Here is a 57671-nt window from a genome sequence, read left to right on the forward strand (position 1 = left end):
GCAAGCTTTTAAAGTCCGCTCGACTTGCATGTATTAGGCACGCCGCCAGCGTTCGTCCTGAGCCAGGATCAAACTCTCCAATAAAGAGTTGATTAGCTCATTGCTAAACTCTAGCTTTTTATTACTTGTTGTCATTCTATAACATTCGTTATAAAACGATTATTGTTGACGTTTGTTTGTTCAGTTTTCAAAGAGCAATTTGTTTCACGTCGTCATCGGCGACTTTTTAATATTATCAGAAGTCATTCTCGAAGTCAACATTTTTTTAAATTTCTTTTTTCTTTCATCATTGCTTGTTTCAGCAACGAATATTAATATACCACCGTTTCATACTCTATGCAACTACTTTTTAAAAGAAAAAATATTCTTATTATTTGATTACACGTTAATTCTTATAAATCTTTTAAAATAACAGTAAATACTCTACAAATACCGCTCTTAACCCCCCCTTCGCTTTTACTATCTTCTATAGTGTATTGTCTACTTTAATTTGACTCCTTACCTCTTCCCTAACCCGCACTACCCCTACCACTTCTATTACATGACATTGTGCGAATCAATAGATATTAGAAGTCGAACATAACAACTATTTAAAGAAAATAAAAAACGTGGTACCTTTCTGCAGGTACCACGTCTCTGTATTAACGATGTCTCATTAACGGGAATAATAACACGTCTCTTATAGAAGGAGAATTAGTTAACAGCATAACAAGACGGTCAATGCCGATTCCTAACCCACCTGTAGGAGGCATTCCATATTCTAAAGCCTCTACAAAATCCTCATCCATTAAGTGTGCTTCATCATTTCCTTGCTCACGCTCTTTTAATTGTGCTTCAAATCTTTCTCTTTGATCAATTGGATCATTTAATTCAGTGAAGGCATTCGCATGCTCTCTTCCTACGATGAATAATTCAAATCGATCTGTAAAACGAGGGTCTTCCTCATTCTTCTTCGCTAATGGCGAAATTTCTAACGGATGTCCGTAAATGAATGTAGGCTGAATTAATTTTTCTTCTACTCTTTGCTCGAAGAACTCATTAACAATATGGCCATATGTCATATTATCATTAATCTCTATATTATTCTCTTTAGCTAATTTTCTTGCCTCTTCTACACTCATCTCCGGCCAGAAATCTACACCTGTGTATTGCTTAATTGCATCTACCATATGAAGTCTTGTCCATTCTGGCTTCAAATCGACTTGATAATCTCCATATGCTACTGTAGTAGAACCATGGATTTCTTGTGCAATATGAGCTACTAAATTTTCTGTAAGACTCATAATATCACGATAATCAGCATATGCTTCATAAAGCTCAATCATTGTAAATTCTGGATTATGTCTTGTTGATACACCTTCATTACGGAATACACGACCAATTTCATATACTTTTTCTAACCCACCAACTATTAATCTTTTAAGGTGAAGTTCAATAGCTATACGCATATATAAAGGCATATCTAACGCATTATGATGTGTTATAAAAGGACGTGCAGATGCTCCTCCTGCAATGGAATGCATCATCGGTGTTTCTACTTCTAAATAACCGTGGCTGTCTAAATAACGGCGCATAGATTGAATAATTTTACTGCGAAGAATAAATGTATGCTTACTTTCTTCACTTGAAATTAAATCTAAATAACGTTGACGATAACGTTGTTCAATATCTTTTAAACCATGGAATTTATCCGGTAACGGGCGCAACGCTTTTGTAAGTAGCGTGAAATCTTTTACTTTAACGGAAAGCTCCCCTACATTTGTTTTAAATAAAACACCCTCAACACCAACGATATCTCCTAAGTCTACAGCGTTGAAAATAGCATATTGCTCTTCTCCTACATTGTCTTTACGAACATATAGTTGAATTTGTCCTTCAAGATCTTGAATATGAGCAAACCCTGCTTTTCCTTTTCCTCTTTTCGTCATTACTCTACCAGCAATTGTTACAGTAATATTTTTTTCCTCTAGCTCTTCTTTCTCTAGAGATTCATATTGTTTTTTTAACCCTTCAGATAAATGAGTTCTATCAAAACGTTTACCAAACGGATCTATTCCTTGTTCGCGTAACTCATTCATTTTGTTACGTCTCACTAGTAATTGGTCATTTAAGTTTAATTCATCATGACTCATGCTTAATCATCTCCACTATCTTTTTATGTATGATCACCTAAAAAAGGAATCGTTCAATTTTATACATACTTTATTATTCTACACAATGTCACGTTTACAGACACTAAAAAAGAAAAAAAACTGTCAGATTTTTATCCAACAGCTTTATTTTTGCACATATTACAGGAAATTTAAACAGTTACCTTAAAAATTAACCTACTTGGATTTCGGTTTGTTCTTTCGCTTCCACTTCTAATACTAGTGCATTTAATAATGTTACTAACTGCTCTCTTGTTTCACATTGATTAACCGCAGTCCTTGCTTTTGCATTTCCTTTTATACCTTTTAAGTACCACGCAGCATGTTTTCGCATTTCTCTAACTGCTACATACTCACCTTTTAGGCTAATTAAACGATCCAGATGAAGAATACACACATCTATCTTCTCGCGAACAGATGGATCACCCACTAATTTTCCAGTTTCTAAATACTTAACTGTACTATAAATCATCCACGGATTCCCTAGTGCTGCTCTCCCAATCATTACCCCATCACAGCCCGTCTCATCTAACATTTTTTTCGCATCTAGGGGTGTTTTCACATCGCCATTTCCCAATAAAGGAATATTAATCGATTGTTTTACTTCACGGATAATATCCCAATTTGCTGTTCCTTCATATAATTGAACACGCGTGCGACCATGCAATGCAACGGCTGCTCCGCCTGCCTTTTCAACCGCCTGAGCATTTCTAACCGCATATATATGGTCTTCATCCCATCCCATACGCATTTTGACCGTTACTGGTTTATCTACATTTTCTACAACCGCAGAAACCATATCATAGATTTTATCTGGATCCAACAACCATCTAGCACCCGCATCACATTTTGTAATCTTCGGCACAGGACAGCCCATATTAATATCGATAATATCCGCATTGGTATTTTTATCAACAAATTGTGCCGCTTCCACTAGCGTTTCTTTTTCTCCACCAAAAATTTGTAAGCTTAATGGGTTTTCCCGCTCGTCTATATAAAGCATATCCATCGTTTTCTTATTCTTTAAAACAATCCCTTTATCACTTATCATCTCCGCACAAACAAGACCAGCTCCAAATTCTTTCACTGTTAAACGAAATGCAGAATTTGAAATTCCTGCCATTGGTGCAAGTACAACACGGTTGCTTATTTCAACATTTCCTATTTTAAACAAACTTTTACCTCCTTGATGGGCAGTGCTTATTTACTTTGATGTGGATCTAATTCTTCTCTTGTTATCTTTAGCACACCTACAATAGAATCAATCATCTCTTCCGAAGGCATACGATTACCTCGTTCAATCTCCCCTAAAATAGAAACAGAAACAAGTAGCTCTTTTGCTAGACTTTCCTGTGTATATCCTTTTAGCTTTCGAAAAGCTCGAATACGTCTTCCCCATTTTTCTGTTGTTTCCATACCCTTACTCCTTCTCTATCTGGCAAAAGCTTCAAACTTTCTTTTAAACGCATTGATTTATTCGGTAACTTTATGTCTGGCGCAATTTCTATTAGCGGAACTAAAACAAATGCTCGCTCTTCTATTCTCGGATGTGGAATTATTAGCTTATCTGATACTATATTTTCGTGATTATACAATAAAATGTCAAGGTCTATTGTTCTAGGACCCCATCGAATTATCCTTTTTCTCCCAAGTTCGTTTTCGATACTTTGGCATTTCTCTAATACCGAAGAAGGATTTAATGATGTTTCAATCTGTACAACAATATTCAAAAATAGTGCTTGTTCCTCATATCCTACTGGGTCGGTCTCATAAACAGAGGAAATGTTTACCACTTTAATTTGCTTATGATTATGAAGCATTTGTACAGCCTCGCGTAAGTATTCCAATCGATTGCCTATATTTGAGCCTAATGATAAGTAAACATTATTCATCCTTTTCTGCTCCTCGTAATTTCAACAGCAACCGATTTATAATGACCTGGAATTGGAGGATCTGGTTTAATAATACGAACGGTAATACTTTCAATAAGGGAATAAGATACCAAAAGCTTCTTTGCTATATTTTCTGCAACTGCTTCTATTAATTGATATGGCTTACCTTCAACAATTTCCTTCACGTCAAAGAAAAGCTGGCCATAATTAACCGAATATTGTAAGTCATCTGTTTCTCCAGCCTTCGCTAAATCCACTTCTACTTGTAAATCTACGATAAAACGCTGACCTAACTTATTCTCTTCTTTAAATACTCCATGATATCCATAGAACTCCATTTGGTTTAATATTATCTTATCCACCGTATTCTCCCTTTCCCATTAAAGCATCCATCATACGAGCCATGCGTGTCATTTCTTTCACATCATGGACACGAATAATATGGCATCCTTTTTGAATACCATAGCAAATAGTAGCCCCTGTTCCTTCTACTCTTTCCGTTACAGGTAAATTTAACACATTCCCAATCAATGATTTTCTTGAAGTTGCAAGCAGCACAGGATACCCCATATCAACAAGCTTATCTAACCCGCGCATCATTTCTATGTTTCTGTTTAAATCCTTCGCGAAGCCAATACCTGGATCAAGAATAATATTATCAAAAGGGACCCCCGCTGCCTTTGCAATCTCAATACTATCCTGCAAGTCAGCTACTACCTCTTCTAAAAAAGACGAGTAGTTAAGATTATCCCTATTATGCATTAAAATAATTGGAGCTTGAAATTCAGCTGCAACGGACGCCATTTTTGGGTCTCTTTTTGCTCCCCATATATCATTGATAATATGCGCTCCTGCTTGCAAAGCCTGTCTCGCTACTTCTCCTTTATATGTATCAATTGATAAAGGAACATCTACCTCTCCCGTTAATCGCTCAATAATAGGAATTACTCGCTCTAATTCTTCTTCGATTGAAATTTCTGTATAGCCAGGTCTTGTAGATTCTCCGCCGATATCGATAATATCCGCCCCATCCTCTACCATCTGACGAGCGTGGTTTAATGCTGTTTCAACTTTGTTAAATTTACCGCCATCAGAAAAGGAATCAGGATTTACATTTAAAATACCCATTACCATTGTTTTTTGTTCAAAATCCAATGTGTACGGACCACATGCTATTTTATTTATCATTCCTTTATTCCTCCTAGCTCTTCTTTCGACCATAATTGAGTGGAATGCTTTCTATATTCCTTATAAAGCTTAGCAACAACCTTGCCTTCTACTCCTTTATAGTCATATCCATCTATTTTTTTTATTGGGATGATTTCCTGAATAGAATTCGTTGCAAATACTTCTTCTGCACCTGCAAGCATAACCAACGGAAACATCCCCTCTTTTACTACTAAACCCATGCTCTTTGCAAGGCTTAAAACAAACTGTCTCGTAATTCCATTTAATATACCAGCTTGCAGGCTAGGAGTATAAAGCACTTCATTGATAACCCAAAAAAGATTGGAAGTTATTCCTTCAGCAACATAGCCTTCTTTTGTTAAAAAAAATCCTTCGATTGTCATATCTGCACCAATCTCTCGCTTCGCCAAGATATTATTAAAAAAATGATGAGATTTTAAGCGAAAAACCCCTTCTGGTGTATTTCTTGGAATCGTCACTACCTGTCCTATTTTTTCCGGCATCCCATTTGCTGGTGGAAGGGGTTTTATATACACGATTGTATTTGGTTCTAAATATGGATCTGTTTGAAGTCCTATCATTCCATTTCCAGCTGAAACATTCCAGCGAATATAAGCATTATTAATATTGTTTTTTTTCAATAGACTTTGAATAATAGCGACCACTTCTTCTCTTTCAAAAGATAATTGGATGTTCATCTCTTTTAAACCTTCATTTAACCTGCAAAGATGGTCATCTAATAGAAAAGGATGCCCCTCATATACACGAAATGTTTCAAATAAGCCTAGTCCATATATAAAGCCATGGTCAAAAACAGAGATAGCCGCTTCTTCCTCGCTAACAACCTGCCCGTTTATGTACATAAACATTTTATTTCTTACTTCCTTCTTTATAATATTGAATAAAATTTTCCAATAACTCCATACCAATCTCTGTCATAATTGATTCTGGATGAAACTGCACCCCTTCAACTGGAAGTTCTTTATGTCTAATCCCCATGATTTCTCCTTCCTTTGTCCAAGCAGAGATTTCTAAACAAGAAGGCAATGTTTCCTTTTTCACAATCAAGGAATGATAACGTGTAGCGGAAAAAGGGTTAGGTAAGCCTTGAAAAATCGTTTTATTATCATGATAAATGAGAGAGGTTTTTCCATGCATTAAATTTGCTGCTTGTACAACCTCCCCTCCAAAAACCTGTCCAATTGCTTGATGACCCAAACATACTCCAAAGATTGGCATATCACCAGCAAAGGATTGAATTGCCTCTAAACTTATCCCTGCTTCATTAGGACTACACGGTCCTGGAGAAATCATCAAATATGCCGGATTTTCTTTTTTTATTTCCTCTAAAGAGGTTTCATCATTTCTTTTCACTTTTAATTCTTGCCCTAATGATCCTAGGTATTGCACAAGGTTATAAGTGAAAGAATCATAGTTATCAATCATATATATCATTTGCTGCCACCCAATTTCTCTTCAGCTAATTCTTTCGCATTCCAGAGTGCCCTAGCCTTTTTCATCGATTCTTTGTATTCATTTGCAGGGATGGAATCGATCACAATTCCTGCACCGGCTTGAACATATGCTCGGTTTTCCTTCACCAGCATCGTCCGTATCATAATATTTAGCTCTACATCATGATTATAACCAATCCACCCTAAAGAACCAGTATACGGTCCACGTCGAACTGGCTCTAGTTCTTCAATAATTTCCATCGTTCGTATCTTCGGTGCACCTGTAATCGTTCCACCTGGAAACATGCTATCAATGAGATCGTACTCATCTTTTTCTTCTGAAAGCTTTCCTTTTACATTAGATACAATATGCATCACATGGGAATACTTTTCGATTACCATAAATTCGTCTACTTGAACACTCCCATATGCACATACTCTTCCTAAATCATTTCTTTCTAGGTCGACTAGCATCACATGCTCTGCTCTTTCTTTTTCACTCTCCATCAATTCATTAGCAAGAGCTATATCCTCAGCATCGTTTTCCCCCCGTGATCGCGTTCCAGCTATCGGTCGTGTACTCACTTCCTGTCCCTTCTTTTTAACTAGAAGCTCTGGTGAACCACTTACTAACTGAAACTCTGGTGTATGGAAATAGCCCATGTATGGAGAAGGATTCAAAACCCTCAGTTGTCTGTAGACCTCGAGCGCAGATACATGCAAAGGCTTGGCTTGCCGAACGGATAAGTTAACTTGGAATGCGTCTCCCGCGGAAATATATTGCTGAATCTTGCGAACGGATTGTTGGAATTCATTATCTTCAATCGATACCTTCAGACCCTCAGATTTCCCAATATTCCCATGCGGATATTCGGTTTTATTCTCTTCTGCCCATCCCTTTGCATAGGTTTTTATTTTATCCTGAATGAAAGCTAGCTGATCTTCTACATATAAACCAGAAATCCATAGCTTATTTTCTTCATGATCATAAGTAAACCACTCTTCAAATAATAAAAAGAATACATCAGGAATATTTAAGTCATCCTTTGTCTGGTTAGGAATTTTTTCGATATACCGAATATAATCGTAACTAATAAACCCAAGCGCACCCCCTTGAAAATCAGGTAGCTCCGATTTAGACTCAACAACATATTGATTCATTACTTCTTTTATTGCATGAAGTGGATTCCCTTTGATGAATCTAGTTCCCTGCTCATCTATCACTTCTAAACGATGATATCTACCGATCATTTTTACAACTGGTGAAAAAGCACCAATGCTATACCTTCCACCGCGACCGCTTTCTAATAAAACATAATGTGATTCACCTTCCGCAAGGGATAAAAATTGCTTAAAGAACTGCTCATATGTCAGAGAAATCGTCTTACTATATATCTTGTAATTCTTCAATCAGGTTTCTCTCCTTCAACATTTATCTGTTCTCATCATACAGGATACATAAAGTAAAATACAAAAAAATCACGTATCTATTTACGCAATTTTTTAATACTACTTTTTAACTTTTATGCTTATTCTTCATCAAACTGATAAAGAGGTGTGCTTAGGTAGCGTTCTCCGTTACTTGGGATAATTGCTAATACTTTTTTCCCTTTTCCTAACTCTTTCGCTACTTGTAAAGCGGCATAAATAGCCGCACCAGAAGAAATACCGCCTAACACACCTTCTTCCTTCCCTGCACGACGAGCATACTCAAATGCTTGTTCTGTCGAAACTTGAATAATCCCTTCATACACTTCACTATTTAGAATATCTGGAACAAACCCAGCACCGATACCTTGAATTTTATGAGGACCTGGCTTACCGCCTGATAAAACAGGAGAATCAGCAGGCTCTACTGCATAAATTTTGATATCTTTATATTTTTCCTTTAATACTTCCCCAGCACCAGTGATTGTTCCGCCTGTACCAATACCAGCAATAAACGCATCTAAACCTTCGTCACCGAAAGCATCAATTATTTCTGGTCCTGTTGTTAATCTATGTACTTCAGGATTAGAAATATTTTTAAATTGTTGCGGGATAAAATAGCCGTTTTCTTTTGCTAATTCCTCTGCTTTACGAATAGCTCCACCCATACCTTCTGGTCCCGGTGTTAATACTAATTCAGCTCCGTAAGCTTTCAATAATCTCCGGCGTTCCATACTCATTGTTTCTGGCATAACTAAAATCGCACGATAACCTTTTGCTGCAGCGACCATAGCAAGACCAATTCCTGTATTTCCGCTAGTAGGCTCAATAATTGTGCTGCCAGCCTTTAAGTCCCCACTTTTTTCAGCTGCTTCAATCATTGCAAGCGCAATACGGTCTTTTACACTGCTGCCTGGGTTCATGTATTCTAATTTTAAATAAACGTCTGCACTGGACTCATCTTCTACTAAACGGTTTAATTTAACAATAGGTGTTCCACCGATAAGATCGACTACAGAATTTGCGATTTTTGACATTTTCTATCTCCCCTTATTATTCCGAGTATTTTAATTGGTTTTATAATATTAATTTATCAAATAACACCATCATTTGTCAATCAATATGTTTGTATTTTCCGAAAATTGATCATTCAAACATACGCAACGTTATTGTAGAAATTTTCGCAATACCTCATCTATTAAAGGCATCTTTGTCGCTCTCTCCTCCAGCAATATATGTTTTTATCCTACTTTACTATTTATAAAACGACACCGTTCACCATACTACCTTTATAAACATAAAAAAACAGCCTCCAGATATGATTTTTAGCAAACCATTCTTTGAGACTGCCTAATCTTAGTTTCTTACTTTGCTTCTTCTAGCATTTTTTCTAATTCTTCTTTAGCGAATATATATTTCTCATTACAGAAATGACATTCTGCTTCTGCTTGACCATCTGTTTTAATTATATCTTCAATTTCCGCTTGGCCTAAACTGATTATTGCATGAGAAAATCTCTCTTTTGAGCATGTACATGTAAACGAAATGGGCATTTTTTCGATTACTTTTACATTGTCCTGCCCACAAATTTCTTCAAGAAGTTCCTCTGGAGTTAAGCCTTTTTCAATTAATTTAGATATTGGCGGAATTTCACTCAATCGTTTTTCAATCTTCGTAATCGTTTCATCTTGCGCACCAGGCATTAATTGAATAATAAAACCTCCAGCAGCCAAGATACTATTATCTGGATTCACTAATACTCCTACTCCAACAGAAGATGGTACCTGTTCAGAATTAAATAGATAATAAGTAAAATCTTCTCCAAGCTCTCCAGAAACGATTGGAACTTGCCCTGTAAAGTAATCACGCATCCCGATATCTTTTACAACTGACAATGTCCCTTCTGTTCCAACAGCTCTTCTTACATCTAATTTTCCATGCTCATTTAAGTCAAAATGCACTTGAGGGTTGCTAACATATCCACGCACCTCTCCTTTTGCATTACCATCTACCAGAATAAGACCAATTGGTCCACCACCATTGATTTTTACCGTTAATTTTTGATCTCCTTTAAGCATAGCTCCTAGCATCGCTGTTGCTGTTAAAGATCTACCTAAAGCAGCGGAAGCAGTTGGCCAAGTATGGTGTCTTCTTTGACCTTCTCCTACTGTTTCTGTACTTCTTACTGCATACGCACGAACTTCCCCATCAAACGCTAACGCTTTTACTAAATAATCACTCATAATTTACTCCTTTGTCTTCTAGCAATTAATCAACGGATTCATTATTCCGTTAAATAGCTCAAGTATGAACTTCTCTGTTTATTTTAGTGTATCCTTATTTTTTTTATAAATAAGCTGTAATCCCTTTAATGTAAGAAACGGATCAATTTCATCAATAATGTTTGATTCTTTTGCTATAAGATTTGCTAATCCTCCTGTAGCAATGACTTTAGGCTGAACTGCACTTTCTTCTTTCATTCTCTTAACAATCCCTTCAACCTGCCCTACATAGCCGAAAAGAATCCCTGATTGCATGGCAGAAACGGTATTTTTACCAATAACCCCCTCAGGACGTGCGATTTCAATCCTCGGCAGTTTAGCCGCTTTAGAATACAGAGCCTCTGTAGCAATATTAATTCCTGGTGCTATCGCTCCACCCATATATTGCTTTTGCTCATTTATATAGCAGAAAGTTGTAGCTGTACCGAAATCTACCACAATCAACGGACTTCCATATTCATGTATCGCCGCGACTGCGTTGACAATGCGGTCCGCTCCTACTTCCTTAGGATTATCATACTTTATGTTTAAACCTGTTTTCGTTCCTGGACCAACCACTAACGGTTTCAACTGAAAATACTTTTGGCACATTCTTTCCAAAGAAAACATGATAGGAGGAACAACAGATGAAATAACGATCCCAGTAATATCGGAAAAGGTTAAACCAACATGGTCGAATAAAGATTTAATAATCATACCATATTCATCTTCCGTTTTATAACGATTCGTTTCAATTCTCCAATGATGCTTTAATTCTTCCTTATCATATACACCTAATACTATATTTGTATTTCCAATATCAAAAACAAAAATCATTATGGTCACCACTTCTTTATTAATATAATTCTATTTACCATATAGCTTTCTCTTTACTTATTATTAGTATCTTTTCACACCTATCACTAACACCTTACCTAAGCTATATGTAAACGTTCATGTTCAATACTGGAAATATCATAACATACAACAGGAAAGAGACAAAGCCTAAAGCAACAGCTGCTATCTATACACCTATTATTGTAGTATTAACAAATAGATAAAAAAGGACACGCTTTTAAGCGTATCCTTTTTACTGATGATCGAGATTTACTCGTCTCTATCATCCTTTTTATTAATATTTACCTTTACATCCTCTGAACCTAAAGTAGTATCTGCCTGTTTCGTACGATCTGGCAGAACACCGTCTTTATACAAACTATTGATTTGTTCTGCATCCAACGTTTCGATTTCAAGAAGTGTTTCAGCGATTAGGTTTAACTTCTCACGATTTTCTGTAAGAATTTGTTTCGCTCTTTCATAACACTCTTTTATGATTCGTTGAATTTCTAAATCAATATCATATGCAATTGCATCAGAATAATTTTGTTCATTATTTAAATCTCTACCTAGGAACACTTGGCTTTGTGCTTGACCGAATTGTAATGGTCCAAGCTTATCACTCATTCCATACTCTGTTACCATCTTACGAGCAATACCTGTAGCTCTTTGGAAATCATTATGTGCTCCAGTACTTACTTCACCAAATACGATATCCTCTGCCACACGACCACCAAGTAATCCAGTAATCTTATCAAGAAGCTCTTGCTTGGTCATTAAGAAACGATCTTCCTTAGGAAGCATAACTGCATACCCACCAGCTTGACCTCTAGGTACGATTGTTACTTTATGAACCATATCAGCCTCATCTAACACAACACCGATAATTGTATGACCTGCTTCATGGTAAGAAACAATATTTCTTTCTTTTTTAGAAACAACTCGGCTTTTCTTGGAAGGTCCAGCAATAACACGGTCTGTTGCCTCATCCATGTCTTCCATATCAATTTTCTTCTTATCAGCTCTCGCTGCAACAAGCGCTGCTTCATTTAGAAGATTTTCTAAATCAGCTCCAGAAAATCCTGGTGTACGCTGAGCAATGCTTTTTAGATTGACAGACTCATCTAAAGGCTTATTACGAGCATGTACACGTAAAACTGCCTCACGACCATTAACATCTGGTCTGTCAACTGTAATTTGTCGGTCAAAACGACCTGGACGTAATAATGCAGGGTCTAAAATATCAGGACGGTTTGTAGCAGCGATAATAATGATACCTTCGTTTGCACCGAATCCATCCATTTCAACTAATAATTGGTTTAAGGTTTGTTCACGTTCATCGTGTCCTCCACCTAAACCAGCTCCACGCTGACGACCAACTGCATCTATTTCATCAATAAAGATAATACAAGGAGCATTTTTCTTCGCATTTTCGAATAAATCACGAACACGTGAAGCCCCTACCCCTACAAACATTTCTACGAAGTCAGAACCACTGATGGAGAAAAAAGGTACGCCAGCTTCTCCTGCAACCGCTCTAGCAAGTAGTGTTTTACCTGTTCCTGGAGGTCCATTAAGAAGGACTCCTTTTGGTATTCTAGCACCTAGCTCAGCAAATTTACGTGGATCTTTTAAGAATTCCACAACTTCTACTAGTTCTTGCTTTTCTTCGTCGGCTCCTGCTACATCATTAAAGCGAACTTTTTTCTTTTCTTCATTGTAAAGCTTTGCCTTACTTTTACCAAAGTTCATTACTCGGCCGCCGCCGCCACCTTGGGCTTGATTGAGCAAGAAGAAAAATAAGATGAAAATAATCACAAACGGGATAATTGAAGTAAAGAATGTGATCCATCCGCTTGTTTCTTGCGCTGGCTGCACATCAATATTGGAACCTTCTGTAGCAGCTTTCAAGATCACTTGAGCATTTGTTTCATTGTTTGTTACATAAGAAACAAATGTTTCATTTTCTTTGTAGCCCTTTAATTTCCCTCGTACTTCAAGTACACCTCTTTCAGGCTGCTGCGTTATTTCTGCAACATCACCAGCTTCAAGGTGATTTATTAATTCAGTATATGTTAATTGCTTGGTAGGCTGATTATTTCCATTGAAAAAACTAACCACACCGATAATTACTAAAAAGATTAATAAATAAAAAATGGTATTACGAAAAATACGGTTCATCCCTTACCTCCTCCCACGGTAAACAAACTATAGAGTATAGTAACATAGAAAATTAAGTAAATTCAAGGAATTACCCTTTCTGGATCTGAATTCCTTTCTTTTATCCTTATTTACTATCACTTGCATAAACTTCCGGTTTTAAAACACCAATATAAGGTAGATTACGATATTTTTCTGCGTAGTCTAATCCATACCCCACAACAAAAGCGTCTGGCACGTTAAATCCTACATAATCTGCTTCAAGATCCGTTTTTCTACCAGAAGGTTTATCAAGAAGAGTCACAATTTTGATTGATTTTGCTTTACGATAACGGAACAACTCTACAAGATAACTTAATGTTAATCCACTATCAATAATATCCTCAATAATTAGTATGTCTCTTCCTTCAACAGAAGTATCCAAATCTTTTAAAATTTTTACTTCTCCAGAAGAAACAGTAGAGTTACCATAACTTGACACATCCATAAAATCCATCTCTAGGTATGTATCCACTCGCTTTAAAAGATCGGCCATAAAGGGCATAGCACCTTTTAACACTCCAATTGCCAAAGGAAATTTATCTTGATATTCCTCTGTAAGTTGAAAAGCCAAATCCTTGATTTTACCTTGTATTTCTTCTTCAGATATCAATATTTTTTCAATATCGTGTTTCATTTCTTGTGTGCCCCCTAGAAGATCATTGCTTTTTATATGTTATTAATAGATTACTACCACTATTCGTATTACTATGAGAATATATCGATTTTTTTAGTCCAGGTATCCAAAGAATTTCACCATTACTATCCGTAATAATTGGCCAATTCTCTCTTTCATGGATTGGAATCTTCTCATCGATAAAAATGCGGTTCACTTTTTTCTTACCATCCATCCCTTTTAAATGGATTCTATCGCCAGCGCTTCTTGTACGGATAATAAGAGGGAAGGAAATAGAAGAATCCAAAAGAATACAATGATTATCAGTATGATGTTCACCGTCTATATATTCTACCTTAATATTATACCCATTTGGTAATAATAACTCTCCCATTTTTGATAATTCATAATAAAAGGATTTTGTTGGAGAAAAATTAAGCTGAAAATGAAGATAATGGTACGACTTTTTCACTTTCAGACCATTCGGGAGATCAATATTTCCAGAAGAATGAGGACTCTTAAGTAATATCATCATTTGCTCAGTATGTAATGCGGATAATGAAATAGGCATCTCGTCATAGAGATAATTTAATATTAGTTGAATACATCTTCTTTGTAAAGGAATAGCTATTGAAAGAAATCGATTAATATCAACTACTGCTTCCTGTTCTCGTTTTTCGACTAATATAAATGAAAGCCTTTCTTCTGCCTGCTCCATTAAATAAGCTTCATCGTCTGCTAATTCTTCACTAAACCGCTGGAAATGCTTTGCCGCGTGTATGTTTTCTTTTTTCAAAAAGGGCACAACATACTTTCTATATCGATTGCGGCTGTATGTGTCTTTTTCATTGCTTGGATCTCTTCTTGGATTTAAATTATGTACTTTACAATATTCCTCAATGTCGTCCCTTTCTAAACATAAAAAGGGACGAATAATATTTCCTGCTCCGAAAGGACGGATAAAAGGAATTCCAGCTCTCGCCTTACCTGAACTCCCTCTCGTTAATCGCATCAGAATTGTTTCTATTTGATCATCACCATGATGACCTAGTGCTAAATAATCTACGTTATTTTCCCTCATCACTTTTTCATAGAAAGAATACCTACATTCTCTTGCAGCTTTTTGTGAATTCATCCCTGTTTTATTTATAAACTCAGGCAAATTTATTCTTTCCCAAGAAAAAGGGATATTTCTCTCTTCACAGAATAATTTCACAAATTCAGCCTCTTTAAGCGACTCCTCCCCTCGAAACATATGATCGACATGCCCGGCATACACAGTGATTTTCCATACTTCTTCCTTTGTCCATAAAAAATGAAGAAGCGCTAAAGAATCAGGTCCACCCGATACTCCAACTAAGATTTTTTTTCCTTCTAGGGTCACATTTTTTCTTTGCAGATAATTCGAAACTTGATCCTCAAACATTCTAATTACTTCCTTATCACTATCACTATTCTAGCAACACTCAGGTTATTACTTTTTCATCCGAGGTTGTAGTTACTATAGTCAAGGATATCACTTTTTTAAAAGTGATACCAAAGACTATTCTCTAAAATTGTTAAAATTCCTCTTTTCAAGTTAATTGACCATATATATACAAAATGTAACAAATGGAAATAAGAATAATGATAAGCATAGATTCAATCCAACCGGCTTTTTTCTTCTTTTTAACCATTTTGCTTCTTGTATTGGAAGTTTGGAGGTTTTGTCCTTTTACTTGTCGAGAAATATTTGCTTGAGATCCAGCTACTACTTTCCTTCTACTTGTGTTACCACCATTCGTTAATTTCAATAAATCAAATCGCATTTCCTTTGCACTTTGGTATTTTCCCGTTAATGCTTTTATAAGAATTCCTTCATAGCGAAGAAGTCCTTTTTTTTGCCGAATCATCGTTTGTAGCTGTTTTATTCCGCCTTCTGTTTTATTAAAGCGCTTTGGATGATATATATTTAGCATAATCATAGCAACTGCAAATAAATCATAGCTCGGCTCTGCCTTTCTGGTTCCCAATCCCCAGTAGCCTCTATCAAAGAACTCTGTAAATTCTTTAATTGCCCTTCCAATAATCGTTGTTCCGCCTACATCAATACATCTAATTTTCGTAGGTGGTCCTGTAATAATCAGATTCTCTGGCTTCAAATCTCCAAAAACCCAGTTGTTTTCATGGAGAACTTGTAAATCTTTTAATAATTGGATCATTAGTACATCAATCCATGAACCTTCCTTATTATGAATAAAGGCGAGTAAATCAGGTCCATTAATGTATTCCATTACATAAAAAGAGATATTCCCCTTATTTGTTACCCAATCATCCACATCTATTAAAGAAGGTCCAAGGCTATAACCTTGGACCTTTGCAAAGGACTTCAATACATTTACTTCGGAAGTTATAGATACGCTATTGTTGCTTAATTTTAAAGCAACTTTTCCTATTCGGGAATCTGCTAAAAAAACAGTGCCATTTGCTCCATAGCCAAGCTCCTTCAAGATGGTATATTGCTTGTTATGCCACTTTCCTTTTACTACCGTACCGCCGTTTATTTTAAATGGACTCTTCGAAGTATTCATCATCACTTGAAATCAAGCTCCTTAATGAGCGCTTATGCTTAAAGTAATAGACTGCTTCTTTTAAAGCTGGACCAGTTGGCGTAATTCCTCCTGTAGATAATTTCGGAAATATACTGGTTAGTGATTCTAAACGAGGAGTCCAATCCATTAATTTTTCGACATCTTTCTTTTTCCCGGGAAATACAAACACTGAATAACGATTCTCGCCAGAACGTGCATTCAAGCTTAGAGATAAATCAAGCAAAGCCTCTTTTACAGTTGGCAGTTTATGCTTCATGCTAGCGCTTGTATCTAGCAATACCAATACTTCAAGTTCAACTGTCTCTCCTAGTTCGTCAACAACCTCCATTACTTCTCCTCGCTTTTCCGGCGGAAGATCCTCCATTGTTTTCGAGGAACCTAATATTTGCTGAAGCTCTTTATTGACTACACCTTGGAGTGTTTGAGTCATTGCTTTTTTCGTAACCATTTGGACAGTCTGACTTAATTGCTGCGCATATACTATTTGGCTGACACCACCTCCAGAAAGTGCGATGCCTTCGATTTCCTTCATCCCCTGCTCGTCAATTGTATCTTGTTCCATTACTCCAATGACATTAACCGTAATTCCTTGTTCATTCGCTAACGCTGCCATCGCAATTGGATCTTCTCCTTTATTAGAACATCCATCTGTAATAAGCAGAACCTGCTTTAACGTACCTGTTTTCATAAATATCTCCCCTCCATCTTCGTGAGTTAGTTCCATTCTCGACGAAAAAGGAAGAATTTATACCCTTTTTAAGAAGGGAAACCGAGGAGAGGTTTCATTTGTTAAAAAGGAGGGAAATAAGTTATCAAATTCAATTTGCTGCTTGCTTAAAACCTTTTACCGGAATAGATGCCCACTTCGGAATATTATGATCAATCTTTGCCACTAAAACAGTCATATCATCTTCAATTAACCCTAAACGAGATCGTATAACCTCCTCCATAATTAAGTCTGCTACCTCTTGGGGATTCTCTGTTTTCAGCTCCTTGATTTTTCGCTTCATCCATATTTCAAAGTTTTCTACATGTTTTGGTCCTTCAAAAACACCATCACTCATCATAATTAGCAAATCGCCAGCCTTTAATTGTTCACTAACAACATCTACATCAAATTCTTGGAGAATGCCCATAGGTAAATTGCTTGCCTGAACTTTCATTACTTTTGATCCTCTTTTAATAAAACTTGGGGTAGATCCTATCTTCAAAAATTTAACAGCTGCATTTTGAAGATCAATCATTGCTAAATCTAACGTGGAAAAAATTTCATCTGTTGTTCGTAAAGAAAGGATTGAATTAATCGATTTAATCGCCACTTGTTCTTCAATCCCTGATTGAAGAATTTTTTGCAATAATTGTAGTGTCTCTTCACTTTCTACATGGGCACGCTTTCCATTTCCCATTCCATCGCTTATTGCCATGGCATATTTCCCCAAACCTAGTTCAATCGTTGAATAGCTATCACCTGATATAAATCCCCCATCCTTTGCTGCATGTGCAACGCCAGTTTCTACCGTATAAGCTTTGGCTGATCGGAATGTTGCATGACTATAATCATTGGAATACTCAGCAACCTCCTCCTTATTTACAATAATTGTTTCCCCAAGAATATCAGATAACATCGGTGCAATCAGTTTCTCACATTCACCATAACCAGTGCTGTAAGGGATGGTTATATCGATATCTACGTTCCCCTGTTCTAGACTATATATCTCTACATTTTCAATATGAATGCCAAATTCTTGAATAGCTTCTAATATTAGTTCTTCCTGCTTATAATGATTTTCCCTTTCCCTTTGAATTTCTTTGGCAAAATCACCCATAACCTCTGATACACCAAGTAATTGATCTGCAACTAGTTTTCTGCTTTCCTGTACCTGTTTTTTTAATTTTTGGTTGGCCTGGTACAGTGCCAGTTCCTGATGAATAGCATCCTTAACCTTTTTCGATCTCGTACAATGTTTATCCCAATCCCTCGAAAGATTGGGGGAAATATTTCCGCCTGAATCTGCCATTTCTGTCATAATGTCTTTCATATAATCATAGGTTGTATTAAAGTTGCGAGCCCAGCAATATTCCTTTCGAAAACATGTCTGACATGTTTTTTCCGTCACATTACTTAAAAAGTAGTCTAACTCATTATCTTCCTCCTCCACCATCTCACTAATGTTGGGAGACGAAAAACTATTGGAGAGAGCCTGAAAAACATTAGAAAATTGAGAAACTCTTTGGGCAGTTACATCTCTCATTTTTCTCATATATTGCTGTTGTTCTTGGGAATATTCTGTTGTTCCTGGTATGTGTTTTGCAATTCGAGAGGTTAAACTTCTTGGTGTGAGAAGGAATAGAAAAACAGCTATTGTTGTTTCCATTAATGAAACAGATAATACGCCTCCATCTTCTCCGTACATTCCAATAAGAAGAGTAGCAATAAATAATCCCAATGCCACGCCAATTTTCTTCCCTTCTTTCAGTAATCCACCTAGAAGACCAGAAAATGCGAGCAAACTCATATGATAGAAACTTGAAATACTCGCCAGGCTAAAAATTAACCCTGTTACCACACCAACTGTAGAGCCAATCGTTGCCCCTGCAATAAAGGAAAATACTAATACTAAGTAACGTGACATAATATGTTCAATGGATATGCCATAGACCGCCCATCCTATTGTTCCAGTCATAATAGAAGCTAGCATGATAATCAAACAAACAATTTCCTCTGTTTTAAGTGCTTGTCTCCTTTTATTTACGGTGAGTAATGGTAAGCTTTGTAAGAAGATTAATGTAAGAATATAACCAAGACTTCCTTCTACTAACGATAACATTCCTCCATACCATGTAAAACCGTTTGTTAATAGATATGCTTTTACTAAGCTACCAAGAAAGACAAGACCAAAAACAAATACTGGTACGAGTTGTTGTTCTTTATTTTTCCAGTTCAAAATAATCTTATAGCTTATCAAGAATAAGAAAGACAAGACAAAATTAGTAGCCGCCTCCGTTATTCCTAAAGTAGCCGCACCAGCAATTAAACCAATGAGGGCAAGTGGGGCTTTATCTTTCCTTGATAAATACACCGCTGCAAAAAATGGAAGAGCAAAAGGAGTAAGCTGTCCTAATATTAAGGCTCGTCCAAGCAAGAAACCAATGATTAAAAGCAAATAGCCTTTTACTAAAAAAAAATTCTCCAATTTTGAATTAAATTTATGAAGAATTGAGCTGAAGCTTTCCCGTGACTTCCCAAAATCAACCTCACCAATCGGATCGATTATATCCCTTTCTACTTTTTCCATACACTCCACTCCCTATCAAGTATCGTTGCTCCACATTATAGAAGGTAGCTATTTAAAAGTTTGTCAAAATAACGAAGCAGTTCCAGCTTTTCGCTCGACTTCTTTCCTTCATTTTTTTAAGGAGCTACAAAATTCGATACATTCCTTTTTGCCCGTTATTTGGAAAACTTTTATAGAAAAGAGGCTATTCTATCATTAAAAAAGTGGTTTTAACTGAAGTACGTTTGGAGAAAGAAAACATTTTCTTCTGCCTGCTTTTTTGTATTTATTGCTTATTTTTGTCAATTCATGCAATATGTTTTTTTAGTTATCCATCGATAATAGTGGTTCCTACAGCTTTACACTTTATATACGTATGTAAAAAGATTTAAATACAGCCATACAATAAAATATAAATTTGCCAACAAATAATGAAATGAATAAAACCTATTGACATTACATTTATTTATTTGTATTATATTAATTGTCTTGTTAATATTATGGCGGTGTAGCTCAGCTGGCTAGAGCGTACGGTTCATACCCGTGAGGTCGGGGGTTCGATCCCCTCCGCCGCTATCTAAAAAACCACGTAAATTTTTACGTGGTTTTTTTTATGTCTTTTTCTATTACAGCTGATCTCCAACCTATTTTCTTCCTCTTCTTCCAAACAAGAAATGAAAGTCTTACTGAAGTTTATCAGTGGAAATAAACCATTTTTATCAAAAACACAAAAAAGCAAGCCTTAATAGGCTTGCTTAAGCTATGGGAATATATAAACGATAAACCCTGCTATCTATTGGTTATTCAGCAGCAAGTTACCCGCGTCTCGCGCCTCTTCCCCCGCGTTTCGACTCAGTATTTCTTTTCAGAGAAGCTAATCGATCTTCACTGTCTTTTAAGAAACGAGCCATTTTCGATTCGAAATTCTCTTTAGGAGCACGATTTTCATTTGATTTTGCATTACGTGACCTTTGAGAATTCCCACCGGAATAGCCGCCTCTTGATTCTCTTCTTTCTCCGCGTTCGTATTGTGGTCTCTCTGGTCTTTCTGGTCTATCCTTCGCCTTTTTAATGGATAGTCCAATTTTGCCATCTTTCTCGACATTAATAACTTTAACTTCTACTTCATCGCCTACTTTTAGGTGTTCATTAATGTCCTTAACATAATTGTCTGCGACCTCACTAATATGAACAAGACCTGTTGCGCCTTCTGGGAGCTCAACAAACGCACCAAAATTAGTAATTCCTGTTACCTTTCCTTGTAACTTGCTGCCTACTTCGATTGACATAAAAAAGTTTTGCCTCCTTAAGGATATAAAAAATCGTACTTATTTATATTATACAGAATGGAAAAAAAGGGTGTCAATATTACAGCCGACCTTATTATTTTCCAGTAGCGTTTTTTGCATCTTTTTCTGGGATATTAAAAATAATTTCCCCTTCTTGTGATAGTAATAAATCTTTTCTAGCTAATTTAGCTAAATACTCTTCGTCATTTAATTTAGCAATTTGATCTTTTAATTCCGCTTCCTGCTTTTCTAGCGCTACAAGTTGTCCATCTAAGTCCTCTTTCTCTGCTCTTTTCTCGTTTAAAGTGGAGCTTTGTGATATGAGTGTGGAAATCATGATAAAGCCAATAACAGCAGCACATACGAAGAATGTTGTCAGCCTGCGCATCAATAACTTTTTCTTTCTGGCTCCACTGAGACTATCCGCTTGATGCTTTAAATTATATTCTGTTGGGAATGTTGTAATATCTGGTTTTCTTATGGCACTCATAGAGGCTCCTCCTTTCATTATTTTTTTCTATTAGCTACCCATTCTTTCAAATATTTCTTTATTTTAAAGTAATATCCTGCCAATTTACTAGAAATTCTCTCGACGAATAATTTAACCTTTTTCGGCACAATTAGCCATAATAGGGATAAAAGCCATTCAATTGGTTTAAATAGTATCTTTATGATAAATCTTAATACCCTAATTATACCACTGACAAGTGCCATAAGTCCCTTACCTAAAGTAATTATTATCGACAAGAGCAATTGCAAGATAGATTTAATTGGCTTATATACAATATTCATAAACAATTTAATAAAAAAACGATAAGAATGGATGCAAAAAGAAATAATTGCTTTTAATAATCGAAGATATAGAGCTTGAAATAAACTTTTGTACATGGCGAATCCTAGCAGCAAAGCTAAAATCAAATAAATGCGGACCTCTCCTTTGTTTACTAGGAAAAGCACATAAAACATAAGAAGGGCTTGCAAAATCCAAAAAAGGATATCATGGATAAAAACAATACTTCGTTTCCTTATCGGCCTTTTCAAAAAGTACTGATATGTATCTAAGCTTATGCCAAAGAATAGACCCATGCTAACCATAGCTAGCATGGTCATAAATTGTGTAGATAACGTCATCGGAATATCTTGCTAAAGAATCCCTTAGCCTTATCTCCACTTTGTTCGTCTACATATACTAAATCAAACACTTTTCCTTTAATGGAGACGATACCCTTTTCCACATCGAGATTTTTCATTTGAAGATTTTGACCACGAATGGATAAAAAGCCCATTACTGTTTCTAAAATGAACTCTTCGTTGTCAAAGCTCTCCACCTGCTTTACTCCTGTAATATCTAATAACTTTCTCCCTCTCATAATTACATCATGTTCTACTACATTACTTTTAGTCGTGTTAGAATCATAATATTGGCTCATCTTTATCCCTCACAATCACTTAGTACAATCTCTACTTGTACAAATATATGTGAAGAAAAATTATTTTAGAACAAGCCTTCAAAAGGAAGATAGTCGAAACAACTCTACCTTGTTTTATTACCAATAATACAGCTAATTAAACTTATGAAATGGTCTCTTCTTTCATTATTTTATACATATTTGCTGCATCTTCTTTTTTCGTAGATTCCTGTAGCATTTCCACTTTTGCTGTTACTAGCTTTTGCCCAAAACGCACCTGAAGCTCATCTCCTACCTTCACATTAGTGCTCGCTTTTGCCTGCAGCCCGTTTACTAAAATTCGTCCCTGATCCGCTACCTCTTTCGCTAACGTTCTTCGTTTAATTAAGCGTGAAATTTTCAAGAATTTATCTAGTCGCATCTTAACCGCTCCTTCTTATCGTTGTTTTTTCTTTGCTTCCTTCCAATACCCATCTAATTCCTCTAAGCTCATTTGACTCCATTCCATTCCAGACGCCTTCACCCTCTCTTCTATATAAGAAAAACGCTGAATAAATTTCTTGTTTGTCTGCAAGATAGCAAGCTCAGGATTAACCTTATAAAATCTAGCGATATTTACTAGCGAGAACAAAACATCGCCAAATTCACTTTCTATCCTTTCTTCATTACTTGCCTCTTTTATTTCCTTATCAAACTCTAGAATCTCTTCTTTTACCTTTTCCCAAGCTCCATCTGCATCCGGCCAATCAAAGCCAACCTTTGCCGCTTTTTTCTGTAATTCGTGGGCTTGCATTAAATGTGGTAATGCCTGATTAATTCCATCTAACACAGAATCCTTTTCTTTCTTTGCTTCCTTTTTCTTTGCATTTTGCCAATGCTTCATCACATCATCGACAGATTCCGCCTGTTCCTCTCCAAATACATGAGGATGCCTGCGAATCATCTTATCGGATATTCCCTCGATTACATCATCAATAGAAAAGTAGCCCTCATCTTCTCCTATTTGACCGTGAAGCATCACTTGCAATAACACGTCACCAAGCTCTTCGATAATATGATCAATATCTCCTTCATTAATGGCCTCAATTAATTCATAGCTTTCTTCTAGTAGATACTTACGCAAGCTTTCATGTGTTTGTTTTTTATCCCACGGACAGCCGTTCGGTCCACGAAGCTCCGCTATAATACGTCGTAGCTGAGAAAACTCTTTACGTAATAGCTTTTCCTCCCGAACAGGCGGCACATAGACACTCGTTAGGTTATTTAAGTCCATCTCTCTATCTAACTCATGTAGCTCCATTTCTTTTATGCATTCCAAACTGCTTCCTGCTGCAGTTACAATTTTAATAGGATAGTCATATGGCAGTATATCCATTAGCGTCAGCTTCACTTCAGATGCAGAAAAGACATCATATACTTGGCCAATTATTAAATGATTTCTAAGCTGAATGCTTGAGCGATCAAGGTCTGTTCCATCCAATAATTGAAAGCCCTCAATTGGATCGATTCGCAATGCCTGAAAAATGCTGTCTAAAAAGCTTTGGCCACCGGCTATTTCAATAGAGACCACTCCTTCTCTATCTTTTTCTATTAATAATTGAACCGTTTTTTCCGCAACAAGTGGATGACCTGGAACTGCATATACAACGTCTGTCTCTTTAGCTTTTTCTATTAGAAATGCAACGATTTCTTTATATACTGCTTCAAATTGATCATGTTTCTCATAAATAGAATCAAATGAATAAAACATGACACCTTCCTGTTCAAGGGTTGATATTACCGGGTGATCCTTCGTCCGTACATATACCGCTTTATTCTCATCCATTAAGCTTCGGTAGACACCCAATGGCAGTTGATTTATATCCCCTGCACCCAATCCAATAATCTTTATTTGCTTCATTTAGTTCCCTTCCTTCTTTTCGGTAAAAACCAAATTAGTTTACTTCCTAACGGCAATAGAAGTAATTCCTTCTCTTTAAAAACATTTCCTCGCAAAACAAGAAACACATACACGATGCCGCCTATCATAACACCAGATAATGCTTGTATAGCACTTTTTATGCGATTATTCTCTATAAATTCAAGCAACAACGAGGAAAGAGGTATATATCCTTTTAGAACAAGTAACATTACGAAACTCGCCCCAATAATGATTGCTATCTGCTTTAGATCAATAATTGGCTCCTTGACTATTCTTCTCAATTTTACCACCATTAAAAGTAAAATAATAAATAATATAATGAGCGATGCATAAGCTGCACCTGCAATCCCATAAGAAGAAACAAGGCAGATATTAAGAACATACTTCCCTATAAAACCAAATATAATCAAAATGGCCGGATAGAAAGAATGACCTAACCCTTGAAGAATGGACATTACCGTAACAATAATGGCATTAAAGAAGATAATAAAAAACAAAATGGCAAGGACATGAGACCCAGCATCATTTTCAAAAAGCATCCTGTTTGTCTCATTAATAATCCCGATCAAACCTACAGTAGCACCGAGGCCGATAAAATAACTGACTAAAAGAGAGAAATGAATATTCTCCATTAGATCTTTTTTACTTTCCTTTTGCCGATTCTTTGTAATAAGCGGGACAATACTTAAAGCCATGGATGTGGATATAATACTTCCAATTTGTATGAGCGGCTGCCCTCTATCATAAATACCTTTCATGACTTTAGCCGTTTCATCCGCGACTCCATTTTCGATTAATAAGGCATATAAGTTCAAAGAATCTGCAAGCTGCAATAATATTAATAGCATACTACTAATCGAAATCGTGATTCCCTCAAATATTACTCTTTTAGATAGAAGACGATTTTCCTTGTGAAAAAGGGCGGAAACTCGGAATAGAGAAAAAGATTTTTTTCGATAAAAATAGATTAGTACTAGCAGGGAAAGTAAGCCTCCTATGACAGAACCAAACATAGCCCCAGAACCAATCGCATACAAGGAATATCTTTTATAGGAAAAAAAGACAGCAACAAATAAGATAATCCCAACTCTAAGCAGTTGTTCACTCACCTGTGATACTGCTGTCGGAATCATATTGCCCTCCCCTTGAAAGATTCCTCGCAAAATAGCTGTCAATGGAGAAAAAAGAAATGCAAAAGAAATCACCTTCAACAAAGATGCTAAATAGGGATCTCCCATCCAAGTAGCCAGTCTTCCGGCATTGAAAAACAAAATAAGAAAAGCAGCAATCCCTATGGGAAAAAACAAGTAAAAAGAGGAACTCACAAGTCTATTTATACCCGATTGGTTCCCCTCTACTTTCATTTCCATATACAATTTTGATAGGACTACTGGAAAACCATATGTAGATAAAGCAATAATTACCCCGTAAAAAGGATAAACCTGCTGATAAATATAAAATCCTTTATCACCGACAATATTTTGAAACGGTATTCGATATACAGCGCTTAGTACTTTAGTTATTAAGGCAGCTAACATCAGAATAAAAGCGCCTTTAAACCAGACATTTGATTGCGAAGTCTTCACATGTCTAGCTCCTTCCATAATTACTTCGCCTTGTATTATAGCATAGTTGGAAGGAAGATGCCTGCTTACATCCATATCCTTCCTTTCTACCTACTAATAATTAAGAAACACTGTCAACAAGCCGTTTTCCAATTATTTGTTTATACAGACCTGGAAAGAAGCGCTCTTAATGTCCCTCTATATAAAGCTTAAAAGGAGGATAAGCAGCAAAGGAATAAATAGTAATAAATATCCAATTGGATTTGCAAAGTTTATTGTCCAACCAATTCCAAATCTCTTTTCAACAAAAATAGAAGGATCATTTTTATTAAAGTAAAACAAGCCACCCTTCCAATGGTTATCAGCATCAAAAGTGGAAATTTCCTGCGTTTCTTGCTCTTTTCCATCTAATTCCCGATTTAACCGCTCTACCTTAAACGTAAATACAATGGTACAAATTAATAGGACTACTGTAAGGAGGAGAGGAATAATAACTATCATGTAATCACTGAAAATATTATTGTATAACGTTGTTAATTGTAAAAGAATGAACAGAACAGTTATGGTAATGGATATAAGAAGATTAAGCCAGCTTGAATATTTACGATACTTTAGCTGTCTTCGCTTGGATGCTTGTTTATTATTAGCAATTATTTTGATCCCTGATCTCTTTGTCGCTATATTAATACCTAAAAACATGAATTGCATTGTTAGCAAAACGAGAAGCAATGACACAGAAGAGATAGGTGTCTTTGTCGTAAATCGATCAGCTTTACCATCAGCTCCCCAGTGCACAGGTATCTCTGTCGGCAACACATCATATTGAGTTGCAGTAAAAAGAAGGAATCCTACCGTAATAATCATCGGAATTAGAAACACATACCACGGAAGCATTTCATCCTTTTGTCTAATCCCAAGCTCTGTTACACTTACTACTTTTAACTGTTCTTCCCATTTATTTTCACCTTTCAATTCAAGCATTTTCCCATGAAAATAGAAATAAAGGCTAAAGCTCCAAAATAAAGTTCCAAACAAAAGAAACGTTCCAACAATCGCTACTTGATTGGCTTGGGGACTATTGGTTGCTTGCCAAATGCAATAAGCAAGAAGAAGAAGAAGAGCAGGTACCACAATTAAAAGAGAATATCTTTTTTTATATACAGAAATTTGTGGATGCTTTATTTGTGTACTTGGAATGGAAACCCCAAATACGATTGTTTTTCTTATTAGAAAAGGGATAGCTGCCTCAAGCATGACTGTTAACAACATCATCATAATAAATATAAGTGCTTCCATTACTATTCCTCCTTCAAGTTTTGAATAATTGATTTTGCTATGCTTAATATGTCTTCCTCATTCATCCCTAGCACTAATGCTTCCACTATAGTCGGCTTTAAATTATCTGATGTTCTGTTTTTCTCTTCTTCAGATAGCTTTCGATTAGCGGTTCGGATAACTGCACCAGATTTAGGAATAATTTGAATTAGTCCCTTTTTCTCTAATTCGTGATAGCTTTTATTTACAGTATGCATATTTACGCCTAAATCAGCTGCCAATGAACGAACAGAAGGCAATACATCTCCATCCTGTATATCTTTTCTTATTACCCCTATCATAATTTGCATCGAAAGCTGTTCGTAAATCGGCATTTCTAAATCAGGATTAATTTGAATATACATAATCATCCACCTTAAACTGTTATATACTTATTATAACAATGTTGTTCTAGTTTGAATAGAACAATATTCATTTTCCAAATAAAAAATGAAGTTCCTATTATTTATGTAAGTACAAAAAAAGTCGACAACTCCAATTCCTGAGTTTGTCGACGGTTTAAACAATATATGGATTAGTAAAAGAAAACGTTATGCAAGCATGATTATGATTCCATTTGGCGAGCTAAAAATCCTGCCGCAGTCTCTACAGCCTTTTTCTCTACATCACCAAGGGAGTCTTCTTTTGAAAAGATGACAACCGCTCCAATTGGATCTCCATTTGCAATGATTGGACCAATTGTATAAGCAGAAATAGTTTCGGTAGTACCATCCACTAAGGAAACTTGATCTTGTTGATTCATAAGAATAGTTCCTCTATCTTCCATTGCCTTTTCCACTATATTACTAATATTTTTATTTAAATAGTCCTTCTTCGATCCACCCGAAACGGCAATGTAAGAGTCTCTGTCACAAATCAATACAGCACTTCCTAAACTGTCATAAAGAGCTTCTGCATACTCTTTAGCAAAATCACTTAACTCACTAATCGGTGAATATTTCTTTAAAATTACTTCTCCATCTCGATCAACAAAAATCTCTAATGGATCACCTTCACGAATTCGTAATGTTCTTCTGATTTCTTTTGGGATAACGACACGACCCAAATCATCGATTCGACGCACAATTCCAGTTGCTTTCATTCCGTGTTGCCTCACTTTCATCAGATGATTTTTAAAATTGGTGAGTGCATTCTCACTATACATGAAATGTTCACCATATTTAAACATAGTATCTTTCATATGGTAAGTTCTATACATTAATCATGCAAAATTTTCTCTAGGTAGCTTTATTTTCCTTGGTGAATATTTCACCTAACAAAAACATTTACCATATTTTTAACAAGCGGGAATATTATATCCCAAATTTTGGTATAACCATTTATTTATTCCGGTACTTAACTTAGATGTCATTTAATGAGAACTTTTTATCCTTTATCTATATTTGTGTATACCCTTGTCCCCCCTTATTAAACATTCGTTTTCCACAATTTTCTTCATAACTTTGGGTATTAAAGAGGTTTGGACATAAGTATTCCAGCCAAACAAAAAAGCCAAACAATCCACACGTAAATATGGGTTGTTTGGCTTTTATTCACATTTTTATTCGTCATCTACATTTACTTAGTAACTTCCTCTGGTTCTTTTTTAAAGGTACTCAATGCTTCTATCATTTCTTGACACACCTTAAGCCATTTGTCCTTCTCTACACCCTTTACATGGAAGATCATCTTTAGTTTTCTTCCTTCCATGCCAAGACCAATCATTTTGCCATATTTAGAACTTTTCTCAAATATTTTTTGACCATCCATGCGGTCACTACCTTGTTCTGATAAGAGAATCAGCACTTCTTCCTTTGTTTGTTTAATTAATTCTACTCCAGCTTGCTTCCCATAAATCTTCATTTCTGTAATCCTGAAAAGATTAGAAACTTCCTCTGGATAGTCTCCAAAACGGTCTGTTAATTCTTCTCTTAGTTCTTCCATATCATCTAAAGTTGCAACGCCTCTAAATCTTTTATACATTTCAATCTTTTGCTGTCCGTCGCTTATATAGAACTCAGGAATATAGGCATCAATATCTAAATCAATTTCGATTGTTCGTTTTTGTTCTTCATCTATGGTGCCTCTTCTCTCTTCAATCGCCTCTTTCAGCATCTGAGAGTATAAATCAAATCCGACAGAATCAATAAATCCATGCTGCTGAGCACCTAGGAGATTTCCAGCCCCACGAATCGTTAAATCCCGCATGGCAATTTTAAAACCAGACCCTAACTCTGTAAACTCTTTAATTGCCTGCAGCCTTTTTTCCGCTACCTCTGTTAAGACCTTATCCTTCTTATACGTAAAGTAAGCATAGGCTACTCGATTAGAACGACCTACTCTTCCCCGTAATTGATAGAGCTGCGATAGCCCCATGCGATCTGCGTCTTGGACAATCAATGTATTTACATTCGGAATATCTACCCCTGTTTCAATAATGGTTGTACTTACTAAAACATCGTATTCTCCTTCTAAAAATCCAAGCATTACTGATTCTAATTCATTTTCCGTCATTTTACCGTGTGCATATGTTACTCTTGCATCAGGGACTAACATGGATATCTCTTCCGCTTTTCTTTCAATATCTTCTACACGATTGTATAGAAAATATATTTGCCCATTTCTTGCTAGCTCTCTTTCAATCGCTTCTCTTACAAGTCCACCATTATACTCCATTACATAGGTCTGAATAGGAAATCTATTTTCAGGAGGTGTTTCGATGACAGATAAATCTCGTACACCTAACATCGACATATGGAGTGTTCTTGGAATTGGGGTTGCTGTTAATGTCAACACATCAACATTTGTTTTTAACTGTTTAATTTTCTCCTTATGCGTTACCCCAAATCGCTGTTCTTCATCAATAATTAACAAACCTAAATCTCGATAGGAAATATCCTTAGAAAGAATCCGATGTGTTCCTACAACAATATCAATAGTTCCCGCTTTTAGCCCTTTTATTGTATCGTTTTGCTGTTTTCTCGTCCGGAATCTACTTAATAAACCTATTTCAATCGGATAATCTTGAAAACGCTCTCTCAACGTTTCATAATGCTGTTGAGCTAAGATTGTCGTTGGCACTAAGAAAGCAACTTGTTTTCCATCAGCTATCGCTTTAAAAGCTGCACGAATAGCAACCTCTGTTTTCCCATAACCAACATCTCCGCAAAGAAGGCGATCCATCGGTCTTTCTCTTTCCATATCCTTTTTAATTTCATGAATGGAGCGCAACTGATCCTCTGTTTCCTGATAAGCAAATGCTGCTTCAAATTCCCGCTGCATTTCTCCATCTGGAGAGAACCCATAGCCAACAGATGCCTCTCTTTCTGCATATAGCTTTATAAGATCATCGGCTATATCTTGAACAGAAGACTCTACCTTTTTCTTCACACGCTTCCAATCATTGCCGCCTAATTTATATATTTTCGGTTCTTTACTCTCTGACCCTACGTATTTTTGAACTAAGTCAATTTGTTCAACAGGAACATATAGCTTATCATTTCCTTGATATCGTAAATGTAAATAATCCTTGTGAACACCATTTATTTGAAGTGTTTCAATTCCAAGATATTTACCAATTCCATGGTTAACATGAACAACATAATCTCCAACATTTAATTCCGAATAGCTTTTTATTCTTTCCGCGTTTGATAGCTTTTGTCTTCTTTTAGAGATTTTTTTTGTTTTTGTTTTAAATAATTCCTCTTCTGTTATTACAGCTAGCTTTAAAATAGGAAGTTCAAATCCTGATTGCAGATGCCCTTCTACTAGTTGGATTTTCCCTTCAGCAATCTTCTTGGCATTCTTTTGAATCATTACTTCCATATCATAATCCCGTAGAACTTGATCTAGCTTTTCTATACGTTCCCCACTATTACCAAGCAATAAAACGGTGTAATGATTCTTTTTCCATCTTTCTATTTCTGTTTTTAACACATTCATTTGACCATGAAAATTTTGCATTTGTTTACAAGAAACATTGATTATATTCTGCGGATTAGTATTTGGCACATGGCGTAAGAACAAAGATAGATAGACAATTGGCTGTTTTGCTTGATGTAAAAGATGGCTTATACTTTGGGATAAGGTTAATCCATGAATGATTGCTCCCTCGCCTAATAAGCTCGTATACCAATCAGCCTCTTCCTTCTCTAGCGTGTCGTTCATTTCTTGCACTCTACTAATTTCATCAATAATTAAAAAGCCGTTTGTCGGTAAATAGTCTATTAAACTTACATGTTCCCCATAAAGAATGGATAAGTATTTATATAATTGTTCTGGCTTTTGTCCATTTCTTAACTGTTCTATTTCTCTGCCTATGTTTTGCGCAAGTAACGTTTTCGTCGCTTCATCTTTTATCTTTTTTAAACTTTGAGCTAGGCCCTTTTCCAGCTTGCTTAATAGTTCATCGACTGCTTTTTCATCATAAAGAATTTCTGTAGCCGGCCCAATGCTAACCACTTCTTTCTTTTCTTTCGAGCGTTGATCCTCAAGTGAGAAAGCCCTGATGGAATCAATTTCCGTATCAAATAATTCAATGCGAAGAGGATCTTCTTCTGTCAATGGATAGATATCTAATATTCCACCACGCACACTAAATTCTCCAGGTGAAGAAACCATTTCTGCTCGCACATATCCCATATGAACAAGCCTTAATAAAAATGCCTCTAAATCCAAATCCTGCCCTATCTCAAGCTTTAATTGCGCTTCCTTCCATAGCTTTTTTGGAGGCAGCAACTTTCTTAGCCCGGCTACTGGAACAATCATGATTCCTGATTTTTTCTTAGCCCAATAGTTCAATACTTCAATACGCTGTGCCTTAAGCTCTGGACTCGCAATACTAATCTCAGCAGCAATTAATTCATTCGCTGGATAAAGGAAGACTTCCTTTTCATCCACAATATTTGTAATATCATCATATAGCTTTTGTGCTTGCAATAAATTATGTGTCACTATTAATAAAGGTTTCTTCGTTTTTTCGTAAATAGAAGTCATATATAAAGTACGTGCTGAATTGGAAAGACCTGAAACTAATTGCTCATGCAATCCAGCCTCTAATCCAGAAATGACATTTTGTATATCTTCTTGCTGTTTAAATAACTCTTTTAGCCCTAACAAAAAATTTTCCCTCCCATTTAAAAGCAAAGGCACCATAATAAGTGGTGCAGAGCTAGTTTGTTTATACATTTTAGTAAAGTGACATAGCACTAGCTATCTAGCCCTTTTCTAAGATAAGCACTTAACCTATAATCTGTTCCTATCTTATATAAATATTTATAATTGCCATCTATTTAGTTCTTATAAAGACATCATCTATATGTTTCTTTTGAAAAAGCTGTTTTCTAAAAGATTGTTACTTTCTCAATATGATAAATAAACAATTAGAGATACTGAGCAGCCTGAGAAGCTGCGTGAAAGTCCAAGCTCCCACACGCAGTAGCCTGAGAAGACTTGACCCTCTCCTAAAAGCGGCTTTGTTAAAATGTGGAGAAAATACTCCTTTATGTTGTTATATACGAGATATCTTGCCTATATTCCTGCTACAAAAGAAAACATGTATATAGACAACGGAAAAATGCTTTGGATTAGTCCAAAGCTTTTTTCCTAATTAAAAACAGTATCTTTTTAAACAGTCTATTAATGAATCAAATAATCATTTTCATAGTAACCAGGATTTTTAGACAATGATTCTTGACAATCCTCACAAATTGATTTTACCTCAATATCTCCTGTTTGATGATATTGAATCATTTCTGAACGATCTTCATCTGTTAAATGATTGAATCCTAAGCGATTTGCTTCTACTGCTCCTGTATCAAGTGAACCTATATGCACACCACAATGTCTGCAATGATAATGTATAGCCATTCCAAGGCCTCCTTACTAGCACATTATAATAATGCTAGTATTAACCTATTCGTAGCTAAATATAACCGAATAAACAGGAATGGAACAATATCTTACTGGATATTATATTTATTCATTACTTGCAAAAAAGGTTCCTCAGCCCATTGTGCACATGCGTCCGCGCATTTTCTGATCGTTCCCTCTAATATGTCCATTTCTTCTTTTGTAAATTTTCCAAGGACATAATCAACAACCTTCATACCATTTTTAGGACGATCAATTCCAACTCTTATACGATTAAATTTTTCTGTCCCAACATGAAGAATCGTAGACTTGATCCCATTATGTCCACCAGAGCTTCCCTTTTGACGAAGTCTAATTTTCCCAACAGGTAAGTCTAAATCATCATAAATGACTACTAAATCCTCTGGCTCAAGATTATAGTAATCCATAATCGGACGAATTGATTCTCCTGAGAGATTCATATATGTAAGCGGCTTTAGTAAAATTATTTTTTCGCCCCCAATATTCCCTATTCCAAAATTCCCTTTGAATTTCGCTTTATCTAATGGAATATTGTAATGGTTGGATAAAAAATCTATTACTTCAAAACCTATATTATGTCTTGTTCTATCATATTGCTTCCCTGGATTCCCAAGGCCCACGATTAATTTCATGACAATCCCCCTGATTTATTAATCACTATGTAAGCTATATATGAAAAAGGTTTGGCCAATAGAAACACTTACCGGTCAAACCTTTTTTTGCTAGCCTTCTTTAGAAATGTACTTTCTAAACGTACAGGGAGAATTCATTTGTAGGAATTGCATTACTCTTCTTTTGTATCCGGCTCCGTTTCTCTGCCTTCTACATTATCAGGCATTCCTTCTTCTTGTTGTTCTCCTGTACTAATCTCTTCTTCCTGTCTTGGAGCAAGAATTGATGCGATTACTTCTTCTTGTTCATGGTCTATTTCTATTTTATCATAACCCTTAACATCTCCGACAGTAATCGTATCTCCAACTTGGAGTTCTGTTACATCAATATCAATACTAGTCGGTATGTCATTAGGTCTTGCTGTTACTGTTACTTCATGTAATGCCTGCTGCATAACGCCGCCATCTTTCACTCCAGCTGCTTCTCCCACTAAGGAAACTCTCACTGGTGCACTGATAGCTTTTGATAAATCAACTGCCAAGAAGTCCACATGCAGTACTGCTCGCTTTATTGGATCGGAATCATATTCATTTAAAACGACATTATAGGTTTCCCCGTCGATATCCAGCGAAATAACACCATTTCTTCCAACCTCACGAATCGTTTTTAAGAAATTTGCCTCACTTAAGGAAATCGACGTATTTTCTACTTTTGATCCATACACAATTCCTGGGATTTCTCCCTCATTTCTTAATTTCGTTAAGCTTGAATGCTTGTCTGTCATACGTTTTTTTGCTTGTAAAGTTGTCGTCATTATTTCACCTTCCATTATTTATTCAATGAACACTCTTATATAAAAAATGCCCTAAATGGAAGAAATTTAAACATAGAGAATTTTGCTTCTCTATTAAATAGAGTACGACAATACTAATAGTCGCCTGCCAAAAGGCAAGCGACTAATCAGAAAGTTTTGCTTTTAAATCTATCAATCAAATAAGAAACTTACAGACTGATCTTGATGTACACGTAAAATAGCCTCACCTAGTAAATCAGCAACTGATAATTGGATGACATTCGCAGAAAGTTTCTTGTCTCCAAGTTCAATAGAGTTTGTTACAACCAGCTCTTTAATTTTGGAATTATTGATTCTATCCATTGCAGGTCCTGATAATACGGGATGTGTACAGCATGCATAGACTTCTTTAGCGCCATTTTCAGCAAGAGCATTAGCACCGAGTGTGATGGTACCAGCTGTATCAATAATATCATCGATAAGAATGGCAATTTTCCCTTCTATATTACCAACAATATTCATTACTTCCGCAACATTTGGTTTTGGTCTTCTTTTATCAATAATAGCAATTGGTGCTTTTAATCGTTCTGCAAGCTTTCTTGCTCTCGTAACACCACCGTGATCTGGTGATACAATAACAAGTTCTCCATCAAATTCACGCTGACTGAAATAGTTGCCTAGGATTGGTACACCCATTAAGTGATCAATCGGAATATCGAAGAATCCTTGAATTTGCGGGGCATGCAAGTCTAATGTAATAACACGGGTTGCTCCAGCAGTTTCTAGTAAATTTGCTACTAATTTTGCTGTAATTGGTTCACGTGCTCGTGCTTTTCTATCTTGTCTAGCATAACCATAATAAGGAATAACTAGGTTAATCGTTTTAGCTGATGCACGCTTTAATGCATCAATCATAATTAACAATTCCATAATATGTTCGTTAACAGGTGCACTAGTTGACTGAATGACATATACATCACAACCACGAATACTCTCTTCAATATTAATTTGAATTTCTCCATCGCTAAAACGCGTCACAGAACATTTCCCTAATTCTACTCCAATTGACTCTGCAATTTCTTGCGCTAATGCTGGATTAGAGTTTAAACTGAATACCTTCAAATTTGGATCTAAATTCTTAACTGGCATGCTGAACCTCCACTGGTCTTTTTCCACTAATGATACGAAGAATGTATGAATAAAAGCTACTTATTCTTCTCTTTTTTAAATCTGATTATTTACGTTTGTAATTCTCTTTATTAACTTGACGGGAACGGGCAATGGATAGTGCCTCAGAAGGAACATCATCTGTTATGGTGGAACCTGCTGCAACATAAGCACCTTTACCAATTGTGACAGGAGCAATTAAATTGGAATTGCAACCAATAAATGCGCCATCTTCTATTGTAGTCATAAACTTATTCTTGCCGTCATAATTAACCGTGATTGTACCACAGCCAATATTTACATCATTGCCAACACTTGCATCTCCAATATAACTCAAATGGGATGCTTTACTTCCTTTTCCAAATGTCGCTTTCTTAATTTCAACAAAATTCCCGATCTTCACTTCATCATTGATTGTAGACGCTGGTCGAATATGAGCAAATGGTCCTATATTCACATCTGAACCTATGCTACTATCATGTGCAACAGATTGTTTGATAGCTGTATTATTTCCAACAATACAATTATTTATTTCTGTATTGGGTCCTATGATACATTCTGAACCTATTACAGTCGTACCTTTAAGAATACTCCCTGGGTATATAACAGTATCTTCCTTAATCGTTACATCTGCTTCGATATACGTATTTAATGGATCAATAAGCGTTACTCCATTTCGCATATGCAGTTCATTAATACGTTTTCTCATAATTGCTTCTGCTTCCGATAAAGCCACACGATCATTCACACCAATGGTTTCATCAAAATCATTTGTTTGGAATGCACTAACTGTTTCTCCCTGCTGCTTTAAAATCTCAATAACATCTGGCAAATAATATTCACCTTGAACATTTTCGTTCGAAACGTTATTTAATGCCTGGAATAACAATGCATTATCAAATACATAGGTACCTGTATTAATTTCTGTTATTTTTCTTTCCGCTTCCGTAGCATCTTTATGTTCGACTATTTTTTCTACTACTCCCATTTCGTTACGAACAATTCTACCGTAACCATCTGGTTTACTTGCTTCTGCAGTTAAAATGGTTGCCTTTGCTCCCATTTTCTCATGTTGTAAAAAGAGCGCTTCTATAGTCTCACTCGTCATAAGTGGTGTATCCCCACAAATAACTAATGTCACTCCATCTTTGTCTCCAAGAATATCTTTTGCTTGTATTACCGCATGTGCTGTTCCAAGCTGTTCTTGTTGATACACATAATTAACACTATTGCCAAGCTGTGCTTTTACTTTTTCTGAACCGTGGCCAATTACTGTTACGATTGAATCCACTTGTAGCTTCTCTACTTGATCTACAACATGCTGTACCATCGGTTTTCCACAAACAGGATGAAGTACTTTATAAAGCTTTGACTTCATTCTAGTTCCCTGTCCTGCGGCTAAAATCACTGCGTAACGAGTTGTCATTCACAGGCCTCCAATAACCTTTTTATCCACTAAAAAATATATCTTAAATACCTCTTGATTTCAAGGAAGGATTCACATTTTATGTATGGTTATTTAGAAAAGTTTCTTTTTTATACTAATTATTTGCTTATTCCGTACCAAAAATAAATTTATCTAAATAGGAAAAACACTAATAATTGCTTAAGAGAGAGGATCTTACTTTCATTTCACTTTTTAAGAGACCACCATAGTAGGACTTCCTTGCTTTAAGCAATAGGGGATTCTTCTCTTACTCTACATGAAACGGATTAAATATACCGAAAAAGTCAGGGATATAAATTATTTCTTAACTATTTTATGATACTAAAAGTAAAAGAGGTTTTCATTGGAAAATAAAGGGGTATATAGAAGTGTAATACATTTATTATGACCTATATGTATAATTCTCTTTGTGCTATATAGTGCTTATTTTACTGCTTTGTATCTCAACCGCTTTTTAATAGGTAAAAAAAAGAGCCTTACTCTTAGGAAGTAGGCTCTAGCTGCAGATTATTTTAGGAAGCTCCAGCTTCTTCAAATTCAATTTCTAATTCACCCAGGCGGTGGTATTCTGCCAAAACTGCTTCCTGGATTTTTCCTCTTGTACCAGAGTTAATTGGATGAGCGATATCTCTAAATTCACCATCCGGTGTTCGCTTACTTGGCATCGCTACAAATAATCCATTATTTCCATCAATTACCCTAATATCGTGAACAACAAATTCATTATCTAGTGTAATAGAGGCAATAGCTCTCATTCGTCCATCCGTATTAACTCGGCGTAGCCTTACATCAGTTACTTCCATCCTGTTCACCACCTTTACTAGAAGATAAAATCTAGTTAATAAATTCAACAGAACTTTCATAACTCCTTCTTAAAAGGCGAAATTTTTTAGAATATTTCGGATAAAATAAAGAAAAATTGCCGAAAAGTGATAAAATCCTCGCTTTTTCACTAAAACTTCGACTATTCTTCATATGAATTACCTTACTTACAAAGAGCAATTACCTCGATTTCAACCAATACATCTTTCGGTAACCTTGCTACCTCTACACAAGATCGAGCAGGTTTATGCGTTGAGAAATATTCCCCATATACCTCATTAATTGCTTGAAAGTCTTCCATATTTTTAATAAATACAGTCGCTTTAACAACCGTTTCAAACGATGCCCCCGCTTCTTTTAAAACGGCAGCTAAATTTTTAAATACTTGATGTGTCTGTGTCTGAACGTCTCCCTCGATTAAGGTCCCTTCAGCAGTTAAAGGAATTTGACCTGAACTGAAAAACAGATTATTAACAATAATACCTTGAGAATATGGCCCGATAGCTGCTGGTGCATTACTTGTTTGAACAACTTTCATGTGTCTTTTCCCCCTAAGATCTATTTTTTGTCAAAATAATTGCCATTTTTCACTGAAATTTTCTTTTCTTTCACATCAACGCCTGATAATTTCACTAGTGATAAATAATCATCTACTAATCTTTCTTCCGCTTCTTCTGCCTCAACTAATACTGCTATTCCTGCAACACTTGCATTGAATTCCTCTAACAAGCTAATCATACCGTTGATGGTACCACCAGCTTTCATAAAGTCATCCACAATCAAAACTTTTGAACCATCTTCCAAGCTTCTTTTTGACAATAGCATGGTTTGAATTCTTTTAGTAGAACCAGAAACATAGTTGATACTTACAGTAGAACCTTCTGTTACTTTACTATCTCTTCTAACCATAACTACAGGAACATTTAAATAATTCCCTACTGCATACGCCAAAGGAATTCCCTTTGTTGCTACTGTCATGACTACATCTATATCCGTATCAGCAAAAGCTGATGCAAAAAGCCTACCTACTTTTTGAACGGTAGCCGTGTTGCCTAATATATCGTTCATATATAGGTACCCACCTGGCAATAGTCTTTCCGGGCTTTTAATTAAATCGCAAAGCTCCTCAACAAATGGTTTTGCTTCCTCTTCACTGACTCTTACTTGATACTTTACTCCACCAGCAGCTCCTGGCAATGTATGTAACGTCCCTATTCCTCTTTGCTCAAAAGTTTCCTTAATAATAGCCAAATCTTCACTTATAGAAGACTTGGCCGAACTGTATTTTTCTGCAAAATAAGAAAGAGACACTAATTGCCTAGGATGCTCCAGCAAGTAATTCGTCATGTCTATTAAACGTTCACTACGACGAAACTTCATAACAGAACCCCCAAAATCCGAATATTTAAGGACAATATTACATTATTATACGGATTTAATCAAGAGTATGTCGCTGTCCAATCATTCTAACTGCAAATACTTGGTCACAAAATCCTCTTAATCCGTTGTAAACACGGTTCATTCTTGAATCATGTTGAATTAATCCGAAAACCGTAGGGCCACTTCCGCTCATAAGTACTGTATCTGCCCCAAACTTACAAATTTGCTCTTTTATTTGGGCAACCTCAGGATATAAGGATAAAGTGACATTTTCTAGTACATTCCCTACACACTCACACATTAAATCATAATCCTTGGATGAAATTGACTCAATCATTTTTTCCGTATTTGGATGCTCAATTGTCTCTACATCTAGTCTTTTATAAATATCAGCTGTTGATACACCAATAAATGGTTTCGCTAAAATAACCCAACAAACTGGAGGTGCAGGTAATTCCTTAATGATTTCTCCTCTTCCAGTTGCAAGTGCGGTTCCTCCGTAGACACAGAAAGACACATCAGATCCTATTTCAGCCCCAATTATCGCTAACTCATCTAATGTTAGCCCTAAACCCCATAACTTATTTAGACCGCGTAATACTGCCGCCGCATCACTGCTTCCTCCAGCTAAGCCGGCTGCCACAGGGATGTTCTTTTCTATTTTTATTTCTACCCCCTTCTTTACACGGAACTTTTCTTTTAATATATTTGCTGCTTGATAAGCAAGATTACGTTGGTCATCAGGAACAAATCTATTAAGAGAAGTTATTTTTATTACATCGCTATCTAGCAGTGCTAGCTCAATTCTATCTGCTAAATCAATTGTTGTCATAATCATTTCTACTTCATGATACCCATCAGGTCTCTTACGAAGCACATCCAATGACAAATTGATTTTAGCTGGCGCTTTAACCAAAAGCTTCAATATTTCCACCCACTTAACAAATTTCATCATTTACTTTTTTCCTCTCACTAAAGAAAACAGCTTTCCTTGGAAGGAGGTAATAATAGTAGGCTAGACGAACTCTATCTTTTCCTTATTCCGTACCTATCTAAGCATTATGCTCATCTAATCTTCTATTTCGATATAGTGATTTTACCACAAATTAGTCTATTACATGTAATAGAGATTATGATTTCCTGAATTATTATCATGATTTTATAGGTAATATTAACTCATTCATCTTCGAATAAAAAAGGATCTATCATTATCCTTTCTATCTATATTTTGGAATATAGATAGTAGCTAATGATAGATCCTATTGTTACCGTGAGTAAATCCATTGTGATTATAATATAAAAAAGATGGACGTTAAGTGATGTTGAAGTTACTCTTTATTTTGAGTAAGAAGACTTTGTTCTGCAATTTCTATTGCTCTTTTGACCATATTCCCTGCGTCTCTTGCACGAATACCGCCCCAGCCCTCTTGTTGGACCACATCATAGAAACCAAGTTCTTTTGCCAATTCTTCTTTTAATCCTTCAGACATAATTCCTCTTCGTCTACCCATAGTGAATCTCTCCTTTCATCACCCACGGTAGATTTAGTATGTAACTATCATTAGTTTTTCATGTTATCTATTTGTTGCCAAAAGCGATACTTATTTATACATTCACAGCTGACTTTATTAAAAAATGGCCTTGCTTCCATTTTTATTGCATGAAAAAAGCAGCAAACAAATCGTTTACTGCCGCTTAATGCTTTCAAGCAATATATAGTTAGCTTAAAGCAATTTGTCCTGATGTATCCTCAAAGAAGGTAATTTGAACCGTTTCTGTTAAAACATCTGCATAGCTGTATGATACACGTTCAAATGCATTTTCATCCTGATCTAACTCCACTACAAACACAGATGGATAAGTCTCTGCCAACACGCCAGAACGCTCAATTGTCTTTCGACGACCGCCATTTGCCTTCAGCATAAGCCTTTTTCCTAAATTTGAATCAAGAGCCTTTTTTATATCTGATAATGTTTTTGCCATTCGGTCCACCTCACTGTGTAAAGTATATCACACTGACACAACAGAGTCAAATAAAAACATAAATTATAACAGTCTTTTTTGGAAGTTGTCAATATTTTTTATTCTTATTTTTCTCCAATTTTTCAACAAAGATTAGTATGCACGACGTAAAGATAAATATGTAGAAAAATTTGATTTTTTTAAACTGCTGGAAAAAAGGATGCATGATAATCTTAACTGAAACAACAAAGAAACACACAGGATGGATAGCTTAAGCAGTCCTGCTATGCTTGCTTAAGCTATTATCATCCTGTGTGTTCCATTTATTTACCCTTCTTCTGATTGATTCGTATGATATGGCATACCTGTTCGAAGAACTCCTTTGGTTTCTATTCCACCTAACCCTTTTTCGCCAGTTAAGGTATTCCTTAATACATCCCAAACATTTACTCGTTCCATAAATGGCGTAAAACTAATCTTTGCAACAATATAAACCGGATCAAGTGCATGAATATTTACCCTCGAAGGAGAGCTTGCGAAATTAGCACCTGCATAAATAAGGGACTCAAAGTGAGATTGACAAGCACCAGCAAAAATAACTAATTGATCTAAATTAGGAAGCTTCTTTCTCGCTTCTCTGACGGTCTGTACAAAGTATTTTGAATGTCGGTATGCATTAATATCGTTTTTCTCCCCTAACGCCTTAGAATAGGAATCATGCCCTGTTATAACAAGGATATCTGGACGATAATAATCCAAAAGACTGCTTATTTTACTGGGCATCTCTTTTTCATGGCAATGAACTCCATTTACAGGTATTCCAATTTTTTCATATAAAGTTAAACATTTGTTTAAATAATTAGGATCGCCATCAATATGCAGCACTTTGCCTGGTAGTTGAAAATAGTTGGAAGGTTTGCTGTATGCCTCTGTTACTTGATACTCCTGTTTTCTTCTTAAGAGATTCACATCTTGTCGAAATAATTGGAGAGATTGCTCCTCCATCAACTGGACCTTTTGTGAAATTTTCCGTTGCATCGGTTGATTAATTAACACTAAATCCTCATATGGAGCATCTGCAATAAGACGAAAATCCTCCCCATAAAGAATCGCGATTTTTTGACCATTTACCTCTTTCATATCAATTATTCGAAATAACATATCGCATTGATATGATTCTCTTCCGACGATATCCATGATGTTTACAGCCACTGTCGTCACTCCAATTAACCCAAACACGTTTCTGAGTGGTTATTAGTATTCAAAATCTATATCTGATAAATTATGCATATGTCTAGAAAGTTGTGAGCAATTCGAAAGAGAAGAACGAAAACATAAAAGGCTATATTCATCAACAACAAAAAAAGATGAACAGAAAGCTTCTCTCCCCAGTCATTCTTTTAGGGAAAAGAAAATCATCTGTACATCTATTTCTACTCATTATTTAGTAAATATTTCATAAAGAACATCACTTAACTTTGCAAACTCTTCGATAGACAATGATTCTCCGCGTCTAGAAGGCTCAATCCCCGCTTGTTCAAGCGCAGCAATTATTTCACCCTTCTTTTCTTTCCCGCCCTCTAGCTGGCTAGAGAGATTGTTTAAAATCGTTTTTCTCCTTTGAGCAAAGCTTGCTCTTGTTATTTGAAAGAAAAAGTCTTCATTTTTTACCGAAACAGATGGTGTTTTTCGAATAGTTAAACGAATTACAGCAGAATCTACATTTGGTTGAGGAACAAAGACTGTCTTCGGAACAATCATCACTACTTCTGGTTTCGTATAGTACTGAATAGCAATTGAAAGAGATCCATATTCCTTCGTTCCTGGTTTAGCAGATATTCGCTCTGCTACCTCTTTTTGCAGCATGACAACAATGCCTCTTAAAGGAAGTTTCTCTTCCAAAATCTTCATAATGATTGGTGTTGTTACATAATAAGGCAAATTAGCAACGAGCATAATATCCCGAATATCATTAAACTCTGTTTCTAACATTTCCTTTACGTTTGCTTTTAAAATGTCCTGGTGAATAATCTTCGCATGTGGATAAGGCTCAAGCGTTTCGTTTAAAATTGGCAGCAATCGTTGATCGATTTCATATGCAACAACCTTTTTACTTCGCTTCGCAAGCTGTTCTGTCAATGCCCCAATTCCCGGACCAACCTCTATTGCACCCGATTCTTCTGTTAACTCTGCATGATTTACAATATTTCTCAAAATGTTTGTGTCAATTAAAAAATTTTGCCCTAAGCTTTTCTTAAAAGAAAAACCATACTTATCTAGAATTGCTCTCGTTCTTGCTGGTGTTGCGATATCTTTATACATCCTTACCCTCCTGACGCATTTCCTTCATGGCTTGTGCGAACTCTTCCTTAGTAATATGAAACATCAGTAATCTCTTATAAAGCTGTTTCCCATTTGTATACCCAATTTTAAGCAGCTTTCCCAACTGCTCTCTACGCTCCTTAGAATCTGCACCACCAATCAATCCTGCATCTATTAAGTCTTCTTTTGTAATTTCCTCCGTTATCGATTCCTGCATAGGATGAGCATCTTTTAAAGCTTCTCTAATTGCCTCTATTGATGCATGTTCCACCCCAACACCTTTACCATGCTTATGGATTGCAAGCTCCTTTGGTATAAAAGCATGTTTACAATCAGGAATATGTTTTTCAATCGTATGACGAATCTTTTGACCAGGATAGTCTGGGTCGGTTAACACAATAACCCCTCTTGTTTTTTGTGCTAGCTTTATTTTAACCAATGTTTCTTGATTAATTGCTGAACCGTTTGTTTCAATAGTATCTGCATCAACTGCTCGTTTAATAGCAGTTGTGTCATCGCGTCCTTCCACTACTATTATTTCTTTAATCTTCATGGAACCTCCAAAAAATAATTTATAAAATTTGAAAAAAAAAATGAAACATAATTGTAACATGAAACGTCTATATATACAGAGAGAGAAATATTTATAATCACTATCATTATAGCTAATATTTATGTTTTAACAAACGGCGATTTGTTGTGACTAGTTATTATGTGAGAAAATGTGAACAAAAGCAAAGAAAAAGACAGAGGAATTGATTCCTCTGCCAGATTAGCTATCTTTTTATCCTTTAAATAGGTAATAAAGTGTCTAGATTTATTGATTGCTAATTAATTATTTTTATCTTAACTTGCCTGTTACCCCAACGGTAAGCTTCTGCTTTTGTAGAAAAGAAAACATCGATTTTCTGTCCTTTCACGCTTCCACCTGTATCACCTGCAACAGCATAGCCATAGCCTTCAACATAAACCTTTGTTCCTAATGGGATAAAACTTGGGTCGACAGCAATTACTTTTGCATTTGGATTAGCTTTCAGATCAATTCCAGTAGCCGTTCGGCCAGAACATCCATTACAGCTAGCAGTATATGCTGTTGAATTGACGTACACTTCTTTCCCGCTTTCTTCTCCTCGGGATGCTAGTTGTATGACATCGCCTTTTGTTCCAACAGATACAATTTTGTCCTGCTTTTCTTTCACTGTTGTTTCACTGAGTAATTTCCGGGAAATCTCTTTGCCATTTTCCTTGGTAACTTCATACTTTTTAGAGACTAATCCTTCTGTGCCCTTTTTCAGTATCTTCTCAGTACCTGCCGGAAGATTATCGTCCTTTTGGGTAATAACGGCAAAGTTAATCGGTTGTTCCACTACATCGGTGACCTTTTCTATTCTTTTTATATTAACAACAGTTTCCTCTTTCACTTTTTCTTTTAGATCTGGTTCAACTCGGTCTAATTTTGCAAGTGATATCTCATGTTGTGTTAAAAAGTCAGCGACCGTAGTCGAAGTGGACCATACTTGTTTTTTCTCTCCTGCGTCTACTAGTGTTACTGGAAATGCTGTATGTACGACAACTTCCATATTATGTTCTATAGCGTTAGTTTCTTTCTGATTGATCTGATCATGCTCGTTCAAAGAAATTTTTTGTTCTTCTAAAAACTCCTTAACAGTATCTACTGTTGTCCAAACCGTTTTCTTCTCGTCGTCTTTTTGCAATTCAACCTGTTTAGCTTTCTTCCAGACAACTTCAAGGTTATCTGTAACCTTTGTGTTTAACGAGGGAAACACATAATCTTTTGAGCCAATAGCAATGTCCAAGTCATCAAATATTTGTTTTATAGTAGATGAGTGCGTCTCGATGATTTGTTCTTTACCATTTAGCGTCAGCGCCACAGTATTTTTAGTAGTTTCATAAATTATAAAGCCTAAGCTACTTGCAAAAACGATGAAACTAGCTAAAAAGATGGACACCTTTTTCCTGCTCAAAGATTTCGAAAACAGGTTTTTCATGTTTTGGATTACGATGAAAAACGCCTCCTTTTCTCTCGGAGTGATTATATAGAGTATCATGTCTGCTGTCAACCCTTAAGAATCTTTGAACGTATTTCTTATTATGCAAAAAAAACGAGCGAAAGGAAAGAAAGAAATCTCGACATAATTAGTCTATGAGAAAAGAAAGCGATGTAGAACGATTAAAAATAAGGTGAATTTCAGACAAACTTTTTCGTTATTCGACAAAAATCTTTATCAGTTTATGCCGAATAATTTTTTTGCATTTTCTGTTGTTTTTCTAGCCACCTCTTCATAAGAAATCCCTTTAATCGCAGCAATTTCCTCTGCCACTAATTTTACATAACTCGGTTCATTTCTTTTACCCCTAAACGGTGTCGGCGCTAAATATGGACAGTCTGTTTCAATTAATAAATGATCTAGTGAAACTGCTTCTGCAACCTCTTTTGGTTTCCGGGCATTTTTGAAAGTCACCGTTCCACCTAGTGAGATATAGAAATTCATATTTATGCATTCTAGTGCAGTTTCTACACTCCCACCATAACAGTGCATAATCCCTCCAACTTCTTTCGCATCTTCCTCTTTTAAAATTTCTACAATATCAGCTGTTGCTTCACGATTATGAATAATTATTGGAAGTTTTACTTTTTTTGCTAGTTGAATTTGTTTTCTGAATACCTCTTTTTGAATTTCTTTTGGCGATTTATCCCAATGATAATCTAATCCCATTTCTCCGATTGCAATTACTTTTGGATGCTTAGCTAACTCTTCAATCCAAACTAAGTCTTCCTCTTTCATATCAATTGCATCTACTGGGTGCCATCCTATACTTGCATAAACAAATTCATATTGCTCAATAAGCTCCATCGCTCTTATGATGGTAGGTCTATCAAATCCAACAACTACCATCTTTTCCATCCCAGCATCCATTGCCCGTTCTATAACTTCTTCTAAATCCTCTTGAAACTCATCTGCGTTAATATGTGTATGGGTATCAAATAACATGAAAATCTTCCCTCCATCTTTTGTTAGATATACTTACAATCGCTTCTTGTTTATGTTGATTTCTCTTTTGTTCTTAATGTAAGAAGAAAAAACATAGAGATGTTTAACCCATTGTTTTCCTCACCTTTTTAAGAAAGGCGATTCCTCTTTAGGAACATCTCCATGTTTTTTCATTGATTTGTTTTTATTTTACTTTTGAACCCAATGGTAAAGCTTCTGCAATTGTCGCAAGAGACAATTCACCATCATGACTTCCAGCTAAAATCATACCTTGTGAAAGCTCTCCTCTTAATTTAACCGGTTTTAAATTTGTTACACAAATAACTTTTCGTCCAACTAAGTCTTCTGGAGAATAATATTTAGCAATACCAGAAACTACTTGTCGTTTCTCATAACCTAAATCTAATTGTAGCTTCAATAACTTGTCTGCTTTTTTCACTGGTTCTGCTTCAAGAACTTGTGCAACACGTAAGTCCACTTTCATAAAGTCATCTATCGTGATTTCATCTACTTCTGGAACTTCTTGGACTTCTGGTTTCTTCTCTTCTTCCTTTTGAGGTCCCTTCATCTCTTCCTTGATAAATTCCACCTCTTCTTGGATATCTAACCTAGGGAAAATAGGATCTCCCTTCTCAACTATAGTACCTGCAGGAATGACCCCAAAACGTTCTAGGCTATCCCAAGTGTGCAAAGAAACGTCCTGTATATTTAATTGTTTAAAAATCTTGTCAGGAGTTCTTGTTAAGAAAGGTTTTAGTAAAATAGCGATTCTTCTTAAAGATTCCGCTAAATGGTTCATAACAATTGCTAATTCTTCTGTTCTTTCTTCTTTTGCCAACACCCATGGTTGTGTTTCATCAATATATTTATTATTTCTGCTAATTAATTGCCATAATGTTGTTAATACAACAGAGAACTCCATATTATCCATATGCTCTGCATATTTTTCCACTGTTTCTCTATGTGCCGCAACAAGAGATTGTTCAAACGGTCCTTCCGAATTTTTATAAGTAGGTATTTCTCCATTAAAGTACTTATTAATCATCGCCACTGTACGATTTAATAAATTACCTAAATCATTGGCTAAGTCAAAATTCACTCTTTCTACAAATGCTTCAGGAGTAAATACACCATCAGAACCAAACGGAACTTCTCTTAGTAAATAATAACGAAGGGCATCTAAACCATAACGATCAATTAATGTAACAGGATTAACCACATTCCCCTTTGATTTAGACATTTTGCCATCCTTCATAAGGATCCAACCATGTGCAAAAACCTTCTTCGGCAATGGAAGGTCTAATGCCATTAACATAATTGGCCAATAAATTGTATGGAAACGTACAATTTCTTTCCCTACTAAATGGACATTTGCTGGCCAGAACTTCTTATATAATGTCTCATCATCAGAACCATATCCTAGTGCGGTAATATAATTGGAAAGTGCATCAATCCACACATAAACAACATGCTTCGGATCTCCTGGAACTTTAATTCCCCAATCAAATGTAGTTCTTGAAACAGCCAAGTCTTCTAATCCAGGTTTAATAAAGTTATTAATCATCTCATTCTTACGAGATTCTGGTTGAATAAACGCTGGATTTTCCTCATAAAACGCTAATAAACGATCAGCATATTTTCCCATTCTAAAGAAATAAGATTCTTCTTTCACTAATTCAACAGCATGACCACTATCAGGGCTTTTACCTCCAATTACTTTTCCATTTTCATCATGGATAGGATCAACTAGTTGAAGCTCTGTATAATATGTTTCATCAGAAACAGAATACCAGCCCTGATACTCGTCTAAATAAATATCTCCTTGATCCACTAGCTTCTTAAACATTTTTTCCACAATATCTGTATGTCTTTTTTCTGTTGTACGAATAAAATCATCGTAAGAAATATCCAGTTTATCCCATAGTTCTTTAATTCCTGCAACAATTTCATCTACATATTGAATAGGCGTAATTCCTGCTTCTTCTGCTTTTCGTTGGATTTTTTGTCCATGTTCATCCGTTCCGGTTAAATAACGAACTTCATAACCTCGCATTCTTTTATAACGAGCCATTGCATCTCCAGCAACTGTTGTGTAAGCATGTCCAATATGTAAATTACCACTTGGATAATAGATTGGCGTAGTAATATAAAAAGATTTTTCTTGATCCTTCACTTAGTTCCCTCCTATATATATGTATACATATGAACCTTTAGTAAAATAAAAATAACCGATATTACTATTGTAACCATTCTTCTTTTTTATCGAAACAAAAAAGTATAAGAACATTCGTATAAACCGCATAATCATTGCCATTTTTTCCTTTTATCCCATCAAAATATACCTAAAATTACTAGTTTATGCAACAGACATTTTATAGCCTGTTGGAAAAGAAATAAAAATGTTGGTTTTTGTCGAAAAAAGAACATAAATAATACTATTAAAATATACCAATTTATCCCACTAACTAGGTAAGTATCTGACTACTTCTCGCAAAATCCTAATATAACAAGGCTTTTTAAAATACAATAATTTGAAAATAAATAATTGACGTTTATGGGAATGGCTGGTATTATAATGACATACAAAGAAATTTGTCGAAAATTAGCGAAAAAAATATAAATATTCACTTTTGGGAGGAGAAAATAAATGAAATCTACAGGTATTGTTCGTAAAGTTGATGAATTAGGTCGTGTAGTTATTCCAATCGAATTAAGACGTACATTAGGTATTGCGGAAAAAGATGCTCTAGAAATTTATGTAGATGATGAAAAAATCATCTTAAAAAAATATAAGCCAAACATGACTTGCCAAGTTACTGGAGAAGTTTCAGATGACAACCTTTCTTTAGCTGGCGGTAAATTAATCCTTAGCCGTGAAGGTGCAGAGCAATTAATCCAAGAAATTAAAAGTAACTTTGAAGTTTCTAAATAAGAATAAAATAAGAAATGTGTAGGTACTTTTTCAACTAGTATTTATCCATCCATCTTTTTATTGGATTAGAAGCTCCTTGAAGTAACTAGAACCTATTCATTCTTTTTTATAAACAAAGGGCTGCCTTATTAAAGGTGAACACCATGTTATTTTATGTTCACTTTTATGACGGCAGCTCTTTTCTTATTCAATATGATATTCTTGGTAGACGTCTCTTTTTTGCATTCCTCTATCTAATGCTGTCTTTTTAATTGCTTCTTTTACTGTAATTCCTTCTTTTTGAACATAATGATTCACTTGTTGTACAACGGTCAATTCGTCCCACCAATTATTTTCTTCTTCTTTTTGGAATTCACCCTGCTCAATTACTAAACAAAATTCTCCTCTAATTTCTTCTGATTGCGACCATGCAATTGCTTCCTCTACTGTACCACGAATAAATTCTTCATATAGCTTGGTCAATTCTCTGCATAAAGTGATCTTTCTATTACCAAGTATATCCATTATTAAAGTTAAAGTTTCTTTTAAACGGTGTGGAGATTCATATAAAAGAATCGTACCTGGAATAGTCTTAAGGAAAAGTAATTCTTTTTTCTTCTCCTTTTTTTGTCGATTAAGAAATCCATAAAAATAAAAGGGATGTGTCGGAAGACCTGAAGCAATAAGTGCTGTTAATGCCGCATTGGCTCCTGGAAGTGGAATAACTGGAATTTCTTGAGCAATCGCATCTATAACTAGTTCATATCCTGGATCTGCAATAGTTGGCATCCCTGCATCACTTACTAAGGCAATAACTTTTTCTTCTTTTAAAGCTTGTATTAGCTTCTGGCCACTCGTCTCTTTATTATGCTCATGATAACTAACCACAGGTGTAGTGATTTCAAAATAGTTACAAAGCTTTTTTGTATTACGTGTATCTTCGGCAGCAATAACATCTGCCTCTTTCAGAATCCTGATTGCACGAAAACTCATATCTTCTAAATTCCCAATAGGAGTAGGGACTAGATACAGAGATCCTCTTTTTTCTTTATAGCTTTTTTGTTGCTTCATTTCCTTCACCAAGCTCCTTCTTTAGAAACTGCTCTTTTTTCTTTCTCCCTAATTGTTTAAAGGCATACTCTTGTTGCATGGCTTCCTGTTTTGTTTGGAATTCCTCCTGATAAATAATCGCTACTGGCAAACGCCCTCTAGTATATTTTGCCCCTTTTCCGGCATTATGTGTATTCAAACGCTTTTGAAGATCATTTGTATAGCCTGCATAATAGCTTCCATCATTACAAATTAATACATAGAAATAATGCTTCTTACTTTCCATATAAAATTTTACTCATTTCCTCTGTATAATTGTTGCCATCTTTATAAACAAATAACGGAGGTAAAACTTTTAAGTCCGGTTTGCCATCTTTTATCGCTTCGACTAGCAAAATATTCGCTTCCTTCCCTGCTTTTGGATAAACGAATCGTATACGCTTTGGCTCCAATCGATTTGCTCGCATTAATGTAATGATATCTAATAATCTTCCTGGTCTATGGACAAAAGCCACTTTTCCACCTTGTTTAACTAATTGGCTAGCTACACTAATGGAGTCCTCCAACGTACAGAGGAGTTCATGCCTCGCAATAGCAAGATGCTCATTTATATTAATCTCTTCTATAGAATTAGTCTTCTTAAAGTAGGGGGGATTACACGTAACTGCATCATATTTCTCCGATCCAAGGAAGCTAGGGGCATCCTTAATATCACCATGAATCATTTTAATTTTCTCTTCTAACTGATTATACTGTATACTTCGATTCGCCATATCATATAATCGTTCCTGTATCTCGACTCCTATGATTTCTCCCTGTGTACGAAGTGATAAAAAAAGTGGAATAACCCCATTGCCACTACATAAATCGACTATCTTCCCCTTTTTTAAGGGAATACCTACAAAATCAGCTAATAATACTGCATCTAACGAGAATGAAAATACGGATGGACTTTGGATAATCCTTAAACGTTCATCCAATAAATAATCTAATCTTTCATCTCCAATTAATGGTACCACTACCCTTAACCTCCATTTATTTATTTCCTACATAGAAAAAGAGATGTCTCAAGAAGAAAGAGTCATCCCATCCAATACAATTGGTTGTATTGCTTATTTTCACTGGGATTATTTTCTTTGAGACATCCTTATTTTTTATTAAGAAACGACAAACAAAATAGACAATCACCATCTTTTCGGGGACTCCCAAAATGAAGATTACAAATATGGAAACCTTCTTGATACAATCTTGCGAGGTTATCATATCCTTCCCCTATATCAATGTTTTTTTCCTCTATCATCTTACTTTGTTTTGCGTTTCTTTTTTTCTGATTATCCTGTCTTGATTCTTTCTCTCTTGGTATATCCTCTAAATGCTTCCTTAGATTCTCATTTTCTAGCTTCAACCTATTATTTTCTTCAATAAGTTCAGCTACATGCTGTTTAAGATCACCTAATTGCTTATATAAGTTACCAATTTGACTTTCCATATTTATTACTGATTCAAAAACTTCTTTTTTATCCACTCTTCCACCTCATTAATCTGTGGATTGAACTGAAACAGCATCTTCTTGCAGTATTTCATCTAATGTATATTCAAGCACTCGTTCTTGTTCAGAAATTTCCACTTGGAGTACACGTTCTAAAATATTTAAACCAACAACTTTTCCCTTTCCATCCGGTGTATTAATCCAGTCACCTAAGTCTGGTAAAAGTTCTTTTGCAGCTTCATAATCATCATTTTCATATTTTAAACAACACATTAATCGTCCACATAATCCAGAAATTTTTGTTGGATTTAAGGAAAGGTTTTGATCTTTTGCCATCTTAATAGATACTGGTTCAAAATCCCCTAAGAAAGTTGAACAGCAAAGCATCCTTCCACAAGGACCAATGCCACCTAACATTTTCGCCTCATCTCTAACCCCAATCTGACGAAGCTCAATTCTAGTTCTAAAAATGGATGCTAAATCTTTTACTAATTCCCTAAAATCTACTCGACCATCTGCGGTAAAATAAAAAATGATTTTATTACGGTCAAATGTATATTCTACATCAACCAATTTCATCTCTAATTCATGTAGCGTCACTTTCTCACAGCAAACATCATATGCTTCTTTGGCTGCGAATTTATTTTCCTCTACAATCATTTGATCTTTCTGATCCGCAATTCTTAATACTTTCTTTAAAGGTAAAACAACGTCATTTTCATCTACTTTTTTCGGGCCAATTACTACTCTCCCGAATTCTACACCCCGAACAGTTTCAACGATGACAAAGTCTCCCTTTTGGATAATTAATTCATTTGGATCAAAATAATATATTTTTCCAGCTTTTTTAAAGCGGATTCCTACGACATCATACAACTGAAGATCCCTCCTGCAGCTTTAGCACCAGCTGCTCCATCAATAACTGTGGATTCATATTCCCTTGCAGCTTTCGCTTTGCTTCAAAAATAGCTGTCATTTGTTCCGTTAAGCGCCTATTAGAAGTTCTTAAGGCATATGCCTCTAGACGTTCTTTCTCGCCAACGTATACAATCTGATCGTGCTTGCCAAGCTGTATATATAATAAATCTTTATATAGTAGCAATAATAAATCGAGCCCTCTATCAAACTGATCTTTTTCTTTAAAATGTGAAAACCAGTCTCTTTGAAGAGCCACTAATGCTTCTAATGGGGTTCTATTCAGAACCTCATATAATTTTACCACTATTTTTTGTGCTTGTACAAACCATTCATCTGTACTTAGAGTCAATGCTTCTTCAAAACTATTGGTAATCTGCGCAAGCAAAGGGGCTTCATTTGGTTTAATTCCATTTCTTACTAGTTCTTTTGCCATTTCATTTGGGGATAATGGTTTAAAGGAAAGTGTTTGGCATCGAGATAAAATAGTCGGCAATATTTGCTGAATTTGTTCCGTTAATAGAATGGCAGTTGTTTCTGCATTAGGTTCTTCCAAAAATTTCAACAAACTATTAGCTGCATTGGTGGTCATTTTATCTGCGTGAACAAGAATGTAAACCTTTTGATTTGACTCCACCCCAGTTTTTGAAAATTCTTCTTGCAGGCTTTGTATCTGATGTTTTTTTATTGATAATCCATCTGGTTCAAGCAAGTGAACGTCTGGATGATTTCCATTATTTATCCTCTTGCAATTAGAACATGTTTCACATGGAACATATCCTTTTATACTATTTTCACATAAAATACTCTTTGTGAGAACAAGACTTATTTCCCTTTTCCCCGTACCTTTCATTCCCTCAAAAAGGTAAGCATGTGCTAGTCGTTCTTTTTTTAAGCTGTTTTTCAGCATCTTTAAAACAATGGGCTGTGTCTGTTCAAGCTGTTCCCATGTTCTTGTCAAGACAATCACTCCATTACGTATATATATTAATCAGCAAACCTTTGATTTCACCAATTTTATCCAAAATATTTAAACTGTTTTTCTCTTTTGCTATTACTTCTTCTGTCAGTTCAACTAATTTATCATCTATGACATGTACAATACTTAAATCTCTACCCTGACCAAACTGATCCCAAGAATTATCTTTTTTCACTTCCATCCCATATTCAACAGCTTCCTTTACAAACTGTTTTACAAGGGATTTATACTTAGTCAAATCCTTTAGATTTTGAGATCTCCCCAACCTGTTACCAATATCATCAATGTTTTTCATTAATGTCTGAAGCTGTTCGATCTTCAATTTCTCGTTTTGTTGTTGGACATATCCTTGAAATTTCGAACCACCTAGACTACCTTTTGTTTCTATTTTAGTCCCTTCAGGCTTAATTCGAATGTCTTTATTTATCTTCATATTCTTCCTCCTGAAGAACGTTCTACTTCTTACTGGATAGCATAGACTACCATTATCCATTAAGCATGAAAGTACATCGGCAACTCGAAGCTAACCGATGTATGATTTAAAATTGCTTAAATTGCTCAACAGGTAATACAAAAACAGTTGCTCCTCCCACTTCCACTTCCACTGGATAAGGAACGTAAGAGTCTGCATTCCCTCCCATGGGCGAAACAGGAGCTACTAATTGATCTCTTGATTGACAATTATCTTTAATAATTTGCAAAGCCTTTTCCACACGTATATCTTCCGTTCCTATCATAAAGGTAGTATTTCCAGATTTCAAAAATCCGCCCGTACTCGCAAGCTTTGTCGCTCTAAAATTATTTTCAACAAGTGCATTAAGCAATTTATTGCTATCTTTATCTTGAATGACTGTTAGAATTAATTTCATTTTTATCCCGCCCCTTATTATAGTTTCCGAATGATTTTATAACTTGTTCCTATTATAGCAATAAATGCAAAAACAAACAGCTGAAAGGAAAAATAATTCCTCAGGCGCATTGTCAGCACTCATTCTTTAGAAGTAATAGATTTACATGAATATTTTGTTTAAAGGTACCCATACTATTTCAGAAATTGATTAATAATCTCTACCGTATCTTGAAATACCTGCTCTAAAGGCTTAGATGCATCCACTTTAACAATTCTTTCTGGAAATTTCTCTATCACCTTATAATAGCCCTCTTGGACCAATTCATGAAATTCTATTTTTTCTAAGTCTAGACGATTGATCTCCCTATCACTAGTAGTGTTAATTCTCGCTAAACCAACTCGTGGGTCAAGATCAAAATAAATCGTTAGCTCCGGCATCACATCTCCAATAGCAAATTGATTAATCTCCCAAATTTCATCCATGTCAATTCCTCTAGCAAACCCCTGATATGCCAAAGAGCTATCAATAAAACGATCACATAGAATAATTGCTCCACTGTTTAAAGCTGGTATTACTTTCTCTACTAAATGCTGTCTTCTTGCAGCTGCATAAAGTAAAGCTTCTGTTCTAGCATCCATTTCAGTATGCTTGGGATCTAATATAATACTTCTAATTTTTTCAGAAATAGGGATTCCACCTGGTTCTCGCGTCTTAATAATCTGCTTCTCTTGCTCCTGGTAATAGTTTAACAACATATCAATAATCGTTGTTTTCCCTGCTCCCTCTGGTCCTTCTAATGTAATAAAGAGCCCTTTTGTCACCGTATTGTCCTCCTAAAGCTGTCATTTCTCGAAAATTGTAATTTTATTTTCATAAATAGATGGGCTTCCTTGGAATCTCGCTCCATCTTTTAATAAGTTCTTTATTTGATTGATATGATACATCGTTATTTCCTCACCAGGCATTAGAATAGGGATTCCTGGTGGATACGGAATAATTGTTTCTGCACAAATAGCATGATGGGCATCATTTAATGATATTTCTCTTTTATTTCGTAAAGCTTGCTCTGTTTCACCAAGTTTTAATTCTACTATATCCTGCCCTTTTTTTATAGATGCTGACACTTTTCTTTCATAGGGAATCTCAGATAGGTTCTCAGACAATGCCTTTCTTACTTTAGTAATAATCTCATTAAGAGGAAATGCTATTTCTTTTTTTAGCAATGGAAAAACAAATAGTACATTATTAGAATCAGCTAATTCTGTATAAATCCCCTCTTTTTCTAATTGTTTTTGAAGAATAAAACCAGTTTTATCTACTGTCGATTGAATAGTAATTTTTAAGGGATCCCCTATATAAGGATAACCTAACACTTTTAGCTGTGAAACCTTTGCTAGCTCACTACGAAACAGACTAATAGTATTTTGCAGGTAATCCCAATCCTCCTCACTGTATGTTGCTAAATAGTGTCTAGCCTTATCTAAGGAAGCCATGATTAAGTAAGAGGGGCTACTGGACTGCAATATCTCCAGATAATATTTTACTTCATGCTCCTCTATAAAATCAGTATTATAGTGTAAGTATGCTCCCATGGTTAAGGCAGGAAGTGTTTTATGTGCGGACTGAACAACTAGATCAGCCCCCAATTGAACAGCTGATGGTGGAAATTTATCATTTCCTATAAAATGAGCACCATGGGCTTCATCAACTAAAACACAAATTCCGTTAGCATGGGCTAATTGAATGATTTCTTCTAAATTTCCAATCATACCATAATAATTAGGAGACGTTAGGATAAGTGTTTTCACTTCAGGAAATTGAGCAATCGCTTGCTTTACGGTTCTTTCTGAAAGGACTGTTTCCACCTTCCATTCTTCCTCATAATCGGGACTTAGAAAAATCGGTTTTGCTTTAGCAAGCTTTATTCCATTCATTACTGATTTATGACTATTCCTTTGAACAAATACTTTATCTCCTTCTTTTAAAGAGGCGAGTATCATAGCTAAATTCCCAACAGTACTTCCATTTACAAGAAAATAGCTTTTTTTCACTCCATAAAGATCTGTTAATAGTTTCTCTGCATCACCAATAACGCCCATAGGAGCATGTAAATCATCTAGGTCATTAAGCTCCGTAACATCAAATTTCCATAATTGTCTTCTCCATTCCTCGTCATTATAAGAAATCAATTCTCCATTCTTATGGCCTGGCACATGAAAAGATATATTATTTTCCGACTGAAACTGTAAGAGTTTAGAATATAATGGTGTTTTTCCTTGCAATAGTACTCCTCTTTTCTTTTTTCTCTCTATTTATAGTATCACTTTTTTGACTATCTTATCATTGCCTAGCTTTAAACTTGCTAGAACGAAGTAAATAAGTGATTGATAGACTTTGAGAGTCAATGTATAAATGATTACTAAAATGGTTAAAATAGTTTCTATGGAGGTGGGGAAAAAATGGGGAAATATCATACCCAATCAATTAAAGGGGAAAAATGTCTTATATGTGAAAATAATAAATTAGAAGGAATTCATCTCTTTCAATCTTTTATATGTATGGACTGCGAGAGAGAAATCGTCAACACCAAAACAAGTGATCCAAAATATCAATTTTTTGTTTATCAAATGGGAAAAGCACGGATTTTACAAGAAAGACGCCAAGCCTAATCTTTGG

At 35.6% G+C, this 57671-nt stretch carries 58 protein-coding genes, 1 tRNA gene and 1 rRNA gene; 3 read left to right on the forward strand and 57 right to left on the reverse strand.

Translation table 11 applies throughout. The annotated features are described in order from the left end of the window. The 19 genes from QQZ16_RS08340 to spoIIE form a co-directional block, all read right to left on the reverse strand. Positions 1 to 84: ribosomal RNA gene (locus QQZ16_RS08340) — 16S ribosomal RNA — on the reverse strand; the annotation flags it as partial. A 557-nt stretch (positions 85 to 641) separates the two neighbouring features. Next, on the reverse strand, positions 642 to 2132 hold the full coding sequence (gene lysS, locus QQZ16_RS08345; protein WP_031537161.1) for a lysine--tRNA ligase: 1491 nt from the start codon (positions 2130 to 2132) through the stop codon (positions 642 to 644). 190 nt (positions 2133 to 2322) lie between these two features. Further along, positions 2323 to 3324, reverse strand: a complete 1002-nt coding sequence (gene dusB, locus QQZ16_RS08350; protein ID WP_031537160.1) for a tRNA dihydrouridine synthase DusB — start codon at positions 3322 to 3324, stop codon at positions 2323 to 2325. Positions 3325 to 3350: 26 nt separating this feature from the next. Further along, positions 3351 to 3566, reverse strand: a complete 216-nt coding sequence (locus tag QQZ16_RS08355) for a helix-turn-helix domain-containing protein (RefSeq protein ID WP_031537159.1) — start codon at positions 3564 to 3566, stop codon at positions 3351 to 3353. Next, a complete protein-coding gene (gene folK, locus QQZ16_RS08360) occupies positions 3515 to 4042 on the reverse strand; it encodes a 2-amino-4-hydroxy-6-hydroxymethyldihydropteridine diphosphokinase (RefSeq protein WP_031537158.1) in 528 nt (175 codons plus the stop codon). The genes QQZ16_RS08355 and folK overlap by 52 nt, the downstream gene beginning before the upstream one ends. Beyond that, the gene (gene folB, locus QQZ16_RS08365; RefSeq protein ID WP_031537157.1) at positions 4039 to 4404 is read right to left on the reverse strand and encodes a dihydroneopterin aldolase; all 366 of its coding nucleotides are present in this window, start codon (positions 4402 to 4404) and stop codon (positions 4039 to 4041) included. The genes folK and folB overlap by 4 nt, the downstream gene beginning before the upstream one ends. Next, positions 4397 to 5230 carry a dihydropteroate synthase gene (folP, locus tag QQZ16_RS08370; protein WP_031537155.1) on the reverse strand — a complete coding sequence of 278 codons (834 nt, stop codon included), beginning with the start codon at positions 5228 to 5230 and terminating at the stop codon, positions 4397 to 4399. The genes folB and folP overlap by 8 nt, the downstream gene beginning before the upstream one ends. Next, complete coding sequence (gene pabC / locus QQZ16_RS08375) at positions 5227 to 6099, reverse strand: aminodeoxychorismate lyase (RefSeq protein WP_031537154.1); 873 nt, start codon at positions 6097 to 6099, stop codon at positions 5227 to 5229. Before pabC ends, folP begins: the two co-directional genes overlap by 4 nt. 1 nt (position 6100) lies before the next feature. After that, positions 6101 to 6685 carry an aminodeoxychorismate/anthranilate synthase component II gene (gene pabA / locus QQZ16_RS08380; protein WP_031537153.1) on the reverse strand — a complete coding sequence of 195 codons (585 nt, stop codon included), beginning with the start codon at positions 6683 to 6685 and terminating at the stop codon, positions 6101 to 6103. After that, entirely contained in the window at positions 6682 to 8094 is a 1413-nt protein-coding gene (locus tag QQZ16_RS08385) for an anthranilate synthase component I family protein (protein WP_035416381.1), read from the reverse strand. The genes pabA and QQZ16_RS08385 overlap by 4 nt, the downstream gene beginning before the upstream one ends. Before the next feature lie 119 nt (positions 8095 to 8213). Then, positions 8214 to 9149, reverse strand: a complete 936-nt coding sequence (cysK, locus tag QQZ16_RS08390; RefSeq protein WP_031537151.1) for a cysteine synthase A — start codon at positions 9147 to 9149, stop codon at positions 8214 to 8216. Positions 9150 to 9476: 327 nt separating this feature from the next. Next, positions 9477 to 10355, reverse strand: a complete 879-nt coding sequence (gene hslO / locus QQZ16_RS08395; RefSeq protein ID WP_031537149.1) for an Hsp33 family molecular chaperone HslO — start codon at positions 10353 to 10355, stop codon at positions 9477 to 9479. A gap of 78 nt (positions 10356 to 10433) precedes the next feature. After that, positions 10434 to 11210, reverse strand: a complete 777-nt coding sequence (locus tag QQZ16_RS08400) for a type III pantothenate kinase (RefSeq protein ID WP_031537148.1) — start codon at positions 11208 to 11210, stop codon at positions 10434 to 10436. A 270-nt stretch (positions 11211 to 11480) separates the two neighbouring features. Further along, positions 11481 to 13391 (reverse strand): ATP-dependent zinc metalloprotease FtsH, encoded by a 1911-nt coding sequence (gene ftsH, locus QQZ16_RS08405; RefSeq protein ID WP_212121275.1) that lies wholly within the window; start codon positions 13389 to 13391, stop codon positions 11481 to 11483. 106 nt (positions 13392 to 13497) lie between these two features. Then, complete coding sequence (gene hpt, locus QQZ16_RS08410) at positions 13498 to 14046, reverse strand: hypoxanthine phosphoribosyltransferase (RefSeq protein WP_048719106.1); 549 nt, start codon at positions 14044 to 14046, stop codon at positions 13498 to 13500. 22 nt (positions 14047 to 14068) lie between these two features. After that, on the reverse strand, positions 14069 to 15451 hold the full coding sequence (gene tilS / locus QQZ16_RS08415) for a tRNA lysidine(34) synthetase TilS (RefSeq protein ID WP_048719103.1): 1383 nt from the start codon (positions 15449 to 15451) through the stop codon (positions 14069 to 14071). A gap of 148 nt (positions 15452 to 15599) precedes the next feature. Further along, positions 15600 to 16601, reverse strand: coding sequence for a protein kinase domain-containing protein (locus tag QQZ16_RS08420; protein ID WP_031537144.1), 1002 nt, complete (start codon positions 16599 to 16601; stop codon positions 15600 to 15602). Beyond that, the gene (locus QQZ16_RS08425) at positions 16570 to 17304 is read right to left on the reverse strand and encodes a vWA domain-containing protein (protein ID WP_031537143.1); all 735 of its coding nucleotides are present in this window, start codon (positions 17302 to 17304) and stop codon (positions 16570 to 16572) included. Before QQZ16_RS08425 ends, QQZ16_RS08420 begins: the two co-directional genes overlap by 32 nt. A gap of 130 nt (positions 17305 to 17434) precedes the next feature. Next, positions 17435 to 19912, reverse strand: coding sequence for a stage II sporulation protein E (gene spoIIE, locus QQZ16_RS08430; RefSeq protein WP_031537142.1), 2478 nt, complete (start codon positions 19910 to 19912; stop codon positions 17435 to 17437). Between the two features lie 481 nt (positions 19913 to 20393). Here spoIIE and QQZ16_RS08435 point away from each other — a divergent pair. Further along, positions 20394 to 20467, forward strand: a tRNA-Met gene (locus tag QQZ16_RS08435). A 239-nt stretch (positions 20468 to 20706) separates the two neighbouring features. Here the strand turns inward: QQZ16_RS08435 and QQZ16_RS08440 are convergent. From QQZ16_RS08440 to metG, 28 genes are all read right to left on the reverse strand, one after another. Beyond that, positions 20707 to 21180 carry a S1 domain-containing RNA-binding protein gene (locus QQZ16_RS08440; protein ID WP_031537141.1) on the reverse strand — a complete coding sequence of 158 codons (474 nt, stop codon included), beginning with the start codon at positions 21178 to 21180 and terminating at the stop codon, positions 20707 to 20709. Positions 21181 to 21274: 94 nt separating this feature from the next. Then, complete coding sequence (locus QQZ16_RS08445) at positions 21275 to 21670, reverse strand: FtsB family cell division protein (RefSeq protein WP_031537140.1); 396 nt, start codon at positions 21668 to 21670, stop codon at positions 21275 to 21277. Between the two features lie 17 nt (positions 21671 to 21687). Then, on the reverse strand, positions 21688 to 22311 hold the full coding sequence (yabQ, locus tag QQZ16_RS08450) for a spore cortex biosynthesis protein YabQ (RefSeq protein WP_048719101.1): 624 nt from the start codon (positions 22309 to 22311) through the stop codon (positions 21688 to 21690). Then, complete coding sequence (gene yabP / locus QQZ16_RS08455) at positions 22308 to 22610, reverse strand: sporulation protein YabP (RefSeq protein WP_031537138.1); 303 nt, start codon at positions 22608 to 22610, stop codon at positions 22308 to 22310. The genes yabQ and yabP overlap by 4 nt, the downstream gene beginning before the upstream one ends. Positions 22611 to 22752: 142 nt before the next feature. Continuing rightward, a complete protein-coding gene (locus tag QQZ16_RS08460) occupies positions 22753 to 23010 on the reverse strand; it encodes an RNA-binding S4 domain-containing protein (protein WP_031537137.1) in 258 nt (85 codons plus the stop codon). Between the two features lie 15 nt (positions 23011 to 23025). After that, complete coding sequence (mazG, locus tag QQZ16_RS08465; RefSeq protein ID WP_031537136.1) at positions 23026 to 24489, reverse strand: nucleoside triphosphate pyrophosphohydrolase; 1464 nt, start codon at positions 24487 to 24489, stop codon at positions 23026 to 23028. Beyond that, positions 24486 to 26096 carry a putative polysaccharide biosynthesis protein gene (locus QQZ16_RS08470; RefSeq protein ID WP_081836616.1) on the reverse strand — a complete coding sequence of 537 codons (1611 nt, stop codon included), beginning with the start codon at positions 26094 to 26096 and terminating at the stop codon, positions 24486 to 24488. Before QQZ16_RS08470 ends, mazG begins: the two co-directional genes overlap by 4 nt. 177 nt (positions 26097 to 26273) lie before the next feature. Next, the gene (locus tag QQZ16_RS08475; protein WP_031537134.1) at positions 26274 to 27371 is read right to left on the reverse strand and encodes a DUF1648 domain-containing protein; all 1098 of its coding nucleotides are present in this window, start codon (positions 27369 to 27371) and stop codon (positions 26274 to 26276) included. Between the two features lie 2 nt (positions 27372 to 27373). Beyond that, positions 27374 to 27754: a GntR family transcriptional regulator gene (locus QQZ16_RS08480; RefSeq protein WP_031537133.1), complete on the reverse strand. Its 381-nt coding sequence runs from the start codon at positions 27752 to 27754 to the stop codon at positions 27374 to 27376. A gap of 200 nt (positions 27755 to 27954) precedes the next feature. Next, positions 27955 to 28491, reverse strand: a complete 537-nt coding sequence (spoVT, locus tag QQZ16_RS08485; protein WP_031537132.1) for a stage V sporulation protein T — start codon at positions 28489 to 28491, stop codon at positions 27955 to 27957. A gap of 476 nt (positions 28492 to 28967) precedes the next feature. Next, positions 28968 to 32507, reverse strand: coding sequence for a transcription-repair coupling factor (mfd, locus tag QQZ16_RS08490; protein WP_048719099.1), 3540 nt, complete (start codon positions 32505 to 32507; stop codon positions 28968 to 28970). A gap of 519 nt (positions 32508 to 33026) precedes the next feature. After that, a complete protein-coding gene (locus tag QQZ16_RS08495) occupies positions 33027 to 33257 on the reverse strand; it encodes an anti-sigma-F factor Fin family protein (protein ID WP_109768913.1) in 231 nt (76 codons plus the stop codon). 92 nt (positions 33258 to 33349) lie between these two features. Continuing rightward, positions 33350 to 33913 (reverse strand): aminoacyl-tRNA hydrolase, encoded by a 564-nt coding sequence (gene pth, locus QQZ16_RS08500; protein WP_031537129.1) that lies wholly within the window; start codon positions 33911 to 33913, stop codon positions 33350 to 33352. Positions 33914 to 34065: 152 nt separating this feature from the next. Next, positions 34066 to 34707: a 50S ribosomal protein L25/general stress protein Ctc gene (locus QQZ16_RS08505; protein WP_031537128.1), complete on the reverse strand. Its 642-nt coding sequence runs from the start codon at positions 34705 to 34707 to the stop codon at positions 34066 to 34068. 171 nt (positions 34708 to 34878) lie between these two features. Further along, complete coding sequence (locus tag QQZ16_RS08510; protein WP_031537127.1) at positions 34879 to 35835, reverse strand: ribose-phosphate diphosphokinase; 957 nt, start codon at positions 35833 to 35835, stop codon at positions 34879 to 34881. Positions 35836 to 35920: 85 nt separating this feature from the next. Beyond that, a complete protein-coding gene (gene glmU / locus QQZ16_RS08515; protein ID WP_031537126.1) occupies positions 35921 to 37279 on the reverse strand; it encodes a bifunctional UDP-N-acetylglucosamine diphosphorylase/glucosamine-1-phosphate N-acetyltransferase GlmU in 1359 nt (452 codons plus the stop codon). A 533-nt stretch (positions 37280 to 37812) separates the two neighbouring features. Further along, positions 37813 to 38103 (reverse strand): septation regulator SpoVG, encoded by a 291-nt coding sequence (spoVG, locus tag QQZ16_RS08520; RefSeq protein ID WP_026574035.1) that lies wholly within the window; start codon positions 38101 to 38103, stop codon positions 37813 to 37815. A gap of 182 nt (positions 38104 to 38285) precedes the next feature. Continuing rightward, entirely contained in the window at positions 38286 to 38660 is a 375-nt protein-coding gene (locus tag QQZ16_RS08525; protein WP_031537125.1) for a RidA family protein, read from the reverse strand. 20 nt (positions 38661 to 38680) lie between these two features. Next, positions 38681 to 39502 carry a pur operon repressor gene (purR, locus tag QQZ16_RS08530; protein ID WP_109768912.1) on the reverse strand — a complete coding sequence of 274 codons (822 nt, stop codon included), beginning with the start codon at positions 39500 to 39502 and terminating at the stop codon, positions 38681 to 38683. Positions 39503 to 39557: 55 nt separating this feature from the next. Further along, on the reverse strand, positions 39558 to 40427 hold the full coding sequence (gene ispE, locus QQZ16_RS08535; protein ID WP_048719110.1) for a 4-(cytidine 5'-diphospho)-2-C-methyl-D-erythritol kinase: 870 nt from the start codon (positions 40425 to 40427) through the stop codon (positions 39558 to 39560). Between the two features lie 403 nt (positions 40428 to 40830). Further along, entirely contained in the window at positions 40831 to 41013 is a 183-nt protein-coding gene (locus tag QQZ16_RS08540) for a small, acid-soluble spore protein, alpha/beta type (RefSeq protein ID WP_031537122.1), read from the reverse strand. Between the two features lie 208 nt (positions 41014 to 41221). Next, a complete protein-coding gene (veg, locus tag QQZ16_RS08545) occupies positions 41222 to 41485 on the reverse strand; it encodes a biofilm formation stimulator Veg (protein ID WP_016204729.1) in 264 nt (87 codons plus the stop codon). 306 nt (positions 41486 to 41791) lie between these two features. Beyond that, entirely contained in the window at positions 41792 to 42676 is an 885-nt protein-coding gene (gene yabG / locus QQZ16_RS08550) for a sporulation peptidase YabG (RefSeq protein ID WP_235251652.1), read from the reverse strand. A 228-nt stretch (positions 42677 to 42904) separates the two neighbouring features. Further along, positions 42905 to 43786, reverse strand: a complete 882-nt coding sequence (gene rsmA, locus QQZ16_RS08555) for a 16S rRNA (adenine(1518)-N(6)/adenine(1519)-N(6))-dimethyltransferase RsmA (protein WP_235251653.1) — start codon at positions 43784 to 43786, stop codon at positions 42905 to 42907. Continuing rightward, positions 43779 to 44339, reverse strand: a complete 561-nt coding sequence (gene rnmV, locus QQZ16_RS08560; protein ID WP_235251654.1) for a ribonuclease M5 — start codon at positions 44337 to 44339, stop codon at positions 43779 to 43781. The genes rsmA and rnmV overlap by 8 nt, the downstream gene beginning before the upstream one ends. A gap of 274 nt (positions 44340 to 44613) precedes the next feature. Next, a complete protein-coding gene (locus QQZ16_RS08565; RefSeq protein ID WP_284561285.1) occupies positions 44614 to 45795 on the reverse strand; it encodes a G5 and 3D domain-containing protein in 1182 nt (393 codons plus the stop codon). Between the two features lie 237 nt (positions 45796 to 46032). Next, positions 46033 to 46800, reverse strand: a complete 768-nt coding sequence (locus tag QQZ16_RS08570; protein WP_235251655.1) for a TatD family hydrolase — start codon at positions 46798 to 46800, stop codon at positions 46033 to 46035. Positions 46801 to 46984: 184 nt separating this feature from the next. After that, positions 46985 to 48973, reverse strand: coding sequence for a methionine--tRNA ligase (gene metG / locus QQZ16_RS08575; RefSeq protein WP_235251656.1), 1989 nt, complete (start codon positions 48971 to 48973; stop codon positions 46985 to 46987). Between the two features lie 474 nt (positions 48974 to 49447). Here metG and QQZ16_RS08580 point away from each other — a divergent pair, with 474 nt between their 5' ends. Continuing rightward, positions 49448 to 49732: an AbrB/MazE/SpoVT family DNA-binding domain-containing protein gene (locus QQZ16_RS08580; protein ID WP_031537114.1), complete on the forward strand. Its 285-nt coding sequence runs from the start codon at positions 49448 to 49450 to the stop codon at positions 49730 to 49732. A 183-nt stretch (positions 49733 to 49915) separates the two neighbouring features. On the opposite strand, the gene rsmI is transcribed toward QQZ16_RS08580, so the two are convergent. The 10 genes from rsmI to QQZ16_RS08630 all read right to left on the reverse strand — a co-directional run bounded on the left by rsmI (position 49916) and on the right by QQZ16_RS08630 (position 57277). Beyond that, positions 49916 to 50782, reverse strand: coding sequence for a 16S rRNA (cytidine(1402)-2'-O)-methyltransferase (gene rsmI / locus QQZ16_RS08585; RefSeq protein WP_031537112.1), 867 nt, complete (start codon positions 50780 to 50782; stop codon positions 49916 to 49918). Beyond that, positions 50760 to 51047 (reverse strand): GIY-YIG nuclease family protein, encoded by a 288-nt coding sequence (locus tag QQZ16_RS08590; RefSeq protein WP_031537111.1) that lies wholly within the window; start codon positions 51045 to 51047, stop codon positions 50760 to 50762. The genes rsmI and QQZ16_RS08590 overlap by 23 nt, the downstream gene beginning before the upstream one ends. After that, positions 51037 to 51780, reverse strand: coding sequence for a tRNA1(Val) (adenine(37)-N6)-methyltransferase (locus QQZ16_RS08595; RefSeq protein WP_235251657.1), 744 nt, complete (start codon positions 51778 to 51780; stop codon positions 51037 to 51039). Before QQZ16_RS08595 ends, QQZ16_RS08590 begins: the two co-directional genes overlap by 11 nt. A gap of 128 nt (positions 51781 to 51908) precedes the next feature. Next, positions 51909 to 52286 carry a DNA replication initiation control protein YabA gene (gene yabA / locus QQZ16_RS08600; protein WP_031537109.1) on the reverse strand — a complete coding sequence of 126 codons (378 nt, stop codon included), beginning with the start codon at positions 52284 to 52286 and terminating at the stop codon, positions 51909 to 51911. Between the two features lie 12 nt (positions 52287 to 52298). Further along, a complete protein-coding gene (locus QQZ16_RS08605) occupies positions 52299 to 53126 on the reverse strand; it encodes a PSP1 domain-containing protein (RefSeq protein ID WP_031537108.1) in 828 nt (275 codons plus the stop codon). After that, positions 53119 to 54126: a DNA polymerase III subunit delta' gene (gene holB / locus QQZ16_RS08610; RefSeq protein WP_031537107.1), complete on the reverse strand. Its 1008-nt coding sequence runs from the start codon at positions 54124 to 54126 to the stop codon at positions 53119 to 53121. The genes QQZ16_RS08605 and holB overlap by 8 nt, the downstream gene beginning before the upstream one ends. Positions 54127 to 54139: 13 nt before the next feature. Continuing rightward, positions 54140 to 54577, reverse strand: a complete 438-nt coding sequence (locus tag QQZ16_RS08615) for a YaaR family protein (protein WP_235251658.1) — start codon at positions 54575 to 54577, stop codon at positions 54140 to 54142. Between the two features lie 106 nt (positions 54578 to 54683). After that, entirely contained in the window at positions 54684 to 55013 is a 330-nt protein-coding gene (locus tag QQZ16_RS08620; protein WP_031537105.1) for a cyclic-di-AMP receptor, read from the reverse strand. A gap of 173 nt (positions 55014 to 55186) precedes the next feature. Continuing rightward, the gene (gene tmk, locus QQZ16_RS08625; protein WP_031540304.1) at positions 55187 to 55816 is read right to left on the reverse strand and encodes a dTMP kinase; all 630 of its coding nucleotides are present in this window, start codon (positions 55814 to 55816) and stop codon (positions 55187 to 55189) included. Between the two features lie 21 nt (positions 55817 to 55837). Then, positions 55838 to 57277 carry an aminotransferase class I/II-fold pyridoxal phosphate-dependent enzyme gene (locus QQZ16_RS08630; protein WP_235251659.1) on the reverse strand — a complete coding sequence of 480 codons (1440 nt, stop codon included), beginning with the start codon at positions 57275 to 57277 and terminating at the stop codon, positions 55838 to 55840. A gap of 177 nt (positions 57278 to 57454) precedes the next feature. Between QQZ16_RS08630 and QQZ16_RS08635 the strand changes: the two genes are divergently transcribed. After that, entirely contained in the window at positions 57455 to 57664 is a 210-nt protein-coding gene (locus QQZ16_RS08635) for a sigma factor G inhibitor Gin (RefSeq protein WP_031540302.1), read from the forward strand. The last annotated feature ends 7 nt before the right edge of the window (positions 57665 to 57671 follow it).

The organism is Bacillus sp. T2.9-1, from assembly GCF_950097965.1.
Lineage (GTDB): Bacteria > Bacillota > Bacilli > Bacillales > Cytobacillaceae > Niallia > Niallia hominis.

What these genes read in the sequence shown, in the direction of transcription:
- QQZ16_RS08460 (WP_031537137.1), bottom strand. Translation starts at nt 23,010, where the DNA reads ATGCGACTAGATAAATTCTTGAAAATTTCACGCTTAATTAAACGAAGA.
- QQZ16_RS08635 (WP_031540302.1), top strand. Translation starts at nt 57,455, where the DNA reads ATGGGGAAATATCATACCCAATCAATTAAAGGGGAAAAATGTCTTATA.
- spoIIE (WP_031537142.1), bottom strand. Translation starts at nt 19,912, where the DNA reads ATGGAAAAAGTAGAAAGGGATATAATCGATCCGATTGGTGAGGTTGAT.
- spoVT (WP_031537132.1), bottom strand. Translation starts at nt 28,491, where the DNA reads ATGAAAGCAACTGGAATTGTGCGTCGAATCGATGATTTGGGTCGTGTC.
- QQZ16_RS08355 (WP_031537159.1), bottom strand. Translation starts at nt 3,566, where the DNA reads ATGGAAACAACAGAAAAATGGGGAAGACGTATTCGAGCTTTTCGAAAG.
- spoVG (WP_026574035.1), bottom strand. Translation starts at nt 38,103, where the DNA reads ATGGAAGTAACTGATGTAAGGCTACGCCGAGTTAATACGGATGGACGA.
- QQZ16_RS08445 (WP_031537140.1), bottom strand. Translation starts at nt 21,670, where the DNA reads ATGAGTGCCATAAGAAAACCAGATATTACAACATTCCCAACAGAATAT.
- QQZ16_RS08425 (WP_031537143.1), bottom strand. Translation starts at nt 17,304, where the DNA reads ATGAAAACAGGTACGTTAAAGCAGGTTCTGCTTATTACAGATGGATGT.
- yabP (WP_031537138.1), bottom strand. Translation starts at nt 22,610, where the DNA reads ATGAGCCAATATTATGATTCTAACACGACTAAAAGTAATGTAGTAGAA.
- QQZ16_RS08590 (WP_031537111.1), bottom strand. Translation starts at nt 51,047, where the DNA reads ATGGAAAGTAAGAAGCATTATTTCTATGTATTAATTTGTAATGATGGA.
- QQZ16_RS08505 (WP_031537128.1), bottom strand. Translation starts at nt 34,707, where the DNA reads ATGACGACAACTTTACAAGCAAAAAAACGTATGACAGACAAGCATTCA.
- folK (WP_031537158.1), bottom strand. Translation starts at nt 4,042, where the DNA reads ATGAATAATGTTTACTTATCATTAGGCTCAAATATAGGCAATCGATTG.
- QQZ16_RS08540 (WP_031537122.1), bottom strand. Translation starts at nt 41,013, where the DNA reads ATGGGTAGACGAAGAGGAATTATGTCTGAAGGATTAAAAGAAGAATTG.
- QQZ16_RS08495 (WP_109768913.1), bottom strand. Translation starts at nt 33,257, where the DNA reads ATGGCTATACATTATCATTGCAGACATTGTGGTGTGCATATAGGTTCA.
- ftsH (WP_212121275.1), bottom strand. Translation starts at nt 13,391, where the DNA reads ATGAACCGTATTTTTCGTAATACCATTTTTTATTTATTAATCTTTTTA.
- QQZ16_RS08580 (WP_031537114.1), top strand. Translation starts at nt 49,448, where the DNA reads ATGAAATCTACAGGTATTGTTCGTAAAGTTGATGAATTAGGTCGTGTA.
- rnmV (WP_235251654.1), bottom strand. Translation starts at nt 44,339, where the DNA reads ATGAAGATTAAAGAAATAATAGTAGTGGAAGGACGCGATGACACAACT.
- cysK (WP_031537151.1), bottom strand. Translation starts at nt 9,149, where the DNA reads ATGTCAAAAATCGCAAATTCTGTAGTCGATCTTATCGGTGGAACACCT.
- QQZ16_RS08620 (WP_031537105.1), bottom strand. Translation starts at nt 55,013, where the DNA reads ATGAAATTAATTCTAACAGTCATTCAAGATAAAGATAGCAATAAATTG.
- glmU (WP_031537126.1), bottom strand. Translation starts at nt 37,279, where the DNA reads ATGACAACTCGTTACGCAGTGATTTTAGCCGCAGGACAGGGAACTAGA.
- hpt (WP_048719106.1), bottom strand. Translation starts at nt 14,046, where the DNA reads ATGAAACACGATATTGAAAAAATATTGATATCTGAAGAAGAAATACAA.
- tilS (WP_048719103.1), bottom strand. Translation starts at nt 15,451, where the DNA reads ATGTTTGAGGATCAAGTTTCGAATTATCTGCAAAGAAAAAATGTGACC.
- QQZ16_RS08440 (WP_031537141.1), bottom strand. Translation starts at nt 21,180, where the DNA reads ATGTCAATCGAAGTAGGCAGCAAGTTACAAGGAAAGGTAACAGGAATT.
- rsmA (WP_235251653.1), bottom strand. Translation starts at nt 43,786, where the DNA reads ATGTATAAAGATATCGCAACACCAGCAAGAACGAGAGCAATTCTAGAT.
- rsmI (WP_031537112.1), bottom strand. Translation starts at nt 50,782, where the DNA reads ATGAAGCAACAAAAAAGCTATAAAGAAAAAAGAGGATCTCTGTATCTA.
- QQZ16_RS08570 (WP_235251655.1), bottom strand. Translation starts at nt 46,800, where the DNA reads ATGTTATTTGATACCCATACACATATTAACGCAGATGAGTTTCAAGAG.
- purR (WP_109768912.1), bottom strand. Translation starts at nt 39,502, where the DNA reads ATGAAGTTTCGTCGTAGTGAACGTTTAATAGACATGACGAATTACTTG.
- pth (WP_031537129.1), bottom strand. Translation starts at nt 33,913, where the DNA reads ATGAAATTAATCGTGGGCCTTGGGAATCCAGGGAAGCAATATGATAGA.
- QQZ16_RS08480 (WP_031537133.1), bottom strand. Translation starts at nt 27,754, where the DNA reads ATGTATATTCAAATTAATCCTGATTTAGAAATGCCGATTTACGAACAG.
- folP (WP_031537155.1), bottom strand. Translation starts at nt 5,230, where the DNA reads ATGATAAATAAAATAGCATGTGGTCCGTACACATTGGATTTTGAACAA.
- yabQ (WP_048719101.1), bottom strand. Translation starts at nt 22,311, where the DNA reads ATGACGTTATCTACACAATTTATGACCATGCTAGCTATGGTTAGCATG.
- QQZ16_RS08400 (WP_031537148.1), bottom strand. Translation starts at nt 11,210, where the DNA reads ATGATTTTTGTTTTTGATATTGGAAATACAAATATAGTATTAGGTGTA.
- QQZ16_RS08615 (WP_235251658.1), bottom strand. Translation starts at nt 54,577, where the DNA reads ATGAAGATAAATAAAGACATTCGAATTAAGCCTGAAGGGACTAAAATA.
- hslO (WP_031537149.1), bottom strand. Translation starts at nt 10,355, where the DNA reads ATGAGTGATTATTTAGTAAAAGCGTTAGCGTTTGATGGGGAAGTTCGT.
- QQZ16_RS08565 (WP_284561285.1), bottom strand. Translation starts at nt 45,795, where the DNA reads ATGAAAAACCTGTTTTCGAAATCTTTGAGCAGGAAAAAGGTGTCCATC.
- mazG (WP_031537136.1), bottom strand. Translation starts at nt 24,489, where the DNA reads ATGAAGCAAATAAAGATTATTGGATTGGGTGCAGGGGATATAAATCAA.
- QQZ16_RS08525 (WP_031537125.1), bottom strand. Translation starts at nt 38,660, where the DNA reads ATGAAAGTTGTTCAAACAAGTAATGCACCAGCAGCTATCGGGCCATAT.
- pabA (WP_031537153.1), bottom strand. Translation starts at nt 6,685, where the DNA reads ATGATATATATGATTGATAACTATGATTCTTTCACTTATAACCTTGTG.
- QQZ16_RS08510 (WP_031537127.1), bottom strand. Translation starts at nt 35,835, where the DNA reads ATGCCAGTTAAGAATTTAGATCCAAATTTGAAGGTATTCAGTTTAAAC.
- pabC (WP_031537154.1), bottom strand. Translation starts at nt 6,099, where the DNA reads ATGTTTATGTACATAAACGGGCAGGTTGTTAGCGAGGAAGAAGCGGCT.
- lysS (WP_031537161.1), bottom strand. Translation starts at nt 2,132, where the DNA reads ATGAGTCATGATGAATTAAACTTAAATGACCAATTACTAGTGAGACGT.
- veg (WP_016204729.1), bottom strand. Translation starts at nt 41,485, where the DNA reads ATGGCAAAAACATTATCAGATATAAAAAAGGCTCTTGATTCAAATTTA.
- QQZ16_RS08475 (WP_031537134.1), bottom strand. Translation starts at nt 27,371, where the DNA reads ATGGAAGCACTTATATTTATTATGATGATGTTGTTAACAGTCATGCTT.